This is a genomic window from Streptosporangium sp. G11 (assembly GCF_051192615.1).
Taxonomy (GTDB): domain Bacteria; phylum Actinomycetota; class Actinomycetes; order Streptosporangiales; family Streptosporangiaceae; genus Streptosporangium.
In genome coordinates this window covers 1-54,098 of the sequence record NZ_JBPJUQ010000063.1, presented here as the reverse complement: position 1 = coordinate 54,098, position 54,098 = coordinate 1, and the positions used below count along the sequence as shown (strand labels likewise).

The 54,098-nt window shown below is 71.6% G+C and carries 33 protein-coding genes and 2 pseudogenes; 16 read left to right on the top strand and 19 right to left on the bottom strand.

Annotation, left to right across the window (positions count from 1 at the left end; genetic code table 11):
* Nucleotides 1–71: 71 nt before the first annotated feature.
* The 6 genes and pseudogenes from ACSDR0_RS38400 to ACSDR0_RS38375 form a co-directional block, all read right to left on the bottom strand.
* Nucleotides 72–446 (bottom strand): annotated as a pseudogene (locus ACSDR0_RS38400) (helix-turn-helix domain-containing protein); the annotation flags it as partial.
* 529 nt (nucleotides 447–975) lie between these two features.
* Nucleotides 976–2,403: an arabinose isomerase gene (locus ACSDR0_RS38395; protein ID WP_435293866.1), complete on the bottom strand. Its 1,428-nt coding sequence runs from the start codon at nucleotides 2,401–2,403 to the stop codon at nucleotides 976–978.
* A gap of 186 nt (nucleotides 2,404–2,589) precedes the next feature.
* A complete protein-coding gene (rhaI, locus tag ACSDR0_RS38390) occupies nucleotides 2,590–3,735 on the bottom strand; it encodes an L-rhamnose isomerase (protein ID WP_435293865.1) in 1,146 nt (381 codons plus the stop codon).
* A 14-nt stretch (nucleotides 3,736–3,749) separates the two neighbouring features.
* Nucleotides 3,750–4,067: an L-rhamnose mutarotase gene (locus tag ACSDR0_RS38385; RefSeq protein ID WP_435293864.1), complete on the bottom strand. Its 318-nt coding sequence runs from the start codon at nucleotides 4,065–4,067 to the stop codon at nucleotides 3,750–3,752.
* A 152-nt stretch (nucleotides 4,068–4,219) separates the two neighbouring features.
* Nucleotides 4,220–5,308, bottom strand: coding sequence for a rhamnose ABC transporter substrate-binding protein (gene rhaS, locus ACSDR0_RS38380; protein WP_435293863.1), 1,089 nt, complete (start codon nucleotides 5,306–5,308; stop codon nucleotides 4,220–4,222).
* A gap of 339 nt (nucleotides 5,309–5,647) precedes the next feature.
* Nucleotides 5,648–6,067: a GNAT family N-acetyltransferase gene (locus ACSDR0_RS38375; RefSeq protein WP_435293862.1), complete on the bottom strand. Its 420-nt coding sequence runs from the start codon at nucleotides 6,065–6,067 to the stop codon at nucleotides 5,648–5,650.
* 317 nt (nucleotides 6,068–6,384) lie between these two features.
* Here ACSDR0_RS38375 and ACSDR0_RS38370 point away from each other — a divergent pair, with 317 nt between their 5' ends.
* From ACSDR0_RS38370 to ACSDR0_RS38330, 9 genes are all read left to right on the top strand, one after another.
* On the top strand, nucleotides 6,385–7,104 hold the full coding sequence (locus ACSDR0_RS38370; protein ID WP_435293861.1) for a nucleotide exchange factor GrpE: 720 nt from the start codon (nucleotides 6,385–6,387) through the stop codon (nucleotides 7,102–7,104).
* Nucleotides 7,104–8,687, top strand: a complete 1,584-nt coding sequence (locus ACSDR0_RS38365; protein WP_435293860.1) for an Hsp70 family protein — start codon at nucleotides 7,104–7,106, stop codon at nucleotides 8,685–8,687. The genes ACSDR0_RS38370 and ACSDR0_RS38365 overlap by 1 nt, the downstream gene beginning before the upstream one ends.
* A 4-nt stretch (nucleotides 8,688–8,691) precedes the next feature.
* A complete protein-coding gene (locus ACSDR0_RS38360) occupies nucleotides 8,692–11,307 on the top strand; it encodes a hypothetical protein (protein WP_435293859.1) in 2,616 nt (871 codons plus the stop codon).
* A gap of 10 nt (nucleotides 11,308–11,317) precedes the next feature.
* Entirely contained in the window at nucleotides 11,318–12,502 is a 1,185-nt protein-coding gene (locus ACSDR0_RS38355) for a TRAFAC clade GTPase domain-containing protein (protein WP_435293858.1), read from the top strand.
* 8 nt (nucleotides 12,503–12,510) lie between these two features.
* Nucleotides 12,511–14,985, top strand: a complete 2,475-nt coding sequence (locus tag ACSDR0_RS38350) for a hypothetical protein (protein ID WP_435293857.1) — start codon at nucleotides 12,511–12,513, stop codon at nucleotides 14,983–14,985.
* Entirely contained in the window at nucleotides 14,985–16,775 is a 1,791-nt protein-coding gene (locus tag ACSDR0_RS38345; RefSeq protein ID WP_435293856.1) for a TRAFAC clade GTPase domain-containing protein, read from the top strand. The genes ACSDR0_RS38350 and ACSDR0_RS38345 overlap by 1 nt, the downstream gene beginning before the upstream one ends.
* A 216-nt stretch (nucleotides 16,776–16,991) precedes the next feature.
* A complete protein-coding gene (locus ACSDR0_RS38340) occupies nucleotides 16,992–17,504 on the top strand; it encodes a hypothetical protein (RefSeq protein ID WP_435293855.1) in 513 nt (170 codons plus the stop codon).
* 240 nt (nucleotides 17,505–17,744) lie between these two features.
* Nucleotides 17,745–18,077: a YnfA family protein gene (locus ACSDR0_RS38335; RefSeq protein ID WP_435293854.1), complete on the top strand. Its 333-nt coding sequence runs from the start codon at nucleotides 17,745–17,747 to the stop codon at nucleotides 18,075–18,077.
* Between the two features lie 240 nt (nucleotides 18,078–18,317).
* Complete coding sequence (locus tag ACSDR0_RS38330) at nucleotides 18,318–19,985, top strand: rhamnulokinase (protein WP_435293853.1); 1,668 nt, start codon at nucleotides 18,318–18,320, stop codon at nucleotides 19,983–19,985.
* On the opposite strand, the gene ACSDR0_RS38325 is transcribed toward ACSDR0_RS38330, so the two are convergent.
* Complete coding sequence (locus ACSDR0_RS38325; RefSeq protein WP_435293852.1) at nucleotides 19,872–21,590, bottom strand: IlvD/Edd family dehydratase; 1,719 nt, start codon at nucleotides 21,588–21,590, stop codon at nucleotides 19,872–19,874. The genes ACSDR0_RS38330 and ACSDR0_RS38325 overlap by 114 nt on opposite strands.
* Before the next feature lie 92 nt (nucleotides 21,591–21,682).
* Between ACSDR0_RS38325 and ACSDR0_RS38320 the strand changes: the two genes are divergently transcribed.
* A complete protein-coding gene (locus ACSDR0_RS38320) occupies nucleotides 21,683–22,696 on the top strand; it encodes a zinc-dependent alcohol dehydrogenase (protein ID WP_435293851.1) in 1,014 nt (337 codons plus the stop codon).
* A 142-nt stretch (nucleotides 22,697–22,838) separates the two neighbouring features.
* Here ACSDR0_RS38320 and ACSDR0_RS38315 read toward each other — a convergent pair whose 3' ends face one another.
* Nucleotides 22,839–23,714: a helix-turn-helix domain-containing protein gene (locus ACSDR0_RS38315; RefSeq protein WP_435293850.1), complete on the bottom strand. Its 876-nt coding sequence runs from the start codon at nucleotides 23,712–23,714 to the stop codon at nucleotides 22,839–22,841.
* Nucleotides 23,715–23,987: 273 nt separating this feature from the next.
* Here ACSDR0_RS38315 and ACSDR0_RS38310 point away from each other — a divergent pair, with 273 nt between their 5' ends.
* Nucleotides 23,988–24,854 carry an oxidoreductase gene (locus ACSDR0_RS38310; protein ID WP_435293849.1) on the top strand — a complete coding sequence of 289 codons (867 nt, stop codon included), beginning with the start codon at nucleotides 23,988–23,990 and terminating at the stop codon, nucleotides 24,852–24,854.
* A gap of 22 nt (nucleotides 24,855–24,876) precedes the next feature.
* Here the strand turns inward: ACSDR0_RS38310 and ACSDR0_RS38305 are convergent, their stop codons facing one another.
* The 5 genes from ACSDR0_RS38305 to ACSDR0_RS38285 form a co-directional block, all read right to left on the bottom strand.
* Complete coding sequence (locus ACSDR0_RS38305) at nucleotides 24,877–25,719, bottom strand: carbohydrate ABC transporter permease (RefSeq protein ID WP_435293848.1); 843 nt, start codon at nucleotides 25,717–25,719, stop codon at nucleotides 24,877–24,879.
* Nucleotides 25,709–26,782: a carbohydrate ABC transporter permease gene (locus tag ACSDR0_RS38300; protein WP_435293847.1), complete on the bottom strand. Its 1,074-nt coding sequence runs from the start codon at nucleotides 26,780–26,782 to the stop codon at nucleotides 25,709–25,711. The genes ACSDR0_RS38305 and ACSDR0_RS38300 overlap by 11 nt, the downstream gene beginning before the upstream one ends.
* A gap of 1 nt (nucleotide 26,783) precedes the next feature.
* Complete coding sequence (locus ACSDR0_RS38295) at nucleotides 26,784–28,067, bottom strand: ABC transporter substrate-binding protein (protein WP_435293846.1); 1,284 nt, start codon at nucleotides 28,065–28,067, stop codon at nucleotides 26,784–26,786.
* A gap of 76 nt (nucleotides 28,068–28,143) precedes the next feature.
* Nucleotides 28,144–29,784, bottom strand: coding sequence for an FAD-dependent oxidoreductase (locus tag ACSDR0_RS38290; protein WP_435293845.1), 1,641 nt, complete (start codon nucleotides 29,782–29,784; stop codon nucleotides 28,144–28,146).
* Nucleotides 29,785–29,874: 90 nt separating this feature from the next.
* Nucleotides 29,875–30,906: a LacI family DNA-binding transcriptional regulator gene (locus tag ACSDR0_RS38285; RefSeq protein ID WP_435293844.1), complete on the bottom strand. Its 1,032-nt coding sequence runs from the start codon at nucleotides 30,904–30,906 to the stop codon at nucleotides 29,875–29,877.
* Nucleotides 30,907–31,138: 232 nt separating this feature from the next.
* Here ACSDR0_RS38285 and ACSDR0_RS38280 point away from each other — a divergent pair, with 232 nt between their 5' ends.
* Nucleotides 31,139–32,158 (top strand): hypothetical protein, encoded by a 1,020-nt coding sequence (locus ACSDR0_RS38280; RefSeq protein ID WP_435293843.1) that lies wholly within the window; start codon nucleotides 31,139–31,141, stop codon nucleotides 32,156–32,158.
* Between the two features lie 298 nt (nucleotides 32,159–32,456).
* Nucleotides 32,457–34,280 (top strand): ThuA domain-containing protein, encoded by a 1,824-nt coding sequence (locus tag ACSDR0_RS38275; RefSeq protein WP_435293842.1) that lies wholly within the window; start codon nucleotides 32,457–32,459, stop codon nucleotides 34,278–34,280.
* 130 nt (nucleotides 34,281–34,410) lie between these two features.
* Here the strand turns inward: ACSDR0_RS38275 and ACSDR0_RS38270 are convergent, their stop codons facing one another.
* Nucleotides 34,411–35,259 (bottom strand): LLM class flavin-dependent oxidoreductase, encoded by an 849-nt coding sequence (locus ACSDR0_RS38270; RefSeq protein WP_435293841.1) that lies wholly within the window; start codon nucleotides 35,257–35,259, stop codon nucleotides 34,411–34,413.
* Nucleotides 35,260–35,908: 649 nt separating this feature from the next.
* Between ACSDR0_RS38270 and ACSDR0_RS38265 the strand changes: the two genes are divergently transcribed.
* Nucleotides 35,909–41,398 carry a carboxyl transferase domain-containing protein gene (locus ACSDR0_RS38265; protein ID WP_435293840.1) on the top strand — a complete coding sequence of 1,830 codons (5,490 nt, stop codon included), beginning with the start codon at nucleotides 35,909–35,911 and terminating at the stop codon, nucleotides 41,396–41,398.
* A gap of 71 nt (nucleotides 41,399–41,469) precedes the next feature.
* On the opposite strand, the gene ACSDR0_RS38260 is transcribed toward ACSDR0_RS38265, so the two are convergent.
* Nucleotides 41,470–43,272: a lectin gene (locus ACSDR0_RS38260; protein WP_435293839.1), complete on the bottom strand. Its 1,803-nt coding sequence runs from the start codon at nucleotides 43,270–43,272 to the stop codon at nucleotides 41,470–41,472.
* Nucleotides 43,273–43,391: 119 nt separating this feature from the next.
* A complete protein-coding gene (locus ACSDR0_RS38255; protein ID WP_435293838.1) occupies nucleotides 43,392–46,340 on the bottom strand; it encodes a lectin in 2,949 nt (982 codons plus the stop codon).
* Between the two features lie 1,195 nt (nucleotides 46,341–47,535).
* Here ACSDR0_RS38255 and ACSDR0_RS38250 point away from each other — a divergent pair.
* Complete coding sequence (locus tag ACSDR0_RS38250; protein ID WP_435293837.1) at nucleotides 47,536–48,993, top strand: arabinofuranosidase catalytic domain-containing protein; 1,458 nt, start codon at nucleotides 47,536–47,538, stop codon at nucleotides 48,991–48,993.
* Between the two features lie 115 nt (nucleotides 48,994–49,108).
* On the opposite strand, the gene ACSDR0_RS38245 is transcribed toward ACSDR0_RS38250, so the two are convergent.
* The 3 genes from ACSDR0_RS38245 to ACSDR0_RS38235 form a co-directional block, all read right to left on the bottom strand.
* Nucleotides 49,109–50,104 carry an ABC transporter substrate-binding protein gene (locus ACSDR0_RS38245; RefSeq protein WP_435293836.1) on the bottom strand — a complete coding sequence of 332 codons (996 nt, stop codon included), beginning with the start codon at nucleotides 50,102–50,104 and terminating at the stop codon, nucleotides 49,109–49,111.
* A 54-nt stretch (nucleotides 50,105–50,158) separates the two neighbouring features.
* Nucleotides 50,159–51,163, bottom strand: coding sequence for a LacI family DNA-binding transcriptional regulator (locus ACSDR0_RS38240; RefSeq protein WP_435293867.1), 1,005 nt, complete (start codon nucleotides 51,161–51,163; stop codon nucleotides 50,159–50,161).
* A gap of 701 nt (nucleotides 51,164–51,864) precedes the next feature.
* Nucleotides 51,865–53,007 carry a lectin gene (locus ACSDR0_RS38235; RefSeq protein WP_435293835.1) on the bottom strand — a complete coding sequence of 381 codons (1,143 nt, stop codon included), beginning with the start codon at nucleotides 53,005–53,007 and terminating at the stop codon, nucleotides 51,865–51,867.
* Nucleotides 53,008–53,845: 838 nt separating this feature from the next.
* Between ACSDR0_RS38235 and ACSDR0_RS38230 the strand changes: the two are divergent.
* Nucleotides 53,846–54,098 (top strand): annotated as a pseudogene (locus tag ACSDR0_RS38230) (hypothetical protein); the annotation flags it as partial.

Here is a 54,098-nt window from a genome sequence, read left to right as displayed (position 1 = left end):
AACGCCGCTGAGCAGGACCGTTTATACGATCACCATCCGGCCACCCAACACAACCGAACCGTAACTTACCGGCGTTGGTGTTTGCCGCAGTAGTAGGGCTTCTGATCGGCGACCCGGTCGATCGGGATGAGGGTGCCGTCGAGGATGGCATAGGCCAGCAGGCGGATTCTGTTCATCGCGGTGTCGAGGTCGTCTGCGGTGGCGGCGAGCAGGTCGATGGCTTCGCGGATGTATCGCCAGGCGGTGGTCACGCCGATCTCGAATCCGCAGGCCAGACGGGTCAAGGTGTCGCCGTTGCGCAGGTGCGCCAGGGCGAGCAGGGCTTGCCGGCCGGGATCGAGGCGTCGCCATCGGGACCGGCGCTGGACGCGGTGGGCCCGGATAAGGTCGGCGAGGTGGTTCAGGCTGCGGGTGGACAGCGCAATCGCGGCGGGGTAAGACAGCACAGCGAGGCTCCCGGTTGGGGCATCGGATCTTGGTCGACTGCTGACTTACCGGGAGCCTCGCCTTATGTCCACATCAGACCTCGTCCTACTCGTGACCTGCACCGTCACGATGAAAATGGCTCCATGTGTTCCCGAAGTGCGTCCGCGTGGTGGCCGGTTCATGGGTCCGCGGCGTGGCCGTCACACCGATGATCGATACGATCCGCATTGATTGAAATTGGTTCCCGACCGAATTCCACAGGTGTACGGAACATAATCCGGTCGCCTCGCGGAGCGCCCGTTTCCGAGGGCGCCGGCCGATTTTCCCGGAGGGCCGCGTCGAACCCACGGTGGCGAACCGGGCTCCCGCGGTCGCCCGAAGCCCTCCGGCGGCCGGGCGTGTGACGGCCGCGGGGACACGCCGGGGCAGCGCGGGGCAGCGCGGGGTGCGCGGGCCCCGGCGGCCGTCCAGGACACAGGGCGCCCGCGTTCACGGCCTCACCTCGATGCCCTACGGCCTCACCTCGATGCCCTAGCCTCACCCGATGTTCTACGGCCTCACTTCGATGACGTCGACGCCGATCAGGTCGGCGACCGCGCGCAGGTCGGCTATCCGGTGGCCGGTGCCCAGAGCCCAGTGGTGGGAGATCCCGGTCGCGCTCCACGCGTCGGTCCACTCCCCCGGGTCGCACCCGAAGTCCACCCGCGAGGTGGTGTTACCGATCCGCAGCAGCGGACCCTCCACCGTGGCGCCCTCCGAGACCACGAACGCGAACGTCCCGTCGCGCCTCTGCAGCAGGCCCAGCGCGGTCACCGGGCCGTGCGCCACGTCGAACTCCACCGACACGCCCCACCCGCGCTTGCCGTGGTAGACGCCCAGCCCGCGCAGCAGCGGGCGCCGCGCGCTGATCGCCAGGTGGGCCGGGCCGTCGTGCCCCATCTCCACGTGGCCGAGCGCGAAGTCGAGCGCCTGTAGCTCGGTGAACGACCCGCCCGCGCCCAGCCGATCCATGATCATCATGGCCAGCGAGGTGCGCAGCTCGTACTCGCCCACCGCGGGAACGCCCCGGGCGGTCAGCAGGGACGCCCCCAAGATCATCCCGGCGCCCAGCCGTTCGTGGATCTCCCCCTCCAGGCCCCGGTGGTAGTAGGCCAGGCTGTCGAGGGCGAAGTCGTCCACCAGCCGGTCCAGGCCGACCGACACCCGCGCCGCCCAGGCGAAGTCGTCGTCCTTGACCGAGCCGTCCAGCTCGAAGACCTCCCGCGCCAGCTCGACGCGGTCCCTGACCTGCGCGTCGGTGACCTTCTCCACCCGTACGCGCAGGTCGTCGAACTCCAGGACCTCCACGTGCCCGCCCAGGTTCGCCGACACCAGGGTCAGGTCGGTGGCCACGTCCAGCATCCCCGGGTACAGGTGGCCCATCAGGCCGTGCCTGCCCCGGCGCAGCGCCGCGCGTACCCCGGCCGCCCGCACCCACCGGCCGATCCGCGCCCAGGCCCGCTCGTCCTCCAGGTAGCCCGACACCGACCGGAACGCGATTCCCGCCCGCAGGAAGGTGTTGGCCATCTCCGGCAACGGGCAGGCACCGCAGTAGGCGAGCCACTGGCCGGTGTCGAAGCTCGCGTGGTCCATCGACTCGGTCGGCTGCAGGTTGATCAGCAGCACCGGCGCCCCGCTGCGCTGCGCCACCGGCAGCAGCATGGTCGCGGTCATGTACGTGGTGAGGAAGCCGACGATGACGTCGCAACCGGCCTCGCGCAGCCGCTCGGCCGCGACCGCGCCCTCCTGCGCGTCGGAGACGAACCCCACGTCGACGACGTCGCAGCCCAGCTCCCGCATCCGCTCGGCGACGCGTTCCGACGACCGCCGCAGCTGCGGCAGCAGGTCGGGGAACTGCGGCCAGTAGGCTCCCAGTCCCCCGGCCACGAGTCCCACCCTGGTGCGGGGGACGGTCACCCGGTCAGGCGCGGCGGTCATGGCGCTCTCCTCTCGCACTGCGGCGGCACGCGGGCACCGGGCGGACGGACATCGGCCGCGCGGGTACCGGGCACCCGGATACCAGGCGGACGGACATCGGCCGCGCGGGTACCGGGCACCCGGATACCGGACGGGCGGATATCAGCCGCGCGGGTACCGGGCACTCGGGCATCGGACGCGCGGGCATCAGGCGCCCCAGCCCGCCTGGGCTCCGCCGACCCGCTCGGCGGCGATCTTCTCGAAGTAGCCCGACCTGGCGTACGCCGCCATCGGGTCGGGGTCCAGTCCCAGCTCGGCGCGCACCTCGGCCAGCAGGGGCCGCACGTCGGTGTTGTAGGCGTCCATGACGACCGCGTTGGCCCCGAGCACGTCCCCGGCCGACTGTGCCTTCGCCAGCGCCTCCCGGTCGACCAGCAGCGCCTTGGCCGTGGCCTCCTGCACGTTCATCACCGACCGGATCTGTCCGGCGATCTTCGGCTCGATGTTGTGGCACTGGTCCAGCATGAACGCCACGTTCTCGGTGAACCCGCCCCCGCCGATCACCTCGACCATGATGCGGAACAGCTGGAACGGGTCGGCCGCCCCCGCCATCAGGTCGTCGTCGGCGTAGAAGCGGGAGTTGAAGTCGAACCCGCCGAGCTTCCCCTCGCGCAGCAGGAACGCCACGATGAACTCGATGTTGGTGCCGGGCGCGTGGTGGCCGGTGTCCACCACCACCTGGGCCTTGGGGCCCAGCTTCAGGCAGTGCGCGTACGCGGTGCCCCAGTCGGGCACGTCGGTGGCGTAGAACGCGGGCTCGAACAGCTTGTACTCCAGCAGGAACCGCTGCCCCTCGCCCAGCCGCTCGTACACCCGGCCCAGCGCCTCGGCCAGCCGGTCCTGGCGGGCGCGGATGTCGTCCTGGCCCGGGTAGTTGATCCCGTCGGAGAACCACAGCTTCAGCGTGTCCGAACCGGTGGCGTCCATGATGTCCACGCAGTCCAGCAGGTGCGCGAGGGCCTTGGCCCGCACCCGCGCGTCCGGGTGGGTCACGCTGCCCAGCATGTAGTCGTCGTCCTGGAACACGTTGGAGTTGATCGCCCCGATCTCCACCCCCAGCCCCGACGCGTGCGCGGCCAGCGCGGTGTAGTCGTCGACCCGGTCCCACGGGATGTGCAGCGCCACCTTCGGCGCCACCCCGGTGAACGCGTGCACCTGGGCGGCGTCGGCGAGCTTCTCGAACGGGTCCCTCGGCACCCCGCGCTGGGCGAAGACCTTGAACCGCGTCCCCGAGTTGCCGTACGCCCACGACGGGGTCTCGATGACCTGCGCCCGCAGCGAATCCTTGATCATGAATCGATCCCCGATCAGTTGAGGTGGAAGACTTCTTCGAGCGAGACCATGCCCTCGTCGGGGCGGCCGTCGAGGCTCTCGAAGAACGGCGCCATCTCGGCCTGCCACCGGGCGTTGACCTCGGTCGCGGCCATGGCCTCGCGGGCGGCCTCGAAGTCCTCGGTCTCCAGATAGCCGACCAGCAGCCCGTCCTCCCGCAGGAAGAGCGAGTAGTTGCGCCAGCCGGTGGCGCTCAGGGCCTCGAGCATTTCGGGCCACACGGCGCGGTGGCGCTCGCGGTACTCCCCCAGGCGCTCCGGCCGTATCTTCAGCAGGAAGCAGACACGCTGCACGAGATGGCCTTTCTTGGGTGCGGGCCCGCGCCTTCCGGCCGCGGGCCCCTGCCGCCCCGGGGGTGCGGGCCCGCACCTTCCGGCCGCGGATCTGTGCCGCCCCGGGCGCGGCCCGCGCCCGAATGTGCCGGACGCGGGCCGCACCGATGGCGTCAGAAGTCGAACTGGTCGATGTTGGAGGCGTCGAAGGTGAACGGCGGGCCGAGGATGATCTCCCCGTCCTTGCCGATCGTCCTCTCGCCGAGCTTGCCCGCCTTCAGGACCTCGCCCTCGGCGCCGGTGATCTGCCCGGAGGCCAGCGCCGCCGCCGCGTACGAGGCCAGGTAACCCAGGTCCTTGGGGTTCCAGAGGGCGAACTTCTCGACCGTCTTGTCCTTGATGAACTGGCGCATCTGGTTCGGCGTGCCCAGCCCGGTCAGCACGACCTCGCCCTTGTACTTGGAACCGGAGATGTAGCGCGCCGCCGCCGAGATGCCCACCGTCGTCGGCGAGATGATCCCCTTCAGGTCCGGGTACGCCTGCAGCAGGCCCTGGGTCTCCTGGAAGGACTTCTGGTCGTCGTCGTCGCCGTAGGCGACCTTGACCAGCTTCATGTCCTTGTACTCGGGCTTGCCGAGCTCGTCCTTCATGAACTCGATCCAGGTGTTCTGGTTGGTCGCGTTCGCCGTCGCCGACAGGATCGCCACCTCACCCTTGCCGCCGATCAGCTCCGACAGGAGCTTCACCTGGCTGCGTCCGATCTCCTCGGAGTTGGCCTGGTTGATGAACAGGTCCCGGCACTCCTTGGAGGCGTCGGAGTCGTAGGAGACGATCTTCGTGCCCTTGGCCCGCGCCTGCTGCAACGGCCCGCACACCGCGTTGGCGTCGTTGGCCGCGATCAGGATCGCGTCGTGCCCCTGCTGGGTCAGCGTGTTGATGTACGACACCTGCGAGGAGGCCGACGCGTCGGAGGGGCCGACCTCCTTGGCCTCGGCCTTGAACTCGGCCGCCGCCTCGATCCCCGCCTTGTCGACGATCGTCTCGTACGGGTTGTTGATCTGCTTCGGCAGGAAGGCGATCTTCAGCCCTTCCTTGATCGGGGCGTTCGGATCGGCCTTCGCCGGAGCGGAGGAGGCGGGGGCCGCGGGGGCGGCGGAACTCGCCGAGTCTTTGGTAGTGCCTCCGCCGCAGGCCGCCAGCCCGATCGACAGCAGACCGGCCACCACCGCGGCCGGAATGGACCTTCGCGAAACAGTGAACATAAGCGCTTCCTCAGGAAGTGGGGGGTGGGCGGGCTCCTACCAAAAAACGATTTAACCGGTTGAGCTGGACAGTAGAACCAAGCTCAGGCAGGTGTCAATGGCACATGAACGTGCCGTTTCCTTAGCGTTACACGATGCCCGTCCCGGATGGCCCGGCCCTCCCCGGGAAACCCACCGGGCCCGCGGCCGGGCAGCCGGAGCCGTCATCCATTGTCACGTTTTAACCGTTTCGGCATCGAGCGGGACGCAGCACGGCCGGGAGGTCCCCCATCGGACGGGGCGCGGCACGGCCGGGAGGCCCTCCGCCGGCCGGACCTCCCGGACGCGCGAAGAGGCGCCTCAGACGGTGCGGTGCATGCCCACGGACGCGGGAGCCGTCTCCGCGAAGCCGAACTTGCGGTAGAGGTGCCGGGCGTCACCGTCGGCGATGAGCGAGACGTACGCCCCGGCCGGGGCCCTGCGGGTCAGCTCGGCGGTGAGCTCGGCCATGATCCGCTTGCCCAGGCCCCTGCCCTGGTGCTCGGGTACGACACAGATGTCCACGATCTGGAAGAAGCACCCGCCGTCGCCGACGATCCGCCCCATGCCGATCGTCTCGGCGCCGCACAGGACCGTGACGCCGTACCAGGTGTTCGGCAACCCGGCCTCGGCCGCCTCCGCCGTCTTGTCGCTCAGGCCCGCCGTGACCCGCAGCCGGCGGTAGGTCTCGGCGGACGGCACCCCGGCCTGGACCGTGTAATGGTCTCTATCGTTATTCACCCATTACATCCTACCGTCCTCCGCGGCGACGCCCCGGCCTCGGGGCACCCGCGCGGGCGGGATCTCGCGCGACTTCCGCCGCTTCCCGGGGCCGATCGGTAGTGTTTCAATGAGATCGCCGCCGCCCGGGCCGGACACCCGGTGCGGCCACGCTGTTCCCGCACGTCCTGGCCGTGCCCTCCGGATCGGCCGGGCAGTTATCGCACGTCGGCGGGCCCCCTCGCCGAGCACGACGTACCAGGCCCGTCCGCCGTCCGACGGCGGTGCGCTCCCGGGCCCTCACGGTGACCCGATGTGACCCGACCACAGGAAAGCGGATGCTGCCACACTCCCCCGGACACCCCACCCCAGAGGTCCCCGCTCCCCCCGGGGCGGACGAGGTGCTCGAAGCCCTCACCCACCTGGCCGAGCAGGTCGCGCGCGAGCACGAGCGGGCCGCCCACCGGGAGCAGATCATCGACCGGCTGCACGCGGAGAACCAGGAGTTGCGGCACGGCCTGCTGCAGGAGGCGCTGACCCCGGTCAGGGCGGGGCTGTACCGCCTGTACGACTCCGTGCACAGGGAGGCCGCGCGCTGGCGGGGGCCGAAGACGCCCTCGGCCGAGCACGTCGGGGCGCTGCTGGAGGCGATCACCGAGGAGGTCGCGGAGGTGCTCGCCCGCACCGGGGCCGAGCGCGTCGAGGCGGCCCCCGGCGACCCGTACGACACGGCCCTGCACCGGCCGGTACGGACCGAGCCGGTGGAGGCCGGTCGCGACGGCCTGGTCGTGGCGGTGCTCGCCGACGGCTTCGCGACCCCCGACCGGGTGCTGCGCAAGGCGGGCGTGGTCGTCGGCAGGACCCCGGCCGGAGCGGGCCTGTCAGCTCCGGCGGACGCCGGGGAGACCGCGAACCGGCCGCCCGCGCCCCCGGAAGACCCGGCTCAGGAAGCCGGGCACCCGGGAGCCGAGGGCGGCGGCGGGCAGGAGGGGCGGCACGACGGGGAGGCGGCGGAGCGGCCCGGCACGGCACGGAACGGCGACGAGGAGAACGTGTGATGGCTGTTCACGGCATCGACCTGGGGACCACCTACTCCTGCATCGCGGGGGTCGACGACATCGGGCGGCCGACGGTGCTGCGCAACCAGGAGGACTCCGACACCACCCCGTCGGTGGTGTTCTTCGAGACGCCCGACAACGTCGTGGTCGGCGCGACCGCCAAGGACAGCGCGGTCGTCGAACCCGACCTGGTGGTCAGCAGGATCAAGCGGGACATGGGCCACGAAGTGACCCGCACCATGCACGGCCGCGCGTACACCCCCGAGGAGATCTCCGCCTTCGTGCTGCGCAAGCTCGCCGAGGACGCCCGGGTGGCGACCGGCGAGGAGGTCGCCGACGTGGTGATCACCGTCCCCGCCTACTTCGGCGCGGGCGAGCGGGACGCCACCCGCAAGGCAGGGCGGATCGCCGGTCTGAACGTCATCGACATCGTCTCCGAGCCCATCGCCGCAGCCATCACCTACGGCGTGCTCAACCCCGGCCAGGACTGCCGGATCCTCGTCTACGACCTGGGCGGCGGCACCTTCGACACCACGGTGATCAGCCTGCGCGGGGGCGACATCGAGGTGGTGTGCACCGACGGCGACCACGAGCTCGGCGGCGCCGACTGGGACGACCGGCTGGTGGAGCACATGGCCGAACGGTTCCGCGGCGAGCACCCCGACGTGGGCGACCCGCTGGAGGACAGGCAGACCGAGCAGCAGCTGCGGCGCGACGCCGAGGAGCTGAAGAAGACCCTGACCTCCCGGACCCGGCACGTGGTGCGCGTCATGCACGAGGGCCGGGTGACCAAGGTGGAGCTGACCCGCGAGGAGCTGGAGTCGCTCACCCGCGACCTGCTGGACCGGACGGTGGAGATCACCCGCAGGACCGTCGCGACCGCCGCGGGCAAGGGCGTGGACGGCTTCGACCACCTGGTCCTGGTGGGCGGCTCGGCCAAGATGCCCGCGGTGACCGAGGCGCTGCGCAGGGAGTTCGACGTCACCCCGCGCCTGCAGGACCCCGACCTGGCCGTCGCCAAGGGGGCGGCGCTGTACGCGTTCGAGGAGACCTACCGGCGGCTGCTGAGCGCGGGCGAGCGGGCGAAGGCCGAGGAGATGGCGGTCCGGGCGGGCCTGTCCGGCGGCCAGCGCGAGCAGATCGCCGGGCGGACCATCAAGACGGTCGCCTCCCGGGCCTTCGGGATAAAGACGACCGAGCGCGGCAATCGCCGCGAGTACGTCACCCACCTCGTCCACGCCAACGACCCGCTGCCCGCCGACGCCACCCAGGGCTTCGCCACCCTGGACGACTTCCAGACCCACGTCGCCATCGAGGTCATGGAGCAGGCGGGCAGCGTCGCCTCGGAGGAGCCCGAGGACAACACCAGGATCGCCGAGGGTGACCTGCGCATTCCCCCCGGCAAGCCCGCCGGGTACCCCATCGAGGTCACCTTCGCCCTCGACGCCTCCGGCCTGCTGCAGGTGACCGCCCGCGAGCACGAGACCGGCGAGCGGCTGGAGCTGAGCGTCCAGATCGGCGGCATGTCCGAGGAGGACGTGGCACGCTCGCGCAACGCCCTGGCCCGTGTCCAGGTGAACTGAGCCGATGCCCTTCGACGAGGAGCGCTACGTCCGGGAGGTGCTCGACCCGGCCAGGCAGGCGGGCGGCACGCCCCCCGAGGACCTGCGCCTGCGCTACCAGCTGCGCGAGTCGATGAGCGGCGCCGAGGTGACCGCGGCGGTCAAGCAGGTCCGCCAGTGCTGGCGCCGGCAGCGGCAGATGCTGAGGTTCCGCCGCCTGGTCGACCGCCTGGAGGCCGACCACGCGGGGTACGCCCCGATCTTCGCCGCCGCGGCGGAGGGCGACCTCGCTCCGCTCCGCGCCGAGCTGCGCAGGGCGGGCGAGCGCGCGGGCGAGCGGCTGGCGGGCCTGCGGCGCAGGCTCGACGACGCCGCCGGGCGGCTGCGGATGCTGCCCCCCGAGATCGTGCTCTCCATCGCCAGGTCCGCCGGGTCCGGGGCGCGCGACGCCGAACGGCTCGCCGCCGAGCTGGGCATCGAGGTGACCGAACCCGACCTCCTCCCCGAGACGCCCCCGTACTCCGGGTACGCGAAGGCCCGCGAGGCCCTCGACACCCTCGGCAGGCGCCACCTGGCCGAGTTCGTCTTCGGGGAGTCGTGCGAGGGGATGCGGGTGCTGGGTGCCGTCTCCGTCCCCGGGTCGCCCTCCCTGGCCGCCCGCGTCGACCAGGTGGAGGCGGAGTGGGAGCGCAGGACGCGCGGCCCGTGGACGACCGGTGCCGGTACGGTGCTGACCGCGCTGCGCAACACCCCCGACCCGGCCGAGCTGATCCGCTACGACGTCGTGGCCCGGCTGCGCGAGCGGGTCCGCGAGCACCCGTACGACGACACGCTGCTGCGCCACGCCGTCGAGGAGCTGGGCCTCGACCGGGCCGACGCCCGGCGGCTGGTCTTCGCGGTGCGCCACGAGGGCGGGGCGGCGGGCGGTCCCGCGGCCCGGCTGCGCGAGCTCGTCGACGCCGGGGAGGTGCAGGCCGCCTCCGACCTGGCCGAGGCGCTGGACGGGCTGACCGGCGAGGCCGCCGAGCTGGCCGTCGAGATCCGCGCCCGGCTGGCCGAGGCCGTGCGGCTGCGCGACCTGGCACTGGCCTCAGGCGACCCCGACAGGGCGTGGATCGCCGTGCAGGACGCCCTGCGCAGGGTGCCCGACCTGCCGGGGGCGGCCGACCTGCTCGCACGGCTGGCCCCGCACCCGGCGCGGGAACCGCGCGCCGAGGTGCGCGACGGCGCCGTGACGGTCACCTGGCGGCCCTCGGCGTCGCGGGCGGGCGAGATCTCCTACGAGGTGCTGCGCGACGGCGTCCCGCTCCCGGGGAACGCCGCCCCGCCGCCGGAGACGGGCGAGGTCCCGTTTCAGGGAAGCGGCACACCGCCGACCGGCAACGGTGACGGCCCGCCGGACGCGACCGGCGCGAGGGACGGCGCTCCCCCGGTGAACGTCCCGGTGACGTACGCGGTGGTCGCGCGCCGCGGTGAGGCCCGTGCCGCGCCGGTGGCCGCGGCGCCGGTGGTGGTGCGGCCCGAGCCGCGTGAGGTGCGGCTGGTCGCCGGGGACGGCGTGGTGACCGGCCGGTGGGTCGCCCCCCGCGAGGCGCTGCGCGTGGTGGTCACGCGCGACGGGCGGCCGGTACGGGTGGAGGGCTCCGGGTTCCGGGACCACGAGGTGACCAACGGGACCGATCACGTGTACGTGGTCGGCGCCGTCTACCCCGGCCCCGGCGAGAGGACGACGGCCACTCCCGGCGTGCGCGTGGCCGTCACCCCGCACGCGCGCCCCGAGCCGGTCGCGGAGTTCGGCGTGGAGCCCGACCCGTCGGCGCCGGGGCGGCTGGTGGTGCGCTGCGCCGAACCCCCGTCGGGCAGGGTCGAGTTCCTGTCGCTGGAAACGGCGCCGCCCTGGCCGTACGGGACCACGCTGTCGCTGGAGGAGGTGGAACGGGCGGGCAGGACCCTGTCCGGCACCCCGGTGGGGGGCGGGTGGCTGGTGCGCCCGGTCCACGGCTCGGGGGTGCTGGTGGCCGTCACGGTGGCGGGCGGCGTGGCGACCGTCGGCGCCCACCGCGAGCACCTCGCCCTCGCGCCGCCCCTGGGACTGGTCGCGCAGCGGCGCGGGACGTCGATCCTCGTCGGGTTCGACTGGCCCGCCGAGGTGCCGGAGGTCGAGGTGCGGTGGTCGGGGCGGTCCCTGCCGGTCAGCGCGGCCTCGTACCGCGCCCAGGGCGGCGTCCGGCTCGACGCGCCCGAGGGCGAGCCGGTGACGGTGGAGGTGGCCCCGGCCGTCGTGGTGCGGGGCGAGCGCGTGTGCGGCCCGGCGGCGACGGTGTCCCTGGAGGCCGTCGTGCCCGTCGGCTACGACCTGCTCACCCGGGGCCCGCCGTGGAGGCGTTCCCTGGTGGTCGAGGTGAGCTCTCCACGGCCGGTGCGGGTGGCCCGGCTGACCCTGGTGCTCAGGCCCGGCCCCAACCAGCCGCGCTCGGCGGAGCAGGGCCGGGTGCTCGCCGAGTGGACGGAGGTGACGCCGCCCGCCCGCTTCACGATCCCGCTGCCCAGACAGGCCGGACCGTACTGGCTGAGGTGTTTCGCGGAGGGCGACGTGGAGCTGGTCGACCCTCCGGTCCGCCGGATGAAGTTCCCCGGATGAAGTCCCCAGGATGAAACCGAGGCAGAAATTGATCACGTGTCCGTACTGCTTCGCCCGGGTGGCGCGCGAGCGCGTCGCCTTCCGCTGCGTGGGGAGGGCGGGGCACGGCACGGGCTGCGACCCCCGGGCCGACGAGGTCCTCGGCCGTCACTGGGGAGGCGCCGCGCCGTCGCTGCCGCCGGTGTTCTCGGTCCGGCGCCCCGGGCGGCGGGCCCCGTGTCCCGACTGCGGGCGGGAGACGGGGTGGCGTGCCTGCCCCGAGTGCCACAGCAGGCTGCCCGCCGAGTACTGCGCCAACCCCGGGAAGATCGTCGCCCTCGTCGGCGCGAAGGGGTCGGGCAAGAGCACCTACATCGCGGTGCTGCTGCACGAGCTGATGAACCGGGTGGGCGCCGAGCTGGACGCCTCGCTGATCCCCTGCGACGACCGCACCATCGAGCGCTACCGGCGGGACTTCGCCCGCCCGCTGTACGGGGAGCGGCGGCTGCTGAGCACCACCCAGCCCGCCGTGACCGACCTGCGGCGCGACCCGCTGGTCTACCTGCTGACCCGTACGGTCAGGGGACGGATCCGCAGCCGTACGGAGTCGCTGACCCTGGTGCTGTTCGACACCGCGGGCGAGGACCTGCGCAGCAGGGACGTCACCGAGCGGCACCTGCGCTACCTGGCGGCGGCCGACGCGGTGATCTTCCTGGTGGACCCGCTGGAGCTGCCGGGGGCCAGGGCGGCGCTGAGCGGCACGGCGCTCGCCAGGAGCGGTTCCCTGGAGGACGCCCCCGACAGCGACCCGGTCAACGTCATCGGCCGCGTGACGGAGTTGCTGCGCCACCGGGACGGCGGGCGCCTGCGGATCCCGGTGGCCGTCGCGCTCAGCAAGATAGACGCGCTCCGGCCCGCGCTGGAGAGGCAGTCGGCGCTGCACCGGGCCAGGACCCCGCTGGGCGCCCTCGACCTGGACGACAGGGAGGCCGTGGACGAGCAGGTCCGCGCGCTGATGGACGAGTGGCAGGCCGGGATGGTCGATCGCTACCTGCGCCAGAACTACACCGACCACGCGTTCTTCGGGCTGTCGGCGCTGGGCGCCGTGCCGGAGGCGGACGCCGTCGGGGCAGGGGGCATCCGGCCGTACCGGGTGGAGGATCCGCTGCTGTGGCTGCTGTACAGGTTCAAGATGCTCGACGGCGTGCGGAGGTGAGGTAGGGCGTGGCCTGGCAGCTGCACTACACGTCGGCGGAGTCGGGGCCCACCGGCCACGCCGGGTTCCAGTTCGTCGCCCAGAGTCCCGGCCTGCCCGACGGGCTGGCGGGCGCGGTGGCACGCCACCTGACGTACCGGCCGCCGCCGGGGGCGCCGCTGTCGCCCAGCCGGGGCCAGATCCTCGCGATGCCCGCCGCGCTCGGCTACACCCCGCTCGACCACGGGCACGACCGGGAGCCCGGCCGGGGGGCGGTGCTGGCGCGCTGCGTCTACCTGGGCCGCGACTACTCGGGCCGGTACGGCAACTTCCTCGGCCACGCCGTCGTGCTGGCCGAGGACGACCTCGTGGGCCTGCGGCCGGTGGAGTTCTGGCGGGCGCCCCTGTGGTCGGACGTGCCCGCCGCGCCCGGCACCGAGCTGCCCGAGCTGGCCGAGCTGACGCCGGGCACCTCGGTGGACCCCGAGTCGCTGGGCGCCTGGCTGGCCTCCGGCGGCGAGGACGCCTACCGGCGGCTCGCGCTCCTGCTGCGGACCGTGCACGAGGCGCTGACCCGGGGGCACGGGCGGCTGGTGCTCGTCACCGGCGACGTCGAGGACGTGGTGCGCTGGATCGCGGTGATCTCCTACTCGCTGCCGTGGACGGTCTCGGCGCGGCTGTCCTTCCTCACCTACAGCGCCGACCCCGCCTCGGCCCCCCAGATCATCGTCGGCACCACCCCCGACGTCTGGCTGCCCTCCGACATCGACGCGACGGTGGTGGAGCTGGACGAGGCGCCGCCCGAGGCCGAGACCGGCAGGTTCGCCGGGACGGTCGTCGGCTTCTGGCGCCGGATGGACCTGGACGGCATCGACGCGCTCGGCGAGCTGGGCGAGCCCGGTGGCCGGGACCTGGAGACGGTGGCGACCCTGCTGGCCCTGTGCCGGGGGGACGGCCCGGTCTCGGCCGCCGAGCAGGCGGCCGTCGCCGCGCTGATCGCCTCCTCGGGACGGCCGCCGGCGGACGGGTCCTGGGCCGTCCCGCCCACCCCCGCGCCGGCCGTTCCATCGGCCGCCTCTCCGGCGGGACGGGCGGCGTTGCCCGGCTGGGTCTGGACCGGCCTGGGGCGGGCGGCCGGTCTGATGGGTCACGAGCTGGCGGCGGCGGTGTGCGCGGCGGGCCCCCCTGAGGCCGTCGCGCCCTGCGCCGTCCGCTGTGCCACGCTGGCCATGCGCGACCCCTCCCTGCCGCCACCCGCCCGGCCTCTGCCCGTACGGGACGCGAGGGCGCTCGCCCCCGAGGCGGCGGCGGCGCTCGGCGCGGCCCGCGACCTCGCGGTGCTGGCCGGGGTGGTCGGGGCGGCCGACGCCGCCGGGGTGCCGCTGGAGGCGGCGGAGGTCGAGCGGGCGGCCGCCGAGCTGGTGAGAGCGGGCGGCGGGGGGCTGGCGGAGGCGGCGGAGCGGGTCCCGCACGACCGGCGCGAGACGGTGCTGGCCGGCGCGGTGACCGGGCTGGAGGGCGCCTCCCCCGAGGTCAGGTCGAGGCTGCTCACCCCCGAGGTGTGCGCGCTGCTCGCCACCCGCGACTGGCCCGCCGCCCCGCGTACCGGGGCCGCCGTGCTCCGGTGGCTCGTCGGGTCCGGCGGGCTCGACCGGGTCGAGGCGACGATCGCGCTGGTCCGGCTCGCGTGGCCCGCGCCGGACGGGGAGACGGGCGGAGACACGAGCGGGAAAACGGCCGGAGACACGGGCGGGGACACGGGCGGGGAGACGGGCGGCGGGGCGGGAGAGACGGCCGGGAAGGCGGTTGACGACGCTGCCGGGGAGCGCGACGCCGTCCTGGCCGCCCTCTGGCGGGACCCGCCGGACACCGCCGAGTGCACGCTGCTGCTGCGGGCGCTGGGCGACGCGATGAACGTCTCCACCCACCTCCTCGATCTGCCCGCGCGGGCCTTCCACCGGACCGGGCTGAAGGGCCCCGAGGTGGAGGCGCTGGCCCTGCGGGTCGGGCAGGGCATCTCCGGCGGCTACCCGGTGGACGACGCGGAGACCGCGCTCCTCGCGTCGCGGCTGGCCGGCGCGCCCACCCCCGCCGAGGCGGCCCGCGCCGTCGACCGGCTGACCGAGCTGACCCGCCACGGCGACAGGAACCTGGCCCCGCTGGCACGCAGGACGGCCGCGGGGGCACTGGCGGGACGCGACCCGCTCTTCCGTACGACCGTGGTGAAGCGGACCTCGGAGCGGACGCGGCGGTGGCTGGTGTCCGCGTGGCTCGCCGCGAGGATCGACCGTGACGAGCGGCTCGCCCTGCTGGAGATCGCGATCCGGCTGCGGAGCGGCGAGGTGGTGATCGCGGCCCTCGACGAGTGGGCGCGTTCCCATGTCCGCAACCGGTCGCTGTTCGGGGCGGCGGAGGCCCGTTTCAAACGGGACCCGGAGCTGGCCGCCGCGCTGCGGGAGCTGGCAGGGCCCAGACGGCGGCTCTTCGGCCGGGGCGAGCGCTGATGTGGATCTTCGTGGTGGCGCTGTGGGCGGTGGCCGTCTGGCTGGGCCTGATGGCGGCGACCATCCTGTTCCCGCTGACACTGGCCGCCACCACGCTGGGCGCGATCGGCGTGTACTTCACGTACGCGGGGCGGGTCCTGCTGCCCGCCCCTGCGGCCGGCCTCTCGCCGGTCAGCCCCCCGTCCGGCGGCCGGGACGGCGACCCGGTCTACCCCCACTACCTGGTGCGGCAGGTCTGGCGGGACTGGTGGGCCGTCATCGACGCCGCGCTGCCCGCCATCGGCGACACCGCGGGCGCCGTCGTCGCCGCGACCACGCGCAAGCTGATGGGCGACGTCCAGGGTTTCTTCCTGTTCCCGATCTGGCTGGCGATCTGCGGGGGCGTGGTGCTGGCGGCCGTGCCGCTGGCCGTCGTCGGCGTCCTGCTCGCCGCCGTCCACGGTGTGACCGTGCTGGCGGGCATGCTGGCCTGGCTGGCGTGCGTGGCCGTGCTGCGCGGGCTCGAACAGGTGCTCGCGCTCGTACGGCGGATCCTGCAGACCTGCCCCTACCCGGGCTGCTACGAGCGGATCACCCTGCCGCACTACTCCTGCCCCACCTGCGGCGCGCGGCACCGCAGGCTCACCCCCGACCTGAACGGCGCGATCCGGCACGTGTGCCGGTGCGGGACCCGGCTGCCGACGGCGATCCCGCTGGGCCGGTTCCGGCTGCGGGCCCACTGCCCGGAGTGCGACCGCGCGCTGCCCGCCAGGATCGGCCGGGTCAGGGTCGAGCCGCTGCCGTTCGTCGGCGGCCCGGACGCGGGCAAGACCACCTTCATGGCTTTGGCCGTCAACGCCCTGCACGGCTCGGTGACCGCGGCGGGAGGTCACGCGCTGTTCGCCGACAAGGGCGACGAGATGTCGTTCCGCCGCCTCCGCGAGCAGCTGCGGGCGGGCAGGGTCGACAAGACCGGCACCGACCTGCCCCGGGCCGTGATGCTGGACGTCGGCGTCCCGGCGCCCCGGCGGCGGGAGGGCGACCGGATCCTCTACCTGTTCGACCCCTCCGGCGAGCACTACACGGGCGCCGCCACGGTGGAGGCCATGGGCTACCTCGCCCACGGCGAGGCCCTGCTGCTGATCATCGACCCGTTCGCGCTGCCCGAGGTGCAGGACCACCTGCTGGCCGCCGAGCGCGAGGAACTGGCCGCCAGGGGGGTGGTGCTGTCCGGGGAGGACCCGGCCGACACCTTCAGCCGGGTGGTCACCGAGCTGGCCGCCCGCTCCGACGGGGGCAGGCAGCGGCGGGTCGCGATCGTGCTCACCAAGGCCGACCTGCTGCGGGGGATCGCGGCCGGGCACGGCGCCGAGGACGACCTGCCGGGCTGGCTGACCCGGATGGGGATGGGCAACCTCGTCCGGGAGGTGACGCGGCGCTCGGCCGGGGTGCGCTACCTCGCCTCGGGGCTGCCGCCCAGGAGCGAGGAGATCGCCGAGCTGGTCGGCTGGCTGGTGGGGCTGCCCCTCGGCGGCCGCACCCCCGCCGGGACCTCCGGGACCTTTGGAACCGTGGCGGGCGACGCCGAGGCGGGCGAGCCGGGCGCCGGCGACCTGACCGCCGGTGACCCGCGCAGGCCCTGGACGCCGTCGTCCCGCTCCGCCGGCCTGCTCCCGGTCAGCTATCTCCTCGCCCGCCGCGTGATCTTCGGTATCACGGCCCTGCTCTCCGCCGGTCTGATCGTCCTGCTGGCCGCCGTCCTGTGGCGGATGTACGCGGCCGACACGGCGGCCCTGTTCCCGGTGGGATAGCGGATCGCACTTCCGGTCGCCACGGCCTGGAGAGCCTTTGTCAATCAAGCGGGGGAATTGCGGGAATTGTTGGCTTTTTTAGCTGTATCGGAAGCTCATCCGGGCGCCACGACTCCACGCGGGAAACGCGTGTAAGTACAACGACGCAGACGGTTCGCCGAATGGCCGCTTACATGAACTCGTCAGCGATTCACACCTCAGATAGGGATCACCATCATGTCGCGTAAGCGTCGCAACATCGCCACTCTGGCCCTGACCGTGGCCGGGCTGGCCACCACGGCCGTCCTCGCCACCCCCGCCCACGCGGCCGGGGCCACCGTCACGGTGGGGTCGTTCGGGAACATGTCCGTCGTGGGCACGACCGGGAACGACAGCGTCGACATCAACCCGCTCAACGGCAGGATCAACGTGAGCTCCAGCCTGCACTCGGTGACGGCGGGTGCGGGATGCGTCCAGCAGGGGCCCAACGCGGTCTCCTGCGCCGGGGTCACGACCATCACGGTCAACGTCAGGCCCGGCGAGGACACCGTGCGCAACAACACCTCCCTGTTCGCCGAGATCTTCGGCTCGGCCGGTGTCGACCGCCTCTCCGGCGGGTCCGGCCGCGACATCCTCGTCGGCGGCAGCGGTAACGACGTCCTGACCGGCAACGGTGGCAACGACACCACCGACGGCGGACCCGACACCGACACCTGCAACGGGGAGACCGAGGTCAACTGCGAGCTGTAGCGGAGGTCACCTGGCCGGACGGGAGTAGGCCAGGCAGGGGGGGCGGGTGGCGGTGCCACCCGCCCCCGGCGTCACCGGAACCGGGGGGTGGGGACCTCCCCGGTCCGGTATCCACCACCTTCTCGGAACGATCGCTCCCCCGAGAGGCCGCCCCGCGTGGAGGCGACGGATCTCGCCGGGGACGGGACGGCACGCGGGGCGGGACGCGCCCCGGTTCCGGCAGCCGCTATTTTTCCGGGCATGACGATCGCCCGTTCCCTCCTGCTGTTCGCGCTGGCCGCCGTCGCCGAGATCGGCGGCGCCTGGCTGGTCTGGCAGGGGGTCCGCGAGCAGCGGGGACCGCTGTGGATCGCCGCCGGGGTCGTCGCGCTGGGGGCGTACGGGTTCGTCGCCGCGTTCCAGCCCGACCCGAACTTCGGCCGGGTCCTGGCCGCCTACGGCGGGGTGTTCATCGCCGGGTCCCTGCTGTGGGGGATGCTGGCCGACGGCTTCCGTCCCGACCGCTGGGACCTGATCGGCGCGGGCGTGTGCCTGGCGGGGGTCGCTCTGATCATGTACGCCCCGCGCGGCTGAACCCTCCCGGCCGGGCAGAGGAGACCTTCGCGGCCGAGCCGGAAAACGTCGCGGCCGAGGCCGGGAGAACCCTCCCGACCGCCCGGGGAAGCCACCGCGAAAGGGCCGTGCCGGGGGCGACTATCACAAAAAGGCCCGCGCGGCTGGGCCGGGAGAGAAAGGCGAACCTGTGAGCCGTTTCACCCACTATTTCTGATATATCTCCCATATCGGGAAAGGCTTTCCGGTTACCCTTGGACCGTGCCCGTCTACGTGGCCGTGGACCTCGGACCTGAGAGCGGCCGGGTATTGACCGGCGAATTCGATGGTGAGCGGCTCTCGGTGCGGGAAGTGCACCGCTTCGCCAACCGGCCCGTCCGCGTCCTCGACGGCCTGTACTGGGACGTGCTCGGACTTCTCACCCAGACCCGCGGGGGCATCGCGCTGGCCGCCGCCCGCGGCCGCCTCACCAGCGTGGGCGTGAACGCCTGGGGCGGTGACTTCGCGCTCCTCGACCGCGACGGGCGGCTGCTGGCCAATCCCCGCCACCACCTCGACCCCTACACCTCCGGCCTGGCGGGGCTCGTCTCCTGGCAGGACCACTACGAGCTGACCGGTGTCCATCCGGGCCCCGGCACCACGGCCTGCCAGCTGCTGGCGCACGCCGGATCCCCGCTCCTGGAGGCGGCCGACCACCTGGCGATGATCCCGGACCTGTTCACGCTCTGGCTGAGCGGCGAGCTGCTCGCCGAGCGGACGATCTCGAGCACCAGCCAGCTGCTGGACGCCAGGACCGGCCGCTGGGCGAGCAGTCTCGTCACCCGCCTGGGCCTGCCCCGCCACCTGTTCGCCGACCGGCTCACCGAACCCGGCACGGTCGCCGGGCCGCTGCGCGACGGGAACGGCGTGGACGGCGGGAACGGGAGAAACGGGAGGAACGGGAAGGGGCCCGGCTCGACCGTGGTCGTCGCCGTGGCCGGCCACGGCGACGCCTCCGCGGCGGCGGCGCTTCCCGTCTCGTCCGGCTCGGTCGGCTACATCTCCTTCGGCCCCCGCTCGCTGGCGGGGCTGGAGCTCGACGCGCCGGTCACGAGCCGGGAGGCCAGGCTGGCGGGCTTCACCAACGAGGGCGGCGTCATGGGGACCGTGCGCTTCACCCGCGCCCTCAACGGCCTGCTGCTGCTCCAGGAGTGCCGCAGGGCCTGGGGGGTGCGCACCTCGTACGCGGACCTGGTCGCCGAGGCCGCCTCCGCGCCCGGGTTCGGCCCCCTGATCGACCCCGGCCATCCGTGGTTCCTCGAACCCGGCGACATGCCGGCCAGGATCGCGGCCTACTGCCGGTCGACCGGCCAGGCGCCGCCCGCGAGCCGCGCGCAGACGGTGCGCTGCGTCCTGGAGAGCCTCGCCTGCTCCTACCGGTGGGCCCTGGAGCAGGCCGAGTTCCTCAGCGACCGGCGGGTGGAGGCCGTACACCTCGTGGGGAGCGGGGCCTCCAGCGAAGCCCTCTGCCGGCTCGTCGCCGACTTCGCCGGGCGGCCGGTGCTCGCGGGCCCCGTGGAGGCGACCGCCGTGGGCAACCTGCTGGTCCAGGCGATGGCCGACGGCCGCGTCGGCTCCCTCACGGAGCTGCGCGAGGTGGTCCGCCGCTCGTTTCGGCCCCGGGCGTTCCCGCCCGGCGGGCAGCGGGAGCCGTACGAGATCGCCTACTCCCGCTACCGGCAGCTGACCGGGATCGGCGGGTTCTGGAACGGTACGGAGGCCGGGCCGGCCTCCGCTCGCCGGGCGCGCCCGGCCCGCCACGCGGCGTCGGCGACGTCAGTGGGACTCGCGGGCGACCGCGTCACCGCTGGAGCCGACGAGGAAGTCGAGGTCGGCACCCCGGTTGGCCTGCATCACGTGGTCGACGTAGAGGCATTCCCAGCCCCGTGACGGCGCGGCGAAGGCCGCCCGCATGGCGTCCGAGGGGTGGCGCCTGGCCAGGTCCTCCGGCGGGATGTCGATGTCCAGGCGCCTGGCCTCGACGTCCAGGATGATCGGGTCACCGGTCTGCACCAGGCCGAGCGGGCCGCCCGCCGCGGCCTCGGGCGCCACGTGCAGGACCACCGTGCCGTACGCCGTGCCGCTCATCCGGCCGTCGCAGATCCGCACCATGTCGCGTACCCCTCGCTCCAGGAGCTTGGCCGGCATGGGCACGTTGGCCACCTCGGGCATCCCCGGGTAGCCCTTGGGACCGCATCCGCGCAGCACGAGCACCGAGGAGGCGTCCACGTCGAGATCGGGGTCGTCGATCCGCGCGTGCATGTCCTCGACGCTGTCGAAGACCAGGGCCCGGCCCCGGTGGCGCATCAGCTCGGGCGAGGCCGCCGCGGGCTTGATGACGGCCCCGGAGGGCGCCAAGTCGCCGTACAGGACGGCGATGCCCGCGGCCTTCTGCAAGGGCTGGTCGCGCGGGCGGATGACGGTGTCGTCCCAGATCCGCGCGTCGTCCAGGTGGTCGGCCAGCGGCCTGCCCGTCACCGTCAGCGCGTCCGGGTCCAGCAGGTCTCGCACCTCGCGCAGCACGGCCAGCAGCCCGCCCGCGCGGTGGAGGTCCTCCATCAGGTGGCGGCCCGCCGGTTGCAGGTCGACCAGGAGCGGCACCCCGGAGCCGGTGCGGTCGAAGTCGTCGAGGGAGAGCTCGACGCCGAGCCGGCCCGCGATGGCCAGCAGGTGCACCACCGCGTTGGTGGACCCGCCGACGGCGGCCAGCGCCACAATGGCGTTGAGGAAGGATCCCCTGGTCAGCAGGGTGCTGGGGCGCAGATCCCGCTCGACGAGCTCGACGGCGAGCCGCCCGGTCTCGTGGGCGCCCTCCAGCAGGCGGCTGTCGGGGGCGGGCGTGCCCGCCAGGCCGGGGAGGGTGGTGCCGAGCGCCTCGGCGACGCAGGCCATGGTGGAGGCGGTGCCCATGGTGTTGCAGTGGCCCCTGCTGCGGATCATCGACGACTCCGAGCGCAGGAACGCCTGCTCGCTCAGGGTGCCCGCGCGGACCTCCTCGCTGAGCCTCCACACGTCCGTGCCGCAGCCCAGCTGCACGCCGCGGAAGGTGCCGGTGAGCATGGGCCCCCCGGGGAGCACCACGGCGGGCAGGTCGACCGAGGCCGCGGCCATCAGCAGGGACGGGATGGTCTTGTCACAGCCGCCCAGCAGCACCACGCCGTCGATCGGGTTGGCCCGCAGCATCTCCTCGGTCGCCATCGCGGCCATGTTGCGCCACAGCATCGCGGTGGGCCTGACCAGCGTCTCACCCAGTGAGACGACCGGCAGGTTCATCGGGACGCCGCCGGCCTCCCAGACACCCCGCTTGACGCTCTCCGCCACCTCGTCGAGGTGGGAGTTACACGGGGTGAGGTCGGACGCCGTGTTGGCGATCGCGATGTGCGGCCGGCCGTCGAAGGCGTGCGAGGGCAGCCCGCGCCGCATCCAGGCCCGGTGGATGTAGGCGTTACGGTCGGTTCCCCCGTACCACTGCGAGCTACGCCGGTCCGCGGTCACGTTCTCAGCCCCATTTGCCGAACGGTAGTCTACGGAACCCGATTCTTGTACCTCCGGCCCCGCCCGGCGGCGCCGTCTGGAAGGTTCCACCCGTGAAAGCGTTCGTCGTGACCGGGCCTCGCCGCTTCGCCGTGCTGGATGTCGAGCCCCCGGTTCCCGGCCCCGGGCAGGTCGTGGTCGACGTGGAGCGGGCCGGGGTGTGCGGCACCGACATGGAGTTCTTCAGCGGTGAGATGGCCTACATCGAGGAGGACAACGCCCGCTATCCCATGCGGCTCGGCCACGAGTGGTGCGGGACGGTCTCCTCCGTCGGCGAGGGCGTCGACGGCGGCTGGATCGGCACCCGCGTCACCGGCGACACCATGCTCGGCTGCGGCAGGTGCCGCCGCTGCCTGGGCGGATTGCAGCACGTGTGCGAGGACCGCTTCGAGATCGGCATCCGGGGCGGGTGGCCGGGCGCCCTGGCCGAGCGGCTTCCCGTGCCGGTCACGGCGCTGCACGCCCTGCCGGACACGGTCGACGCGGTGGCCGGGGCCATGGTCGAGCCGGGCGGCAACGCGCTGCGGGCCGTCGAGGCCGCGGCCCTGGCTCCCGGCGACCGGCTGCTGGTGCTGGGGCCGGGGACGATCGGCCTGCTCGCCGCCCGGTTCGCCCTGGCGCACGGGGCGGAGGTCCACATCATGGGCCTGTCGGAGACGTCGCTGGAGTTCGCCCGCACCCTCGGGGTGCACGGCGCGTGGACCTCGGACCGGCTTCCCGAGCTCCCGTTCGACGCCGTCATCGACGCCTCCAACGCCCCCGGTCTGCCCTCCCTGGCCGTCGACCTGGTGGAGCCGGGCAAGCGGGTGGTCTACATCGGCCTGGCGCCCACCCCGAGCGCGGTCGACACCCGCACGCTGGTGCTCAAGGACGTCACGGCCGTCGGCATCCTGAGCGCCTCCCCCGGCCTGGCGGGGGCGATCGAGCACTACGCCTCGGGCGCGGTGGACCCCCGGCCGCTCGTGGCGGCCGTCGTCGGGCTCGACGAGGTGGGCGAGATCCTCTCCGGCTCCCGCCCCGCGGGCTCCGGCCCCGGACCCAAGATCCACGTCGACCCCCGGATCTGACCGGTCCCGCGCCCAGAGCGGGCCGGGTAAAAACGCGCACCGGCCGCCGGCGCGGGCCGGGGCAGGGAAAGGCGCCGCACCGGCCGCCGACGCCCTTTCGATGCCGGCGCGGGCCGGGCGGTGGACGCGCGCACCGGCCGCCCTACCGCTCGTCGGCGCCCTCCCGATCGGGAACGGCCCCCCGGGCCGGGGGGCGTTCGGACGCGACGAGGCTGCCCAGGATCCCGAGCGACTCGGCGTGACGGCTTCCCGGCTCGGCGTGGAACACCACCAGGACGAGGCCGTCGGCCCCGGCGACCGAAAGCTTGTTCGAGTGCAGGTCGAGCTCTCCGACCTGGGGATGGTTCCACCGGCTGAGCCTGCCCTTTTTGCGCAGGACGTCGTACCGGGCCCACAGGCGCCGGAACCTGTCGCTCCGGACGGACAGCTCGCCCACGAGCTCCGCCAGCCGCGGGTCGTCGACATCGGGCCCGACCAGCGCCCGCAGGGCGGCGACCCCCTCCTCGGTCACCTCCTCCCAGTCACGGCGCAGCTCCCTCTCGGAGGGGTCGAGGAAAACGGCCCGGAGCAGGTTCACGCCCGGCGCGTAGTGCGGGGACAGCGCGGTCGCCAGCGGGTTGGCGGCGAGAACGTCCGTCAGCCTGTTCTGGACGTACGCGGGGTTCATCGTCCACCCGCCGATGAGCTGGAGAACGCTCACCGGGACGCGTTCCGCCCTCGGGGAGGCGCGTCCGCGCGGCGCGGTGACGGCCAGCCGGTGCAGGTACGAGGTCGCGTCGCCGTCGAGCCGCAACGCCCGCGCGAGGGCGTCGACGACCTCCGCGGACGGATGCCGGTCGCGTCCCTGCTCAAGGCGGAGGTAGTAGTCGGCGCTGATACCGGCCAGTATCGCGACCTCCTCGCGCCGGAGTCCGGGCACCCTGCGCCGGCCGCCACCGGGAAGATCCACGTCTTCCGGCCGGACCAGCTCCCGGCGCACGCGGAGGTACTCGCCGATGAGGTTTCCCGCCCTGTCCATGTTGCGACGCTAGCAAGGCGGACATCCTCCAGCCTGGTCCTGTCACTCCCAGGATGGCCAGGGCACTTCCTGGCCGCGGGCGGCCGGCGGACACTTCGAGGTGGCCGGAGATCCCCGCTCGTCGGCGTACGACGCCGACCCGCACGGCCGTGCCGCGAGAGGACCCGCGGCGAGGAACGGCCGTGGTGAGCGGGTGACACCCGGCTCCGGGGCCGCGGCACACGGCCGCTCCCGCGTCACGAAGATCTTGGAAAACCGATGAGAGGACCGACAATGCCGATGTCACTACCCGGCGGAAGCCTGAAACTCGCCGAAGACCTCACGCTCAGCCGGGTGGGTTACGGGGCCATGCAGCTCGCGGGCCCCGGCGTGTGGGGACCCCCGCGAGACCGCGAGGAGGCGATCGCGGTGCTGAGGGAGGCGGTCGAGCTGGGAATCACCCACATCGACACCAGCGACTACTACGGCCCGTACGTCGTCAACGAGATCATCCGCGAGGCCCTGCACCCCTATCCGGACGACCTGCGCATCGTCACGAAGGTCGGGGCCCGGCGCGCCCCCGACCGGTCCTGGCCGCCGGCCCTGTCCCGCGAGGAGCTGATCACCGCCGTCCACGAGAACCTCGAACGTCTCGGGCTCGACGCGCTCGACGTCGTCAACCTCCGGGTCGGGGGGATGACGGACCCCATCCCCGGTTCGCTCGCCGAACCGTTCACCGTGCTCGCGGAGCTGCGGCAGCAGGGCCTCATCCGGCATCTCGGCGTCAGCGGCGTATCAGCGGAGCAGCTCACCGAGGCGCAGTCGATCGCCCCGGTCGTGTCGGTGCAGAACTTCTACAACCTGGCCCACCGGGCCGACGACGAGCTCGTCGACCGCTGCGCCCGCGAGGGCATCGCCTACACGCCCTTCTTCCCCCTCGGCGGGTTCACCCCCCTGCAGTCCGGCGTCCTGGACCGCGTCGCCTCCGGGCTCGGCGCGACTCCCTTCCAGGTCGCCCTCGCCTGGCTCCTGCACCGATCGCCCACCATCCTGCTCATTCCCGGGACGTCGTCGGTGGCCCATCTCCGGGAGAACGTCGCGGGAGCCGGTATCAAGCTGCCCGCCGACGCCCTCGAGGAGCTCGACACGATCGGAGGGTGACCGCCGCCGGAGCCCGGGAGGGTCAGCCCTTCAGGCCGGTGTGGGCCAGGCCCTCGATGAACTGCCGCTGCGCGAGCACGAACACCACCAGCACCGGCAGGGCGGTCATCGAGGCGGCGGCGAGCTGGACGTTCCACATCGGCCCGCCGTAGGCGTCGACGAACTGGGTCAGCGCCTGCGGGAGGGTGAACTTCTCCGGCGAGGAGAGGTACACGATGGGTTCCAGATAGAGGTTCCAGCTGTGCAGGAACGTGAAGATCGCGACGGCGCCGAGCGCGGGGCGGGCCAGCGGCAGCGCGACCCGGTAGAAGGTGCCGAACCGGCCGAGCCCGTCCACCCGGGCGGCCTCCTCCAGCTCGCCGGGCAGGCTGACGAAGAACTGCCTCATGATGAAGGTGGCCAGCACGCCGGGCGCGCCGAGGATCGGCACCAGGATCAGCGGCCAGTGGGTGTCGGTCAGCCCGAGCCCGTGGAACATCTGGAACAGCGGGACGATCGTGACCTCGCTCGGGATGAGCAGTCCGAGCAGCACGACGACGAAGAGGACGTTCTGGCCGGGAAAGCGGATGCGCGCGAAGGCGTACCCGGCCATGGCGGCCACCGCCATCGTCCCGGCCGTGACGATCAGGGCGATGTAGAGGCTGTTGAAATACTGGCCCGCGAAGGGCTGCAGCTCGAAGACCTGGCCGTAGGCCGAGAAGTCCCAGTCGACGGGCAGCAGCCTCGGCGGGAAGGCGAAGATCTCGCTGACCGGTTTGAGCGAGGAGGTGACCATCCACCAGGTGGGGAAGACGAACGGCACGCACAGCACGCACAGCAGGCCGTACAGGAGCGTCTTCAGCCGCACCGGTATCTCACGTTTCATTGAAAACCCATCTCCTGCGCATCCGCCACTGCACGATGGTGAGCAGCGCCACGATCGCGAACAGCAGGACCGACAGCGTCGCGCCGTACCCGAAGTGATGGAACTGGAAGGCCTGCTGGTACAGGTAGTAGACGAGGACGGTCGTCGACATTCCGGGGCCGCCCTGGGTGAGCACCGCGATCTGCGCGAACACCTGCAGCGACCCCACCACGGTGATGATCGAGGTGAGCAGGATGGTCGGGCTGATCAGGGGGACGGTGATCCGCACGAAGCGGGTCCACGCCCCGGCGCCGTCCAGCTCGGCGGCCTCGTAGAGCTGGGCCGGCACCCCCTGGAGGGCGGCCAGGAACAGCACCATGTTGAGGCCGACGTTCTTGAGGACCTGGACGACGACCACCGAGAGCATCGCCGTGCCCTCGCCGCGCAGCCAGTTCGGGCCGTCGGCTCCGGCGGCGGCGAGCAGGCCGTTGAGGCCGCCGTCGTCCTGCAGGAGAAACTGCCACACGATCGTCCAGGCGACCAGCGAGACCACCACGGGCGAGAAGAACACCGTACGGAAGAAGGTGGTCCCGCGCAGCCGCTGGTTGAGCAGGATCGCCAGGACGAGGGCCAGGCCGAGGTTGAGCACGACCAGGCCGACGGAGAACAGGGCGGTTCCCGCCAGGACCTCGCGCAGGTTGGTGTCGGCGAGCAGCCTGTCGTAGTTCTCCCCGCCGACGAACTCGAAGGTCCCCGCCAGCACGTTCCACTCGTGGAGGCTGTACCACAGGACGAGGCCGAGCGGCAGGAGCACGAACAGCACGCTGCCGAGGAGCTGCGGGGTGATCAGCAGGTATCCGACCAGGTTGTCGCGGCGGCGCACGGTCCAGAACGCCCGGCCCCCGCCGCTCCCGGAAGCCCGGCGAACCCGGGGGACCTGGCGGGCCCGGCCGTCGTCCCCCGCGCTCTTCGCGCTCCCCGCGCCCTCCAGCGCCCGATCACCGCTCACCGCGGTCTGCCCGCCGGCGGCCGGCCGGGCACTCGCCCGGCCGGTCACCGCGGATCGCGGGTGCGACGCGGCCATGTCACGCGCCCAGCATCGGCTGGATCTTGGCGCACACGCCGCCCAGCACGGCCTTGACGTCGGCGCCGGGCTGCCAGAGCGGGTCGAGCGCGGCCCGTACGGTCTGCGACAGCTCCGCCTGGCCGGTGTGGTTGGGCTTGACCACGCCCTTCTCGATGCCGCTGATCACGACCTCCTGCAGCTGGCCGGGCTTGAGCAGCGGGTTGCTCTTGGCCATGGTGTCCGCGGTGAGCTGGGAGGCCCGGGGCGGCGGGAAGTAGGCGGCGAGCTTCGCCGAGTTGGCGGGGTTGGTGAAGAAGGCCAGGAAGTCGGTGGCCGCCGCCGCGTTGGCGGACTTCTTGAAGACGCCCAGGCCGGCCTGGCCGATCACCGAGTACTCGCCCTTGGGCCCGGCGGGCAGCGGGACGAGGTCCCAGCCGAACTTCGCGTCCTGCAGGAGCGAGGCGCGGGAGATCTGGGTGATGGTCATCGCCGAGTCGCCCGCGAAGAAGTCGGCCGTGGTGCCGGGGCCGGGGAAGGCCTTGTCCGTGAAGATCGACTTGTGCAGGAACGTCATGGCCTCGACCATCTCGGGACTGTCGAACCCGCAGGTCTTACCGTCCTCGCTCCACGCCCGAGCGCCCCAGCCGCCCCACACCGAGGCGAGGTTGTCCCAGCCCTTGTAGTCGAAGTCACGGACGACCATGCCCGCCTTGCCGGTCTCGGAGGCGACCGCGGCGTTCTGGGCGGCGACCTTCTCCCAGGTCCACGCGCCCTCCTTGATCATCTCTGCGGGGGTCTTCTGGCCCGCCTTCTTGAGCAGGTCGGTGTTGACGAACACGCCGAACGGCGAGGTGGAGAACGGGTAGGCGTACAGCTTGCCCTCGGCCTGCCAGAGCTTGACGGCCGACGGGGTGAGGTCGTCGAACTCGTATCCTCCGGCCTTGCGCAGCGTGTCGTCGAGCGGCGCCAGCGCGCCGGAGGAGACGAAGTCGGGCGCCGAGCTCTCCAGGATCCAGGCCAGGTCGGGGGCGTTGCCCCCGGCGATCTGGGTGGTCAGGGTCGTGGTGTAGCTCTCGAACGGGATGGGGTCGAACTTGATCTCGCCGACGTCGGGGTGGGTCTTCTTGTACTCGGCGGCGATCTCGTTGAACAGCTTCAGGTGGGCCTCGTTGGAGGTCCAGATCGTCATGCGCAGCGGCTGCGGGCCCTGTGCGGCGGGGGTGGCGTCGCCGCCCCCGCCGCACGCCGTCAGGGTGAGCAGCGCCGCCAGCGCGACGGCCGCGGGCTTTCCGAATGGTTTCATGATCCGATCTCCTTGCTGGGAATCCCCCGGCGGTCGTGGTGGGTGACCGGTCGCCCGGCCGGTGCCGCTCGTCCGGTCAGTAACCGGTCACCTGCGGCCAGCGCAGCTCGACGCCGTCGCGGGTGAGCCGCCGCTGGAAGTCGGCGAGCAGGCCCTCGTCCTCGCGTACGGCGTGCGGGGTGGTGGCGTTGTCCAGGCAGAAGGCCGCGAGGGCGCCCGCGGCCTCGCCGACGTTCCACTCCACCGGGTGCAGGCGGTAGGCCCCGTTGGTGATGTGGGTGGTGCCGATGTTCTTGGACGCGGGCAGCAGGTTGGTCATCCGCTGCGGGACGAGCGCGCCGAGGGGGATCTCGAACGGCGAGCTCGCCACGTCGATGTAGTTGTCTCCCCCGGTAGAGGGGTGCAGGTCGATGCGGTACATCCCCACCCCGACGGAGTCGGCGTAGTTCACCGCGCCCTTGTCGCCGCGCACCGCGAGCGACAGGTCCTGCTCGGCCACGGTGTACAGGGCGCGGACGCGGCGCGACTCACGGATGTAGGGTGCCTGGGCCAGCCCGCCCTCGCCGCCGCCGGTGACGTCGCCGCGCAGGCGCAGGCCGGGGAAACCGGTCCCGCCGTCGGCGCGCGGCGCCTCGGTCTGCATCCAGTACAGCACCGAGCGGGACAGCTCCCGGGCGGCCGCCACGTGCGCGGCGGCGTCCGGCACGTCGATGACCGGCCCCTCCAGGTAGTCGATCATCGGCCAGTTGACCAGCGTGATGTCGCTGTCGTAGGCACCGTCGGCGAAGTTGCGCCGCGCGGCGATCCTGCGGAACGTCCACAGGTTCGCGTCGCCGGGGTTGAGCCGCTGGTCGGCCTCCACCAGCAGCGGGTCGTCGTCCGGGTTGGGGGTGAAGGAACGTTCCACGATCTCCAGGGTCCTGGGGTGCGGGCAGCGCCAGGACAGCAGCCGGTCGCCCCAGAAGTCGGGCTGGTAGCTCCTCCAGAACTCGTAGGCGGCGGGCCTGTCGATGGTGTGGTCGCCGTCGACGTGGTCGATCGCGAAGCACACCGAGACGGCCTGCATGTTCATCGGCTGGGCCTCGGCGGGCGCGCTCGGCTCGCCGGTGTCGCCCTGCGACTCGAACCCCGTCACGTACTCGGTGCCGGTCAGCGGCAGCAGCTCACCCGTCTCGGTGGCGTCCAGCACGTACGGCGCGACGGCCGTGACCTCCCCGCCCCCGTCCCGGTGCTCCAGGCGCACGGACCGCACCCGGTCGCCGTCGACCTCCGCGCCGACCGGTCGGTACGGCTGCAGCACGCGCAGCCGCCCCGAACCCCGGTAGGGCGCGAGCATGGCCTCGATCACCGCGACCGCGACGCGCGGCTCGTGACACAGGCGGCTCACGTGCCCGGCGCCCGGGTTCAGCTCCCGCCAGCCCCGCGACCGCGCGGTCAGCGGATAGTGGTCGCGGTAGTAGCGGCGGATGCCGTCGCGCAGCGCCCGGTAGGAGGCCGTGACGCCGAACCGCTCCACCCAGGAGTGCTCGTCCGGCGGCACGGCCTGGCTGGTCAGCTGCCCGCCGAGCCAGTCGTACTCCTCGGTCAGGATCACGGTGCGGCCGGCCCGCAACAGCGCCAGGGCGGCGGCGACGCCACCCAGCCCTCCGCCGACGACCACCGCATCCGCCGATATCTCAACCACGTCGGGGGTCTCTCCCATCATCGTCGTTCTCACCGCGTTCTCGCCGTTCTCGGCGCTCTTGCCGGTCTCAGCACTCTTGGTGCTCTTGGTGCTTTCGGCGCTCGTGGCGCTCTCACTGTTCGATCAGCTCCGGACCGGTGCGAGCGTGGATCCCTCGACCAGCTCGCAGGCCAGCAGTTCCTGCGGCGTTCCCCCTCCGCTCTCCAGCACTTCCGCCAGCAGCTCGACGGCCCTGCGGCCCATCTCGCGCCGGGGGATGCGGAACCCGGTGAGGTCGACGTCGACGCGGACGGGCCTGGTCGGAGCGCCCAGCGCGAGGATCGACAGGTCGCCGGGGATCGCGAGGCCCCGCTCGTCCGCCGCGTGCATGATCGCCACGGCGTCGGCGGGCTCCTCGACGAAGGCCGCGGTCACCCCGGCGGCCGACAGCTCCCCCAGTGTTTCCTCGGGGGTCCTGCCGGTGACCGGCACGTGCACCCCCTCGGCCCCGACGGCGGCCACCGCCTCGCGGAAGCCGCGCATGCGGTCGGCCGGCGACTCGGCACCCGCCCCGGTGCCGACGTAGGCCAGCCTCCGGTGGCCGAGATCGGCCGCCCTGTCGACCAGGGCGCGCACCGCGGGCGAGTAGTCGGCGCCCACGTACGGCACCGGAGCGCCCGCGTCGTCACGGCGGCCGATGGAGACGAAGGGGATGCCCTCCGCCAGCAGCCGGGCCAGGTCATCGCGGTCGACCGCGCGCCCGAGGAGCACGCAGCCGTCGGCCAGCCGCACCCGGCTGTCCTCGTTGAAGATCCGGCGCCGCTCCCCCGCGGCCTTGGCGCTGGTGAACAGCAGCAGGTCGCAGCCCATCTCCTCGGCGCACTCCTCGATGCCGAGCAGGAAGGGGTGGTAGAAGTCGGCGCTCGCGGTCGGGAAGACCGCCTCGTAGGTGAAGACACCCATGATGCGGTTGCGCCGATCGGCGAGCCGCCTGGCGATCGGATCGGCGACGTATCCGGTCTCCCTGATCACCCTCAGCACCCGCTCGCGCGTCTCCGGGGCGATGCGCACCTCGGCGTCGGTCCGGTTGTTGAGGACGAGCGACACCGTCGTCTGGCTCACCCCCGCGATGCGGGCGATGTCCTGCTGGGTGAGTCGGCGGCCGGGGGAGGTCACGATCCGTAGCGTCCCATCTGGTGATAATGCGCATTAGCGGGGTTGGGACGTCATCCTGCAATCAGCCACCGGATCCTGTCAAGAGCCAGGAGACAGGATCATGGAATGGAAATTTCTCCGGTGATAATCCGTATTAGCACCTTGACGAGCAAACACGCCTGACCGAACCTTTGCGATCAGAGAGATGTCCTCACCATCACTCACGGTGAAAGTTGTCGCGAAGGGACAGTCAATGTCTGAACCCCTCCTGGACCGCCGCGGACTCCTGCGCGCGGCGGTCGGCGCCGGCGTGGCCGGCGGTCTCGGGCTCGCCCTCCCCGGGGCGGCCACGGCGGCGATCGCGCCGGCCGGTACGGCAGCCGCGCTGGGACCCGCCGGATTCCCCACCTACCAGTACATCGGCACGCCGTTCGACAAGGCGAGCCTGCGCTACAACCCGACCAACGAGCTGATCTTCCCCTGCATCCGGGGCATGTACGACAAGATCGCGAGCCCGCTGGGGCGCTACTACCTCTACTACGCCCCGCACGACAGGCCGGGCGGCATCTGCCTGGCCTACGGCAACTCGCTCGGCGGCCCGTTCACCGAGTATCCGAACAACCCGATCATCTCCAACGTCTGGTCACCGCACTACTCGGTCAGCCACGTCTCGTCGCCGCACATCATCTGGAACGCCGCCAACCGGCAGTTCTACATGTACTTCCACGGCGAGAACAACACCACCCGGATGGCCTGGTCGACCAACGGCGTGAACTTCACCTACCACGGCACGGTGCTGACCACCGCGGCGATCCCCGGATCGACGGAGACCTCCTACGCCCGGGTCTTCGAGCACGCGGTCCCGGGGCTGGGCAACAAGTACGTCATGGTCTTCATGGGCGTCACCGGCGGCTCCCGCAAGATCTTCTGGGGCTGGTCCTCCAACGGCAAGGACTGGCAGTTCGACCCGACCCCGCTGGTCTCGCCCGGACCCGACAGCCAGAGCGACCTGTCCGGGCCGTCCCTGCTCAAGCGCAACGGCACGGCGTACGTCGTCTACCACGGCAACAGCGGGAACATGTTCCTCACCGAGGTGGGCAACGCCTTCGACCGTGAGGTCCACCTCGGCGTCTTCCACCGGCCCCTGACCGGGGCCCCCGACAACCGCCGCAGCGCCGCGCCCTCCTTCGGCACCGACGGCGGCGTGGAGTACATGTTCTACGAGGCGGGACAGCGGAGCGGGTCGACGATCGCCGTCGCCCGCGCCGTCTAGACCGCGCGTTCCCGGACGGCCCCCGGCGGAGCCGTCCGGACCACGGGTCCCGCGCGCCGGACGTTGCCGGGGTGCCGGGCGAGCTCGCCCGGCACCCCGGCGCGCACGGTCAGGGGCGGCGACGACGGGCACCGGTTGCTAATTCGTTACCTTCCATCCAGGTGCGTGGCACGATATACAGGTGTTACAAAGCCAATTAATTGCTATTGGAGACAAATAAAGCACCGAGCACCACGGCAACCAGCGCGGCGGCGCGCGCCTTGCCTGACTTACCCCCCAAGGTCAGGAAGGGACTCTCATGGCACAACGTTCCCGGCTCTGGAGCCGGCTCCGCTCCACGACGCCCCCGGTCGCGGGCGACCCCGCGGCGGCTCCGGCGCGGCGATCCCCCGCCGCACCGAGCCTCGCGGGCGCGAGGACGGTCAGGCGAAAGCTCGCCCGAGGTGGCCTGGCGACCGTCGTGGCCGCGATGGCCGGCGCGACCATGTTCGTTCCCACGGCCGCCGAGGCCGCCGACCCCGCCTACCAGGTGCTGGTCTTCTCCAAGACGGCCGGTTTCCGGCACGACTCGATCCCCGCGGGCCTCCAGGCGATCCGCGACCTGGGCGCGTCCAACAACTTCACCGTCACCGCCACCGAGGACGCCGCGGCCTTCACCACGGCCAACCTGACTCGTTTCAAGGCGGTGGTGTTCCTCAGCACCACCGGTGACGTGCTCAACGGCACCCAGCAGACCGCCTTCGAGTCCTACGTCAACGGGGGCGGCGGCTACGTCGGCATCCACGCCGCCGCCGACACCGAGTACGACTGGCCGTACTACGGCAACCTGGTGGGCGCCTGGTTCAAGGGGCATCCCGCGCCCCAGCAGGCGACGGTCAGGACCGAGGACCGCGCGCACGCGGCCACCGCCCACCTGGGGGCGACCTGGTCGAGAAGCGACGAGTGGTACAACTACCGCACCAACCCGCGCAACAGCGCGCGAGTGCTGCAGAACCTCGACGAGGGCAGCTACAGCGGCGGCGACATGGGCGACCACCCGATCACCTGGTGCCGTCCGATGGCGTCCGGCCGCTCGTTCTACACCGGGCTCGGTCACACCGCGAGCTCCTACGGCGAGCCGGGCCTCCGGTCGCTGCTGCTCGGCGGCATCCGGTACGCGGCCGGGATGGCCAAGGCCGACTGCCGCCCGGAGACCGGCTACACGAGCCTGTACAACGGCTCGACCACCGGCTGGACGCAGAGCGGCCCGGGCGGCTTCACCAACGCCGACGCCACCCTCACCTCCACCGGAGGCATGGGCGTGCTGTGGTACTCGGCGAAGAAGTACTTCTCCTACTCGCTGAAGCTGGACTGGAGGGTCGCCGGAGACGACAACTCGGGCGTCTTCGTGGGCATGTCGGCCTCCGACCCCACGAACACCTCCAAGGGGTACGAAGTCCAGATCGACGCCACCGACGCCGTCGACCGCACCACCGGGTCCATCTACGCGATCAAGTCCGCCGACATCGCGGCCCGCGACGCGTCCCTGAACCCGCCGGGCGCGTGGAACACCTACGAGCTCCTCGTCCAGGGCGAGCGGCTCCAGGTCTTCCTCAACGGCACCAAGATCAACGACTTCACCAACACCGACCCGGCCCGCAGCATCCGCGAGGGGCACGTCGGCATCCAGAACCACGGCACGGGCGACGACGTCTCCTTCCGCAACGTCCGGATCAAGGAGCTGGGCGGCACCGGCCCGATCCAGACCACGGCCGAGGCGGAGTCCTACACCTCGAACTCGGGCGTGCAGATCGCCGACCACGGCCCGGCCAGCGGCGGCAGGACGGCCGGGTTCATCGAGAACGGCGACTGGGTCGGCTACTCGTCGATCAGCACGGCGGGCGCCACCGCCTTCGGCGCCCGCATCTCCTCCGCCGGATCCGGCGGCACCATCCAGGTCCGCTCGGGGTCGGCCACCGGGACCGTCCTCGGTTCGGTCGCCGTACCGAACACCGGAGGGTGGGAGACCTTCCAGAACGTCTCCACCCCGCTGACCGGATCGGCCTCGGGACCGCTGTTCCTCACCTTCACCGGGGGCGGCGGCTTCCTGTTCGACGTCGACACCGTCACCCTCACCCGGTGAACCGCGGCTCGTGGCGCGCCACCCCGGCGCGCCACGGGCCTCATCCGGTCGCGGGGCCCCGGGCCCGGTCTTTCCACCGCCGGGCGGGGAGCGTGGCGTGAGGAGGTCCCGGAGGACCTCCGCGCGGCCGTCAGGTCGCCACGTCGGCCAGGCGGTCGACCTGGTCGGCGTCACGGGCCCAGCAGTAGAGCACCACCTCGTCGGCGCCGAGGTCCGCGAACGCGGTGATCGCGTCACGGATCCGCTCCGGCGTGGTGAGCATGTTCTCGACGACCCGGGTGGTGTCACCCAGGAAGCCGTAGTAGGAGGTGATCTCCTCCTCGGCGTCCTGGACGGTGCCCTCGGGGCCGAGGGCGACGTTGACCTGCGCGACCATGCGAGGCCGTCCGTACCGTCCCGCCTCGGTCCAGGACCTCTCGACCTCACGCATGAACCCGCCGGCCATACCGGCGGGCGCGGCGCACAGGTACCCGTCCCCCCATCGGGCGACGCGTTCCAGGGCCGCGGGGGCGAAGGCCCCGATCAGGACCTCCGGACCGCCCTCGCGGAGGGGGGCCGGGCCGATCGGGCCGACCTCCTCGCTGTAGGGCTCACCGGACCAGACGCGCCGCAGCGTCTCCAGCTGCCTGTCGAGCCGGTGGCCGCGCCCCCGGACGTCGACCCCGGCGGCGAGATAGTCGTCCTGGCGCGTGCCGATCCCGACACCGAGGGTGAACCGGCCCTCGGACAGCCGGTCCAGGGTCGCGACCTGCTTGGCGAGCAGCGCCGACTGACGAAGGGGGCCGAGCAGCACCTCGGTCTGCACGCGGATCCGCGAGGTGGCGCCCGCGATGGCCGCCAGCGTGATCAGGGGCTCGGGGTTCGCGTAGACGAGACGGTCGAGCAGGCCGAGGGTGGTGAAGGGGCCGGCGTCGGCGCGCCTGGCCCAGGAAAGCAGCGACAACGGGTCGCAGGTGGGCAGGCCGAGACCTACGTTCATGGGATTCCAACCTCCGGAAGGGCATGCGGGAACGACTGCCGCCCCTCCATCACCTCGCACGGCCACCGTGCGCGGCGCGCTCCCGTACTGCGACGTCTTTCCGGGGAGCGCGATCCTTGGAGTACCACCATTCTACCCACACCGGACACGCGACACCCCGCCGGCCTCCCCTGCCCCACGTTCGCGCCCGCGCGGGTCCCGCGGGCACGCCCGCCCGCGCGCCGCGCCGGACGAAGCCGCCGCTCCCCGGGCCGGCTCATCGGGAGGATCGCTTGGATATGATCTTGCGGTGGCAGGCTCGATGTCGGCGCGGCGTCGAGCCCGCCCCCACGGCCGAAGGGCCCTCCCCCACGTGCGCCGCCGACGGCCGAGGCCCCGCCCCGCCGTTTTTGTCACCGCCTGACAAACGAACCCCCCTCGCCCACGGCTAGTCTGGACGGGCCCCGAGTCCACGAGCCGCTACGCGACCAAGACCACACCAGCCGCATGCCACACCACCCCGGCGAGCGCGTTTGTGCGAGCCCCACAACTCCGGCCGCGAAACACGCTTAGTCCCCACCATTCCGGTATCCGGGGGCAGCCGAGAGTATGTACCCCGGTTGGGGCCGGGGACGGTCGCCGTGTTCACCGTCTTCGAAAGGCTCGCTCAGTGTTCAGTCGTGTCGCCATCGTCAACCGCGGCGAAGCCGCCATGCGGCTCATCCACGCCGTTCAGGACCTAGCCGCGGAGACGGGAACACGGATCGAGACCGTCGCCCTGTACACCGACTCCGACCGGACGGCCACGTTCGTCCGGGAGGCCGACATCGCCTACGACCTGGGGCTCGCCGCGAACCGGCCCTATCTGGACCACGCGGTCCTCAGGAAGGCCCTGGTCGAGACCGGCGCCGACGCGGCCTGGGTCGGCTGGGGCTTCGTGGCCGAGGACCCGGCGTTCGCCGACCTGTGCGCCGAGATCGGCGTGACGTTCGTCGGCCCGGGCTCCGAGGCGATGCGCAGGCTGGGCGACAAGATCGGCTCGAAGCTGATCGCCGAAGAGGTCGGCGTGCCCGTCGCGCCGTGGAGCCGCGGCCCGGTGGAGACGCTGGAGGACGCGAAGGCGGCGGCGGACCGGATCGGCTACCCCCTGATGCTGAAGGCGACCGCGGGCGGCGGTGGCCGGGGTATCCGGATGGTCTCCGACGCCGACGAGCTGACCCGGGCCTACGAGCTGACGCGCCAGGAGGCCGCGCGCGCGTTCGGCAGCGGCGTCGTGTTCCTGGAGCGCCTGGTGACGGGCGCCCGGCACGTCGAGGTGCAGGTCATCGCGGACGGGCAGGGAACCGCGTGGGCGCTGGGCGTGCGCGACTGCTCCGTGCAGCGGCGCAACCAGAAGATCATCGAGGAGTCCGCCTCCCCGGTCCTCGACGCCGGGCAGGTCGCCGAGCTGAAGGCGGCGGCGGAGCGGCTCGTGCTCGCGGTCGACTACCGGGGCGCGGGCACCGTCGAGTTCCTCTACCACCCCGGTGAGCGGCTGTTCGCGTTCCTCGAGGTCAACACGCGCCTGCAGGTCGAGCACCCGATCACCGAGATCACCACCGGCGTCGACCTGGTGAAGGCCCAGCTGCACGTCGCGGCGGGCGGCAAGCTCGACGGTGACGCGCCCGAGGAGTGGGGTCACGCCGTCGAGGCGCGCCTCAACGCCGAAGACCCCGACCGCGACTTCGCGCCCTCCCCCGGCCGGATCGCGCGGCTGGCGCTGCCCAGCGGCCCCGGCATCCGGGTGGACACCGGGTTCAGCGAGGGCGACACGATCCCCGCCGACTTCGACTCGATGATCGCCAAGATCATCGCGCACGGCCGTGACCGCACGGAGGCGTTGGCCCGCCTGCGCCGCGCGATGACGCAGACGACCGTCATCATCGAGGGCGGCGTGACCAACAAGGGCTTCGTCCGCATGCTGCTCGACGAGCCCGCGGTGATCGACGGGTCCGCCGACACCGGCTGGATCGACCGCGTGCGCGCCCGGGGCGCCCTCGTGTCGCACCGGCACTCCGCGATCGCGCTGATCGCCGCCGCCGTCGAGGCCTACGAGGACGAGGAGACCGTGACGCGGCAGCGCTTCCTGTCCACCGCGCACGGCGGCCGTCCGCAGTCGCAGCACGAGAGCGGCCGCGCGCTGGAGCTCAAGCTCCGCGACGTCGGCTACCGCGTCCAGGTCGCCCGCACCGGCGGCCACCGGTTCCGCATCGGCATCTCGGCGGGCGGCCCCGAGCACGCGGCCGACGTCGACATCGAGCGCTTCGACGAGCACAGCGGCCAGATCACCGTGAACGGCGTCCGTTTCAAGGTCGTCACGAGCACTCACGGCCCGATCCACCTGGTCGAGGTCAACGGCGTCACGCACCGGATCAGCCGCGACGAGGGCGGCATCGTGCGCTCGCCCGTGCCCGCGCTCGTGGTGGCCACGCCGCTGCAGGCCGGCGACGAGGTCGAGGCGGGCGCGCCGCTGCTCGTGGTCGAGAGCATGAAGATGGAGACCGTGCTGCGCGCACCGTTCCGCGGGCGCGTGCGGGAGCTCGCGGTGTCGGTCGGCAGCCAGGTGGAGGCGGGCGCCCGCCTGCTCCGCCTGGAGCCCCTGGGCGACGGCGACGAGGCGGCCGGTCCCGCGACCGTGGTGAGGGAGGTCGAGCTGGACCTGCCGCCCGAGCCGGTGGACGTGCCCGCGGCCGAGCGGGCCGCACGTGGCCTGCAGGACCTGCGCAGCCTCCTGCTGGGCTTCGACGTCGACTCGCAGGACGAGAGGCGCCTGCTCGCCGGCTACCTGGCCGCGCGCGCCGAACTCGTCGCGGAAGGCGAACACGAGCCGGCCGGTGAGGTCGAGCTGCTGCGCCTGTTCGCCGACCTGAGCGAGCTGAGCCGCAACCGGCCCGCCGGCGAGGAGTCGAAGTCCGGCTCCGCGGTGCACAGCCCCCGCGAGTACTTCCACACGTACCTGCAGTATCTCGACCCGGACCGGTCGGCGCTGTCGGAGAGCTTCCGGCAGCGGCTCACGCACGTGCTGTCCCGCTACGGCGTCGAGGGCCTGGACCGCACGCCGGAGCTGGAGGACGCGGTCTTCCGGATCTTCCTGGCCCAGCGGCGCGCGTCCGCCGACGTCGCCGTGGTGACGACCCTGCTGCGCCAGTGGGCGAACGAGGCCCCGCCCGCCGAGGCGGACCGCGTCACCGTCGGCCTGGCGCTGGAACACCTGGTCGCCGCCACCCAGGTGCGGTTCCCCGCCGTCGCGGACCTGGCGCGCGGCGTCGTGTTCGCCTGGTTCGCCCAGCCGCTGCTGCGCCGCACCCGGGCCAAGGTCTACACGGCCGTACGCAAGCACCTGCGCCACCTCGACCAGCACCCGGACGCGCCCGACCGCGCCGAGCGGATCTCCGCCATGGTCGCCAGCGCCGAGCCGCTCGTGCGGCTGGTCGGCCAGCGGATCGGCCGCGAGGGCGCCGACCCCGTACCGCTGCTGGAGGTGCTGAGCCGCCGCTACTACGGCAACCGCGCGCTCAGCAACATCCGGGTGAGCAAGGTGGCGGGCTGCACGTTCTTCGTCGCCGACCACCGCACCTCGACCGGCGACGGCCGCGTCGTGGCCACCGCGGTCGACTTCCTGGCGCTGGCCGAGGCGCTCAAGGCGGTCGGCGAGTTCGCCGGTGACGGCGAGCTGGTGGCGGACGTCTACCTGACCTGGTCGGACGGTCCGAGCGACCCCGACGAGATGGCCGCGCGCCTGCGCGAGGTCCTGGTCGCGCAGCAGCCGTCGAACCGGATCGGCCGCATCGTCACGACCGTCGCCGGCAACAGCGGCGCCGTCATGCACCACCACTTCACCTTCCGGCCGTCCGCGGCCGGCTTCGTGGAGGAACGGCTGCTGCGCGGCCTGCACCCGCGCATCGCCGAGCGCATGCAGCTGGAGCGGTTGCGCGACTTCGACCTCACCCGGCTGCCCGCGCCCGACGAGGAGGTCTACCTCTTCCGGGCCTCGGCACGGCAGAACCCGTCCGACGAGCGCCTCGTCGCCCTGGGGCAGGTCCGCGACCTGACCCCGTTGCGCGACGACGAGGGCAGGCTCGTCGCGCTGCCCGCGGCCGAGAACATCCTGGCCACGTGCCTCGACGCGATCCGCCGGGCCAGGAAGCCCGGCGCGAAGACGTCCGCCACGAACCGGATCGTCATCTACGTGTGGCCGCCGACCGACCTCTCGCCGGACGACCTGAACACCGTGGCGAAGCGCGTGTTGCCGACGACGGCGGGCACGGGCCTGGAGGAGGTTCTGTTCCTCGGCAGGCGCCGCGACGGCGTCACCGGCGAGCTCGTCGACATCGCCGTCCGGATCGGCTACGACGTGGACTCCGGCGTGCGGCTGTCCATCGTGCCGCCGCCGGCCGAGCCCATCGAGCCGCTGGACGACTACCGCCAGGAGGTGCTGCGCGCGCACAGCCGCGGCACGCACCACCCGTACGAGCTGACCGGCATGCTCGCCGGGCCGTTCGGCTCCTTCACCGAGTACGACCTGGACGAGCACTCGAAGCTGGTACCGGTGAACCGGCCCAAGGGGCGCAACACCGCCGCGCTCGTCGCGGGGGTCGTCAGCACGCCCACGCCGCGCCACCCGGAGGGCATGACCCGCGTCGTGCTGCTGGGCGACCCGACGAAGGCGCTCGGCGCGCTGTCCGAGCCCGAGTGCGCGCGGGTGATCGCCGCGCTCGACCTGGCCGAGCGGATGCGGGTGCCGCTGGAGTGGTTCGCGCTCTCCGCGGGCGCCCGGATCTCGATGTCGTCCGGCACCGAGAACATGGACTGGGTGGCGGCCGCGCTGAAGCGGATCGTGAACTTCACCCAGGACGGCGGCGAGATCAACATCGTGGTCGCGGGCATCAACGTCGGCGCCCAGCCGTACTGGAACGCCGAGGCCACGATGCTCATGCACACCAAGGGCATCCTGGTGATGACGCCGGACTCCGCGATGGTGCTGACGGGCAAGCAGTCGCTCGACTTCTCCGGTGGCGTGTCGGCCGAGGACAACCACGGCATCGGCGGGTACGACCGGATCATGGGCCCGAACGGCCAGGCACAGTACTGGGCGCCGGACATCCGCGGTGCGCGGGAGGTCCTGATGTCCCACTACGACCACAGCTACGTCGCGCCGGGGGAGAGCGGGCCGCGCAGGACGGTCACCGGCGACCCGGTGGACCGCGACGTGTCGACGTTCCCGCACTCCGTGCCGGACAGCGACTTCACGACGGTGGGCCAGATCTTCTCCGTCGAGTCCAACCCGGACCGCAAGAAGCCGTTCGACATCCGCACCGTCATGCGCGCGCTGTCCGACCAGGACCACCCCGTGCTGGAGCGGTGGGCGGGCATGGCCGACGCGGACACCGCCGCCGTCCAGGACGTCCACCTCGGTGGCCGGCCGGTGTGCCTGCTGGGCATCGAGTCCCGCTCCGTGCCGCGCCGCGGATTCCCGCCCACCGACGGCCCCGACACCTACACCGCGGGCACCCTGTTCCCGCGGTCGTCCAAGAAGGCCGCCCGGGCCATCAACGCCGCCAGCGGGAACCGTCCGCTGGTCGTGCTGGCCAACCTGTCGGGGTTCGACGGCTCGCCCGAGTCGATGCGCAAGCTGCAGCTGGAGTACGGCGCGGAGATCGGCCGCGCGGTGGTGAACTTCAAGGGCCCCATCGTGTTCTGCGTGATCTCGCGGTACCACGGCGGCGCGTTCGTGGTGTTCTCCAAGGCGCTCAACCCGAACATGACCGTGCTCGCGGTCGAGGGCTCGTTCGCCTCGGTGCTCGGCGGTGCCCCGGCCGCCGCGGTGGTCTTCGCGCGCGACGTCGACAAGCGGACCGGCAACGACCCCCGCGTGCTCGCGCTCGCCGCCCGGGTCGCGGAGGCGCCGGCCGCCACGCGGGTCGCGCTGGCCGCCGAGCTGGCCGAGCTGCGGTCGTCCGTGCGGGCCGAGAAGCTCACCGAGGTGGCCACCGAGTTCGACCGCGTGCACAGCATCCAGCGGGCGGTCGACGTCGGCTCGGTGGACGCGATCATCAGCTGCGCCGAGCTGCGGCCACGGATCATCGAGGCGGTCGAGAAGGGCCTCGCCCGGCAGGGCTGACCCCGCGAGGACGCCCCCGCTGGAGCCGGTCGCCAGGGGCGGACCGGCTCCAGCGGCGCGTCACCTCAGGGTCATCCCCTGGTCCACTTCTGGTTGGTGCCGCCGTGGCAGCTCCAGATGTGCACCTTGGTGCCGTTGGCGGTGCCGTAGCCGGACACGTCCAGGCACTTGCCGCTTCCGACCGCGGTGATGGTGTTGTCGGAGTTCAGGCGCCACTTCTGGTTGTTCTGGCCGTTGCAGTCCCAGATGAGCACCGCGGCGCCGTCGGCGGTCCCGCCACCGTTCACGTCCAGGCACTTGTTGCCGTACACCCGCAGCTCGCTGGAGGCGGTCGAGGTCCATTGCTGGTTGGACCGCCCGTTGCAGTCCCAGATGTTCACCGCGGCGCCGTTGGCCTGCGAGGCGCCGGAGACGTCCAGGCACCGGCCCGACGCCGTGCCCCGCAACGCGCTCGTGTTGGCGGTCGGGGTCGGGGTCGGCGTGGGCGTGGGCGTCGGGGTGGGCGTCACGTTGGTCAGTTCCTTGATGCGGATGTTGCGGAACGCCGCCACGTCGGGGGACCCGTGGTTCTGGATGCCGATGTAGCCCTGCTGCAGTGAGCGGACCGGGTCGGTGTTGGTGAAGTCGTTAATCTTCGTGCCGTTCAGGAACACCTGCAGCCGCTCACCCTCCACCAGCAGCTCGTAGGTGTTCCACTGGCCCGGCGGGTTCAGCGCCGCGTCGCGTGCGGCGATGTCCGCCGCCTTGAACCCGTAGATCGCGCCTGTCGTCTTGTCCGCGCTGTCGGTCGCGTCGATCTGCACCTCGTGGCCGGTGTTGAGTGCCGTGTTCGGGTCGGTGGTGGACGGGAACCCGACGACCACCCCGGAGTTGGAGTCGCCGTTCAGCCTCCAGTCGAGCTTGAGCGAGTAGGAGCGGAACTCCTTGGCGCTGTACCAGAGCATGCCCATGCCGCCCTGGGAGGTCAGCGTGGCGGAGCTGTTGGTGAACGACCCCGGCCCGGCCTGCGACCAGCCCGTCGTCGACCCGTTGTACAGCGCCGTGTAGCCGGTCTCCGGGCGGCAGTCGGCGTTGGTCGCCTTGGCCGCGTAGCGGATCCCGCCCAGCAGCAGCGTGCGGAAGTTCGAGTCCGCGTACGACTCCTGGGTGTGTCCCAGGCCGGTGTAGAACGAGCGGCCCGAGGACTGGGGACGGCACCAGGTGATCGGGTGGTCGCCCATGCCGCCGCCGCTGTAGGTGCTCTCGTCCAGGTTCTGCAGGACCCGCACGTTCGGGCGGGGGTTGCTCCGGAAGCTGTACCACTCGTCGGTCCGCGTCCAGGTCGTCCCCAGGTGGGCGGTCGCGGCGTGCGCCCGGTTCTCGTTGCGTACGGTGGCCTGCTGGATCGCCGGGTGGCTGTTGAACCAGGCGCCCACCAGCTGCCCGTAGTACGGCCAGTTGTACTCGGTGTCGGCGGCCGAGTGCACCCCGACGTAACCGCCCCCGCCGTCCACGTACGACTGGAAGGCGGACTGCTGGCTGTCGTTCAGCACGTCACCGGTGGTGTTGAGGAACACCACCGCCTTGTACCGGGCGAGGTTGGACGTGTTGAAGACGCCGGCGTCCTCGGTGGCGGTGACGGCGAAGTCGTTGGCGGACCCCAGGTCGCGGATGGTCTGGATCCCGACGGGGATCGCGTCGTGCCGGAACCCGGCCGTCTTGGAGAAGACCAGCACCTCGAAGGCGGCGGCCTGGGCGGGGACGGCGGGGATCAGGGTCGTGGCGGCGGTGGCGGCGAGCGCCACCGCGGCCAGCGACAGGCGTCGCAGCACGGAGGTCCTCCGGCCGCCACCCCCGGTGCGCCCGAGCGCGGCGGGGGTCAGATGTCGAAGCATGGCTGTCCTTCCGTCGTGACGCCCGGTGCGGCCCTTTCGGCGATGAGCCGGGCCGCTCCGGGCGCCACATTGATGACGTGCTCGTGGTGTGGTCGAGGTCGCGTGGTGTGGCGGATCGCCTAGACGCGGGTCCACTTCTGGTTGTTGGCGCCCAGGCAGGTCCAGATGTACACCTTGGTGCCGTTGGCGGTGCCGCTGCCGGACACGTCCAGGCACTTGCCGCTGCCGATCCCGGTGATGGTGCCGTCGGAGTTGAAGCGCCACTTCTGGTTGTTCTGGCCGTTGCAGTCCCAGATGAGCACCGCGGTGCCGTCCGCCGTCCCGGCCCCGTTCACGTCCAGGCACTTGTTGCCGTACACCCGCAGCTCACCCGAGCTGTTGGAGGTCCACCGCTGGTTGGTCCCCCCGTTGCAGTCCCAGATGTTCACCGCGGCGCCGTTGGTCTGCGAGGCGCCGGAGACGTCCAGGCACCGGTTCGACCCGACCCCCCGCAACGCGCTCGTGTCACCGGAAGGCGTCGGGGTCGGAGTCGGGGTGGGGGTGGGGGTCGTGCCGGTGCCGAAGGTGAAGGCGTCCAGGTCGAACAGGTAGCCCTGGCCGGTCGAGCCGCGGAAGACGAGGTACAGCGTCGTGGCGCCGCTCGGCGCGCCGCTCAGGTTGGCCGAGACGTCGGCGAAGGTCTCCCAGCTACCGGTGCTCGTTACGGTCGCCGTTCCCAGCAGCGTGCCCGTGGCCGAGCCCGCCCGGACCTCGATCCGGCCGCCCGCGCCCGCCGAGGACACCCGCGCGGTGAACCTGTTGGCGTTGCTCAGGTTGTACGGCTGGAAGGAGACCCAGTCGCCGTCGTCGACGAAGCCCACGGTCTTGCCGCCCTCGGCGGTGGTGTGGTCGGCCGTCTGCACGCCCTGCTGGGCGCCGAAGTGCTCGCCCTGCCGGTGCCGTGGCTGCAGCGTCCGACTGCTGGTGGCGGTCAGGCCGCCCCCGTCGGTGTAGGAGGCCACGAAGACGCCGTAGATGTTCGCCGCGGTGTCGTGCTCGCCGTCGACCGGCACCGCGATGGAGCCGCTGCAGCCGGTCCTGGAGGTGATCTCGTGGGCATGGCTGTCATGGCCGAGCGAGTAGGTCACCGTCACTCTCGAACAGTCGATCGTGCCGTCCTCCGGATCGCTCACGTTGACCTGGAACGGCACCGTGTCGCCGAAGGAGAACAGCTGGCCGTCGCCGGGGGTCGTGAGCGTCACGGTCGGGGCCGTGTTGCCGACGGACACGGCGACGCTCGCGCCTCCGGGCAGCCCCTGCGGGTCGCGGACGGTGAGCGTGGCGGTGTACGAGCCGTTGGCCGTGTAGGTCTTGGTCGGGTTGGCGGCGGTGGAGGTGGTGCCGTCGCCGAAGTTCCACGAGTACGTCAGCGCGCCGCCCTCGGGGTCGGAGCTGCCCGCCGAGGAGAAGTTCACCGTCAGCGGAGCCGGTCCCGAGGTCTTATTGGCCGAGGCCTTGGCGATCGGGTTGCGGTTGGCGGCCTGGCCGATGTACTCGATCCGGTAGAGCGCCTGGTTGTTGCTTCCGGTGCCGTAGTCCAGCACGTACAACGCCCCGTCGGGACCGAAGGCCATGTCCATCACCTGCGTCCCCGACCAGGGGAACGCGGAGATCTCCCCGTAGCCGCCGTCGCTCCTCACCTCGATGGCCTTGATCCAGCGGCGGCCGTACTCGCCGGCGAAGAACCGTCCGTCGAGAACCTGGGGGAACTTGACACTGGAGTTCAGGTTCGGGTCGTACCGGTAGACCGGGCCGCCCATCGGCGACTCCGAGCCGCTGCCGAACTCCGGCGGCGAGCCGGAGTCACCGGCGTACTTGATCCACGCGGGCTTGGCCGGGGGCAGCGTGGTCAGGCCGGTGTTGCGGAAGGAGTTGTTGGTCGGGCCCCCCGCGCAGTTGTACTTCGGGCCGGTGCTGTTGGAGGAGAAGTTCCACTCGTTGTAGGTCTCGTTGGTGGAGTTGCCGCCCGTGCAGTACGGCCAGCCGTAGTTGCCGGCACTGGTGATGCGGTTGAACTCCACCTGCCCGCTCGGCCCACGGCTGGAGTTGGTCGACCCCGCGTCCGGCCCGTAGTCGCCCAGGTAGACGACGCCGGTCGCCTTGTCGACGCTCATCCGGAACGGGTTGCGAAGACCCATCGCGTAGATCTCCGGCCGCGTCCTCGCCGTCCCCGGCGCGAACAGGTTGCCGCTGGGGATCGTGTAGGTGCCGTCCGCCTGCGGCTTGATCCGCAGGAGCTTGCCGCGCAGGTCGTTGGTGTTTCCGGCCGAACGCTGGGCGTCGTACTGGGGATTGCGGTTGGTCCGCTCGTCCAGCGGGGAGTAGCCCGCCGACTCGAAGGGGTTGGTGTCGTCACCGGTGGTCAGATACAGGTTGCCCTGCGCGTCGAAGTCGAGGTCGCCGCCCGCGTGGCAGCACTGGCCACGGTCGTTGGCGACCCGCAGGACCACCTTCTCGCTGGCCGTGTCGAGCGTCTCATCCGACTTGAGGGTGAACCGCGACAGGTAGAACTCGCCCTTCCACTGGTCGAACTGCGCCTGGGTGCCAGTGGACGGGGCGTCGCCGGTCGGCGTGCTCAGCCGGGGCGAGTAGTACAGCCAGACGTACCGGTTCGTGGCGAAGCCCGGATCGACCGCCACTCCCTGGAGGCCCTCCTCGTCGTGGGCGTAGACGTTGAGCCTGGCGGCCACCTTCGTGTTGCCGTTGACGTCGGTCACGCGCAACGTGCCGTCGCGGGCCGTGTGGAGGACCGATCGGTTCGGCAGCACGGCCAGTGACATCGCCTCGCCCAGCTCGTTGCCGCCCGACGCGAGCGGCACCTGCTGGTAGTCGGACGCCGGGATGTTCAGCGCGAGCGCCTGGTGCGACGAGCCCGCCCCGCCGGCGCCGGATGATGACGCGTGCGGGGTCTTGGTGGCCGCGAGGGTGGAGGCGACCGGGGCGGCGATGGTGAAGGCCGCGGCCAGCGCCGCGGCGACGATGCCGGTCAGGACCGGTCTGAGCGCCACGGCGGGCGAAGGTGGTTGCACGGTGGTTCCTTTGGGGGTGGGGGGTGGGTCGGTTCACGCCCTCCTCCTCAGGTGGGTGGTGCCCTCCTGAAGCGGAGACCGTCGCCGTACGGGGAGGTGTACGACGGCGGCCGGCCACGCGGATCCGGCTACGAGGTCGGCCGGATCATGCCACTTCGCGGCATGGTGACCGTGATCGGTGGGCCGGTGGAGGCGGCCTCCCGGCCATCACGACGCCGGCGGGGACGGCCACGCCGGATTGGGACCGGCCTCGTCCGCGGAGCTCGTTCGATCGGGCACGTGCTTCTCCCAGGATGGCGCGCCTCACCGGTGACACCATGCGAGAGGGCATGGTGAGGCGGGGTTGTGAATGTCGACATGGCCGACCACGACGCGAAGGGCCGTGAAGCGCCTCCACGTCCCGCTCACGTGATCCGCCGCGGAGGCACCGGAAGGAGCCTCCCGGAACCTCACTACCAATTACGTTCCGGTCACTTATGCCCGTCAAGGCCTTAAGCCTACTTATTTCACAATATGCACACTGAGATTTCGGCCGCGGTTAGTCGTTTTCGGCTGCGACCTGCGGTAATGCCCGCCACCGCGGCCACCCGCGCCGACCGGCCCGCATGAAAGGTTCAGATGTGTCGTACTGATCGGGCACCGTCCGATCCGCCGTGAAGGCGACCTCGACCGGTCGTACTCCTGCCGGCGACGGCGAGAAGGCGGCCGCCGGGCCGCCGGGAGGAGATCCGGCAGCGCTCTTCTCCCGCCCCCCGGCCCCGGCCGGTCATCGGCCGGACGACATCCGAACCGGTTCGATGTCAGGACGTTCGGGGCGGGCCGTGAGCGGGCGCGTAGGACAGGCGAACGTTCCTCCGGGCCCGGCTCCCGCGGGACGTGAGATCGCCGATGAGAGCCGCCGGGAGGAGCGTCCGGCAGGCGGCCGGGCAAGGCCGAGTCTTGACAAGCAGTCCAACAGTCGTATGTGCTTCGCTGTGCACCACCACTCCTCCCCTCCGGGGGATTCGGAACCTTGTCGAATCGGTTCGTATTCGTAGTGGCGACCGGCCCCTGAGCGGAGCCCCGCGGTCCTCCAAGCGCCTGTCTCCGCCACGCCCTACTCCCAAGGAGCACGACAATGCCCCCTTCCCCCATTCCGTTACCGGGCCGCGTGACGCGTGGGCGGCGCTCTCGAACGGCCGTCATCGCCTCTGTCGTGGCGGTGCTGACGACCGTCCTGGCCACCGGCCTCACCTGGTGGGCACCGGCCTCGGCGGCGACCACGCCACTGGTGGGCACGGCGTCGGGCCGGTGCCTGGACGTCGTCGGCGCCTCGCAGGCCAACGGCGCCGCGGTGAACATCTGGGACTGCAACGGCCAGAACAACCAGCAGTGGACCTCGACCGACGCGAGCGAGCTTCGGGTGTACGGCGGCAAGTGCCTGGACGTCAACACCGCGGGCACCGCCGACGGCACCGCGGTGATCATCTGGGACTGCAACGGCCAGAACAACCAGAAGTGGCGCCTGAACAGCGACGGCACCATCACCGCGATCGGAAGCGGCAAGTGCCTGGACGTGTCCGGCTACGGCACCGCCAACGGCACCAAGGTGCACATCTGGAGCTGCCACGGCGGCACCAACCAGAAGTGGACCACCGGAACCCAGCCCACGCCGACGCCGACGCTGACCCCGACGCCGCCCCCGCCCGGCGCGCGCCCGTGTGACATCTACGCCTCGGGCGGCACTCCGTGCGTGGCCGCGCACAGCACGACGCGGGCGCTCTACGGCGCCTACAGCGGCAACCTTTACCAGGTCAGGCGCTCCTCCGACAGCACGACCCGGAACATCGGCGTCCTGACCGCGGGCGGTGTCTCCAACGCCGCGGCGCAGGACTCGTTCTGCACCGGCACCACATGCGTCATCACGGTCCTGTACGACCAGTCCGGGCGGGGCAACGACCTGTGGTACCAGGGATCCAGCATGGTCCCCGGCTCCCCGCAGAGCAGGCCCGCGACCGCGACCACCGAGTCGCTCACCGTCGGCGGCAACAAGGCCTACTCCCTCTACATCAACCCCGGCAACAGCTACTGGCGGGACGGCCACCTGACCGGCGTCCCCACGGGCAGCGCACCCGAGGGCATGTACATGGTGACCAGTGGCACCCACGTCAACAGCGGCTGCTGCTTCGACTACGGCAACAGCGAGACCACCAGGAAGGCCGACGCCGCCGGCGCCATGGACGCCATCAACTTCAGCACCCAGTGCTGGTTCGGCGGGTGCTCCGGGAGCGGCCCCTGGGTCCAGGCCGACCTGGAATGGGGTCTGTTCCCCGGCGGCAGCCAGGCGTGGAACCCCAACCAGCGGGCCTTCCCCCACAAGTTCGTCACCGCCACGCTGAAGAACAACGGCACGACCAGGTTCGCGATCAAGGGCAGCAACGCCCAGTCCGGCAGCCTGTACACCCTGTACGACGGCCAGCTCCCCAACGGCTACAGCCCGATGAAGAAGCAGGGGGCCATCATCCTGGGCAGCGGCGGCGACTGCTGCAAGCCCGACGGAGGCGCCAACCTCAGCGCGGGCACCTTCTACGAGGGAGCCATGGTCGCCGGCTACCCCACCGACGCCACCGAGAACGCCGTCCAGACCAACGTGACCGCCGCCGGCTACCGCTGACCGGTCCCAGGACAAGACCGTCGACGAACCGCACGACAGGCCAGGGGTGACCATACGGCGCTCCTCTCTTCCACGGCCGACGGGCCGCCCCCGCACCGGGGGCGGCCCGTTCGGCTCAGTACTGGCGGGTGGGCAGGGCCTGCTTGGCCTGCTCCTGGGTGAAGGTGGTCTCCTCGGTCACCACGCGAGCCGGCACCTGCTCACCCTTGACGACCTTCTTGGCCAGGTCCATCAGTTGAGGGCCAAGCAACGGGCTGCACTCCACGATGTAGCTGATCTTCCCGTCGGCCAGGGCCTGCATCCCGTCCTTCACCGCGTCAATCGTGATGATCTTGATGTCCTTGCCCGGCACCTTGCCCGCACCCTCGATCGCCTCGATCGCGCCCAGCCCCATGTCGTCGTTGTGCGCGTACAGCACATCGATGTCCGGAGTGGACTTCAAGAACGCCTCCATCACCTCCTTGCCCTTGGCCCGGGTGAAGTCACCGGTCTGCGACGCGGCGATCTTGAACTTCGGATCAGCCGCGATCACCTCCGCGAAACCCGCCTTACGATCGTTGGCCGGAGCCGACCCGGTGGTGCCCTGCAACTCCACGATGTTCACCGGATCCTTGGAGTCCTTGTACTCCTCCACCAGCCACTGACCGGCCTTTTTGCCCTCCTCCACGAAGTCCGACCCCAGGAAGGTCTTGTACAGCGTCGTGTCGGCCGAATCCACCGCCCGGTCGGTGAGGATCACCGGGATCTTGGCGTTCTGCGCCTCCTTCAACACGGTGTCCCACCCCGACTCCACCACCGGGGAGAAGGCGATGACATCGACCTTCTGCTGAACGAACGAACGAATCGCCTTGATCTGGTTCTCCTGCTTCTGCTGAGCGTCGGAGAACTTCAGCTCCACCCCGGCACTCTTCGCCGAATCCTGCACCGACTTGGTGTTGGCCGTACGCCAGCCGCTCTCCGCACCCACCTGGGAGAAACCCATGGTGACCTTGCCGTCATCGGCGACCTTGCCGGTGTCGGTGGAGCCGGCCGGCGTGCTCGTGCTGCCGCAGCCGGTCATCGTCAACGCGACGGCACCGACCGCGATCAGCGCCGAGATCCTTTGCAACATGGGGGTTCCTTTCGTAATGTGAGCGCTAACATCTTTGAGCTGTCAACGCTCTCCCTACTTCCGCGGGCGACTAGCGCACGTCGACGTACTGGCTCTGAGGATGAGACGGGGAGACACGACGTGACGCTCGCGCACGTACGGCCCCTCCGTCTCGATCTGCCGCACGAGCACGTCGATGCTGCGTCTGCCCACGGCCCCGAAGTCCTGTCTGATGGTCGTGAGAGGAGGGGAGAAGAACTCCGACTCCGGGATGTCGTCGAATCCCACGACATTGATCTGGCCGGGCACTCTCACGCCTTGCTCCATGAAGGCACGCAGCACCCCCAGAGCCATCTGGTCGTTGGCCACGAACACGGCGGTGACCTCGCCGGTCATCGTGGCCAGCCGCTGCCCGGCACGGTAGCCGGAGCGCGGGCTCCAGTCGCCGGCCAGGAGTTCGGGAGCCGGACGACCGGTGGTGGTCAGCGCCTCGCGCCAGCCCTGCACGCGGCCTTCCGCCTCCAGCCAGTCGGCCGGGCCGCTGACGTGCCAGACCGTCTCGTGCCCGAGGTCCAGCAGGTGCCGGGTCGCCAGGACGGCACCCTGCACCTGGTCGACGCTGACCACCGACACCCCGCCCGCCTGGCCGCCCTCGACGGCCACGGCCGGCATGCCCGCGGGCATGTCCCCCAGCGCCTCGGCCGCCAAGCGCTGCGGGGCGACCACGACGATGCCGTTCACGCCCTGTTCGGTCAGGTAATCGATGGCGTCAAGCACCCCCGCCCTGTCGATGGTCCGAAGACTCACGATGCTGATGAAATAACCGGCGTCCCTGGCGGCCTGCTCGATGCCGTAGACCGTGCTCGCGGGACCGTACAGCGTCGTGTCGAAGCTGACGACACCCAGCCTGCGGGAGTTTCTGGTGACCAGTGCGCGCGCGACGAGGTTACGCCGGTAGCCCAACAGGTCGATCGCGCGCAGAACCTGGATCCGGGTCTCCGCGCTGACGCTGGGATGGTCGTTGAGCACACGCGAGACCGTCTGGTGCGACACGCCCGCCACCTTCGCCACGTCCGCCATGACGGGCGGGCGACGCCTCGGGCTGGGTTCCACCCGGCGCTCCTCTCCTTCGATCTAGGAAGACTGTGAGCGCTAACACCATGCCGCGTCAAGAACTTCACATATCACGGTCCCATCACGCCGAAAACCCTTGTTAATCGACCGCCGGTCGCATCGGTAAGCCCGGCGGACGGACCGCGGGAGTGGTGGAACCGGCACGACGGCACTTTCGCACCTGGGCGTGGACGTGTCACGGATATCAAATACGACAGCGAGGTCGTGTCCGGCGTCGATCACCCGCTTCCAGCCGGCGGCGCGGCCGGGCGGCGACGTTCCTTCGCTCGTCATGGCCACCCCAAGCCGTCGACGACGGCGCCGGTGACCAGGCCCTTGATGACGCCCCCTGCTCCTCCAACCCCCGAAGCACCGTGATCACGCCGGACCCGGCCATCACCTCGCCCGGCCCGTGGGAGACGATTTCGTCGTACGGCAAAGAACGGCGCCGGCCCGGCGGAAAACCTGTCGGCGGCGAATTCACCTCAAGGCGCTTCCGCGACTCGACGACAAATGGGCCGGCGCCCGATTTCCGATCCGGCGCAGGCCGAAAACGAACGCCATTGAACACCGCGCGCCCATTTCACATTTCTCCGGGGCGGTTCTCGTCGGGGCCGGCCTCCACCACGCCGGCTCCCGCTGAGAACCGCCCCGCGTCCCCGCCCGTGTCAGATACGGGTCCAGCGTTGGTTGCCTCCGCCGTTGCAGGACCAGATCTGGAGTTTGACGCCGTTGGCGGTGGAGTAGTTGGGTACGTCCAGGCACTTGTTCGCGCCGACGGCGGTGATGCTTCCGTCGCCGTTGAGGCGCCACTTCTGGTTGCTCTGGCCGTTGCAGTCCCAGATATGCACGAGGGCGCCGTCGGCGGTGCTCATGTTGGACACGTCCAGGCACTTGTTGCCGTACACCCGGAGCTCATCCGCGCCGGTCGGCGTCCACCGCTGGTTGTTCTGGCCGTTGCAGTCCCAGATCTGCGCCTGCGCGCCGTTGGCCTGCGAGGCGTTGGCGACGTCCAGGCATCTGCCCGAACCCACGCCGCGGATCGCGCTCGCGGGCGAGGGCGTCAGCGTGGGCGTCGGCGTCGGGCTGGGGCCGCCGGGCTGGCCGATGCTGCCGGAGACCGACTGGAGTGCCGCGTACCAGGCGGCGGCCATCTTGTCGTAGCCGCCGGCGGTGGGGTGGATGCCGTCGATCAGGTCGGAGGTGGTCAGCTTGCTGTGCATGTCGACCAGGTGGACGCGCCTGCCGCTGTTGACCTTGTTCTGCACGATGCCGGGGATGGCCGCGTTGAAGGTGCGGGCGGCGGCGGCCTGCCCGGAGTTGGACAGCGGGATGATGGTGGCGACGAACACCTCCGCGTCCGGCACGGTCGCGGTGATGCGGTCGATCAGGGTGGACAGCCGCTGGGGCGCGCCGGCCACGTTGTAGTTCTGCAGTATGTCGTTGGTGCCGATGTGCAGCAGCACCGTGCGCGGATTTTGGGTCCGTGCCCAGTTGGTGATGTTCGCGTCGATCTGGTCGATGCGCCAGCCGGGGTGCCCTTGGTGATCGTGGTCACCCAGGTTGCCCGGCCCGTTGAACTGCGACCCGACGAAGTCCACCGTGTAGCGGCCGGAGACCAGCCGCTGCCACAGGCCGATGCGGTATCCGCCCGGTACCTGCGTGCCCTCGGTGATCGAGTCGCCCAGTGGCATGACCCGCACGCCGCCGTTGGACTCCGCCCCGGCGACACTCGTCTGTACGACCGCCCCCAGGGCGACCATGGTCACGGTCAGGAGCGCCGCGCTGAACCACCGTCTCCACCCACGCATGCTCAACCTCTTTCCGGCGGCTGAGAGCAGATGCTGCCGACAGCTCGCGTAGCGCTAACAGTTTGTGTTCGGATCATTCGCCGACGAATGTCGTAACGAATGTCATGAGGTGACAGGGCTGGCGGTCGGGGGTGGTGGCTCGGGCGCGTCGCAGGTGTCCGCCGGTCACCTGAGAGCCGCTGTGTCAGATCGATCTGAACGTCCGCCGTGCGGAAAAGCCTCCTGTCAAGAGATTCGGTGACCGTAAGGAGGGATCCGTGGAGATGGTGTCTGCCAGGGCCTCACGGTCACCGAGCGTGCCTTGGGGGGACAGGGAGATGTGAGCGTTAACATTTCGCCTGTCGGTCTGGCTCCTTCCCCGCCGAACGATTGTGGTGGTGGAGCGGAGCAAACACGAGGCGGAGAGAGGCTGTCAAGAGTACGAAACATAGCGTGCCGGAAGAAACGGGAAGCGGACACCGCTCATCTGGTGTTTCACGCCCGCCGTGTCGGGCCGGACAGTCCGAGGTGATGAAAATTTCACAAAAGCCGGTCTCGTCTCAGGCGGCGGGACCGCGGCTTTCAGCGGGCCGGGAGACGTCGGCGCAGGTGCAGGACATAGGTAGCGAACAGTGAGACAGAACCTTTCTGGATGAGCTTGACACATTTTGTAATAGTTTCCACACTGAGTCCCCGAGACGGCCCCATGCCAAGTCGGTGGTGAGCTGCAGGGGCCGTCGACCACGACGCCCTGGTGGTGTGCGTTCCCTGATGACGGGACGCGGCGTCGATCCCGCGGAGTGTCCCCTCGCGACCATCCGCTTCCGCGTTTCTGTGATGCAGTTATGGAGGCTCAGGCATGGGCACAAGCGCCATACCCCCGCCCGGAACCCGGCGACCCCTCAGCGGTCTCCGCCGGACCCTGATCGCCGGTGCCCTCGGCACCCTCGTGCTCGGCACGCTCACGGCGGTGACCGGCCCGGTCTCCGCCGGTGCCGCTTCCACCGGTACCGCTTCCGCCGCTGCCGCCGCGAGCACGCTCGGTGCGGCGGCCCAGCAGAGCGGGCGATACTTCGGCACCGCGATCTCGACGAGCAGGCTCGGGGACTCGC

Bases quoted from the DNA above. Each gene is read 5' to 3' on its own strand.
- ACSDR0_RS38395 (WP_435293866.1), bottom strand. From the start codon at position 2,403: ATGACCGCCGCGCCTGACCGGGTGACCGTCCCCCGCACCAGGGTGGGA.
- ACSDR0_RS38355 (WP_435293858.1), top strand. From the start codon at position 11,318: ATGAAACCGAGGCAGAAATTGATCACGTGTCCGTACTGCTTCGCCCGG.
- ACSDR0_RS38345 (WP_435293856.1), top strand. From the start codon at position 14,985: ATGTGGATCTTCGTGGTGGCGCTGTGGGCGGTGGCCGTCTGGCTGGGC.
- ACSDR0_RS38270 (WP_435293841.1), bottom strand. From the start codon at position 35,259: ATGAACGTAGGTCTCGGCCTGCCCACCTGCGACCCGTTGTCGCTGCTT.
- ACSDR0_RS38295 (WP_435293846.1), bottom strand. From the start codon at position 28,067: ATGAAACCATTCGGAAAGCCCGCGGCCGTCGCGCTGGCGGCGCTGCTC.
- ACSDR0_RS38335 (WP_435293854.1), top strand. From the start codon at position 17,745: ATGACGATCGCCCGTTCCCTCCTGCTGTTCGCGCTGGCCGCCGTCGCC.
- ACSDR0_RS38275 (WP_435293842.1), top strand. From the start codon at position 32,457: ATGGCACAACGTTCCCGGCTCTGGAGCCGGCTCCGCTCCACGACGCCC.
- ACSDR0_RS38365 (WP_435293860.1), top strand. From the start codon at position 7,104: ATGGCTGTTCACGGCATCGACCTGGGGACCACCTACTCCTGCATCGCG.
- ACSDR0_RS38280 (WP_435293843.1), top strand. From the start codon at position 31,139: ATGTCTGAACCCCTCCTGGACCGCCGCGGACTCCTGCGCGCGGCGGTC.
- ACSDR0_RS38340 (WP_435293855.1), top strand. From the start codon at position 16,992: ATGTCGCGTAAGCGTCGCAACATCGCCACTCTGGCCCTGACCGTGGCC.
- ACSDR0_RS38235 (WP_435293835.1), bottom strand. From the start codon at position 53,007: ATGCGTGGGTGGAGACGGTGGTTCAGCGCGGCGCTCCTGACCGTGACC.
- ACSDR0_RS38305 (WP_435293848.1), bottom strand. From the start codon at position 25,719: ATGAAACGTGAGATACCGGTGCGGCTGAAGACGCTCCTGTACGGCCTG.
- rhaS (WP_435293863.1), bottom strand. From the start codon at position 5,308: ATGTTCACTGTTTCGCGAAGGTCCATTCCGGCCGCGGTGGTGGCCGGT.
- ACSDR0_RS38370 (WP_435293861.1), top strand. From the start codon at position 6,385: ATGCTGCCACACTCCCCCGGACACCCCACCCCAGAGGTCCCCGCTCCC.
- ACSDR0_RS38310 (WP_435293849.1), top strand. From the start codon at position 23,988: ATGCCGATGTCACTACCCGGCGGAAGCCTGAAACTCGCCGAAGACCTC.
- ACSDR0_RS38245 (WP_435293836.1), bottom strand. From the start codon at position 50,104: ATGTTGCAAAGGATCTCGGCGCTGATCGCGGTCGGTGCCGTCGCGTTG.
- rhaI (WP_435293865.1), bottom strand. From the start codon at position 3,735: ATGATCAAGGATTCGCTGCGGGCGCAGGTCATCGAGACCCCGTCGTGG.
- ACSDR0_RS38315 (WP_435293850.1), bottom strand. From the start codon at position 23,714: ATGGACAGGGCGGGAAACCTCATCGGCGAGTACCTCCGCGTGCGCCGG.
- ACSDR0_RS38360 (WP_435293859.1), top strand. From the start codon at position 8,692: ATGCCCTTCGACGAGGAGCGCTACGTCCGGGAGGTGCTCGACCCGGCC.
- ACSDR0_RS38260 (WP_435293839.1), bottom strand. From the start codon at position 43,272: ATGCTTCGACATCTGACCCCCGCCGCGCTCGGGCGCACCGGGGGTGGC.
- ACSDR0_RS38240 (WP_435293867.1), bottom strand. From the start codon at position 51,163: ATGGCGGACGTGGCGAAGGTGGCGGGCGTGTCGCACCAGACGGTCTCG.
- ACSDR0_RS38300 (WP_435293847.1), bottom strand. From the start codon at position 26,782: ATGGCCGCGTCGCACCCGCGATCCGCGGTGACCGGCCGGGCGAGTGCC.